A 57,671-nucleotide genomic window follows, 5' to 3' on the forward strand; every position below is an offset into this window, starting at 1 on the left:
GAGGTCGTGCTGCGCGAGGGCACCGCCTGCGCCGAGGTCTCGCCGGCCGACTTCGCCGCCGCCCGGCCCGACCCGGTCGCCCCGATCGAGGAGGGGATGCTGCAGCACCTCGACCGCGACCACCCCGACGTCCTCGCCGTCCTCCGCAGCCGCGTGCCCACCGCGCCGGGGGAGACGGTGCGCCCCCTCGGCATCGACCGCTTCGGCTACCGGCTGCGGGTGGAGCGGCCGGGCGGGCACCGCGACGTCCGGGTGCCCTTCGCCCGCCCGCTCACCTGCCCCGGGCAGCTGCGCGCCGCGACGTCGCAGCTGCTCTGCGCCCTCCGCGCCGGCCTCACCCGCCGCGACTGACGGTGCAGGCGGCAGGAATGGCCATTTCTGCCGCCCCCGTCAGCCCAGGTTCTCGCGGAGGAGCTGTGCCAGGCGGGTGCGACGGGGCCGGACGTCGACCTCCCGCACCGCCCGCGCCAGCGCCGCGCCCGAGGCGTGCACGACCGACAGGTGCTGCTGCGCCCGCGTGAGCGCGGTGTAGACCAGCGGCCGCGACAGCATCCCGCCCGCCTCCGGCGGCAGCACCACGACCACACCCGGCCACTCCGAGCCCTGCGCGCGGTGCACGGTGATCGCCCAGCCGTGCTTGAGGTCGGGCAGCGCGTCGCCGGGCACCGTCACCGGCCCGGAGGCGAACGCGACGTCGAGGGTGCCCTCGCCGGTCTTGGTCACCACGCCGACCTCGCCGTTGGCGAACCCGATCGGCTCGAGGTCGAGGTGGTTGGCGGTGGCCACCACGCGGTCGCCGACGTCGAAGCCGAACACCGTGCCGTCGCCGGGGTTCAGCTTCTCCTTCAGCGCCCGGTTCAGCTCGATCGTGCCGGCCGGCCCGCGGTGCACCGGCGTCACCACCTGCACGTTGCGCGGCTCGATCCCCAGCGCCCGCGGGATCGAGTCGGTGACCAGCTGCACCACGCGCCGCGCGGCCTCGCCGCTCCCGGAGGCCGGGACGACGACGACCTCGCGGTCGGGGGAGTCGACCGGCGGCAGCTCCCCGGTGCGCACCGCGCTCGCCAGCCGGGCGATCGCGCCGCCCTCGGCCTGCCGGTACAGCGTGGTCAGCTCGGTCACCGGGACGACGCCGGAGTCGATGAGGTCGCCGAGCACGTGCCCGGGGCCGATCGAGGGCAGCTGCGCGGGGTCGCCCACCAGCAGCAGGTGGGTGCCGTCGGAGCAGGCCTCGACCAGCGCCGCGGTGAGCTCGACGTCGAGCATCGAGGCCTCGTCCACGACGACGACGTCGGCGTCGAGCGGCCACTCCTCGTTGCGGGTGAACCCGCCGCCGAAGCCCTGTGACCCCAGCAGCCGGTGCACGGTGACCGCCGGGTGGTCGGTGAGCTCCTCCAGCCGCTTGGCCGCCCGGCCGGTGGGCGCGGCGAGCGCGACCTCGGTGCCCTTGGCCTTGAGCAGCCGGACGACGGCGGCCACGGTGCGGCTCTTGCCGGTGCCCGGGCCGCCGGTGAGCAGCGAGACGCCGGCGCCGAGCACCTGCGCGACGGCCTGCTTCTGCGCCTCGTCCAGGCCCTTGGACACCGACCGGACGGCGGCGGGGTCGGCGATCCGCTCGGCGGTGGCGGCCAGCCGGGCCACGGCCTCGGCGACCTCCTCCTCGGCCATGCCGTAGCGGGCCAGCGAGAGCGTCCGCAGCGCGGGGTCGGGCTCGGGCGGCTCCTCGTCGGAGTCCTCGTCGAACTCCGGCTCCGGCGGCTCGTGGTCGAGCACGTCGCCGGACTCGACAGCCGCGACGATCGCCGTCGCCGGGTCGGCCAGGCCCTCGGCGCGCAGCGCGGCGACGACGAGGTCGGCTGGCAGCACGGTGTGCCCGTCGCGGGCGGCGGTGCGCAGCGTCATGACGACGATCGCCCGGCCGCGGCGGGAGTCCTGCCGGTCGGCGCCGGGCAGCAGCGAGATCGCCAGCCGGTCGGCGTCGGCCAGCTTGACGTTGTTCAGGCCCAGCAGCGCCCACGGGTCGTCGCGCAGCCGGCGCGCGGCGTCCTCGCCCAGCGCGTCGGCGGCCGAGGACGCCAGCTTGGCCTCCAGCCCGGCCTTCGCCAGCAGCTCGACGACGTCGTAGGTGGGCGCCGCCGACAGGAAGGAGGAGAACAGCCGCTCGGCGCGCTGCTTGCCGACCCGCGGCATCTTCAGCAGCTTCGCCACGGTGACGTCGTCGGGGGTGGTGATGCCGGCGCCGGGCAGCTCGGCGACGGCCCGCTTGCCCAGGCCCGGCCACAGCCCGGCGGTGCAGAAGGCGCCGAAGACGGGGTCCGGCCAGACCGGCTTGGGAACGGTGTTGGTCGAGGGAGTGCTCACCGGGCGGCCCGCTGGTCGGGGTAGGAGAAGTGCGGCGCCGAGACGTCCTCGAGCGCCGTGCGGATGGCCGCGGGCAGCCGGACGGCGTCGGCGTCCAGGGAGGCCTGCAGCTGCGCCGCGGTGCGCGCGCCGACGACGGGCGCGACGACGCCGGGCCGGTCGCGGACCCAGGCCAGCGCGACGGCGAGCGGCGAGGTGCCCAGGCCGTCGGCGGCGGTGACCACGGCCTCCACGATGCGGTCGGCGGTGGCCGAGCGCAGGTCGTCGACGAAGCCGGCCCACTGCGGCGAGGCGCCGCGGGACTCCGGCGGGGTGCCGGTGCGGTACTTGCCGGTGAGCAGCCCACGGCCCAGCGGCGACCACGCGAGCACGCCGAGCCCGAGCGCCTCCGCGGCGGGCACGACCTCCCGCTCGACGCCGCGCTGCAGCAGCGAGTACTCGACCTGCGTGCTCACCAGCGGCGTGCGGCCGGGCCAGGCGCGCTGCCACGTGGCGGCCTGCGCGGTCTGCCAGCCGGTGTAGTTGCTCACACCGACGTAGCGCACGCGGCCGCTGGCGACGGCGGTGTCGCACGCGGCGAGGGTCTCCTCGACCGGGGTGTGCTCGTCCCAGGCGTGCAGCTGCCACAGGTCGACGTGGTCGACACCCAGGCGGGCCAGCGACGCGTCGAGCGCCGCCAGCAGGTGCCCGCGGGAGGCGCCCCGGCCCAGCGGCCCGCGCCCGGTGCGGCCCACCGCCTTCGTGGCCACCAGCACGTCCGACCGCGGGACGACGTCGGCCAGCAGTCGGCCCAGCGTCCGCTCGCTGTCGCCGTCGCAGTAGACGTCGGCGGTGTCGACGAGGGTGCCCCCGGCGTCGACGAAGGCGGTGAGCTGCAGCGCCGCCTCGTCCTCGTCGGTGTCCCGGCCCCAGGTCATGGTGCCCAGCGCGAGCCGGGAGACGACCAGGCCGCTGCGTCCCAGCGCCCGTTGTTCCACGACCGGCCAACCTACCGCCGCGGGACGACACCGGCCGGTGGGCGCGGCGGAGTGTGGACGGCGCGCCGGTGTGGCTCCGGCCGCACCCGGGGAGCCGACCTAGGCTGTCCTCCCGTGCTCCTGTTCCGCCCGTGCCCGCCTGCCCGCCCGACGACGCACCTCCGGGGCTGAGCGGCCGTGGGGTGGTTCGAGGCCGTCGTCCTGGGGCTGGTGCAGGGCCTGACGGAGTTCCTGCCGATCTCCTCCAGCGCGCACCTGCGGGTCGTCGGCGAGGCCGCCGGCTGGGGTGACCCGGGCGCGGCGTTCACGGCGATCACGCAGATCGGCACCGAGGCCGCCGTGCTCCTGTACTTCCGCAAGGACATCGCGCGGATCGTCGTCGCCTGGCTGCGGGCGCTGGCCGACCGCTCGAAGCGGTCGGACCCCGACGCCCGCATGGGCTGGCTGATCATCATCGGCAGCATCCCGATCGTCGTCCTCGGCCTGCTGTTCCAGGACGACATCGAGACGACCTTCCGCGACCTGCGGATCGTGGCCATCTCCCTGGTCGCCTTCTCGCTGGTCCTCTACTGGGCCGACCGGGTGGGCCGCAAGCGGCGGGAGCTGCGGCAGCTCACCGTCCGCGACGGCCTGCTCTTCGGCATCGCGCAGGCGATGGCGCTGGTGCCGGGCGTGTCCCGCTCGGGCGGCACGATCACCATGGGGCTCTTCCTGGGCTACACCCGCGCCGCCGCGGCCCGGTACTCCTTCCTGCTGGCCATCCCCGCCGTGCTCGGCTCGGGCTTCTTCCAGGTCTACGAGGTGCTCACCGGCGACGTCGCCGGCGAGACGATCACCTGGGGGCCGACGCTGCTGGCCACCGTCATCGCCTTCGGCGTCGGGCTGTCGGTGATCGCGTGGCTGCTGCGCTACCTCGACCGCGGCACGTTCACGCCGTTCGTCGTCTACCGCGTGGTGCTGGGCCTGGCGCTGCTCGCGCTGGTCGGCGTCGGGGTGCTCGCCCCGGCGTGAGCCCGCCCGCGCCCAGGGTGTGTCTGACGGACCTCCAGCCTCGGTAGCACCGCCCAGGCGGCGCTCCACTGCGTTCGAGGAGTCGTGGGATACGACCCCGGTATCCGACGACTCCTCGGCCTTGCGGAGCATCCGCCTGGACGGCGCTCCCTTCGGCATGGGTCCGTCAGACACGCCCTAGTCTCGGCCGGGTGACCACGGTGATCCTGCTGCGCCACGGCCGGACGACGGCCAACGCCGGTGGCGTGCTGGCCGGTTGGACCCCGGGCGTGCAGCTCGACGAGACCGGGCAGGCGCAGGTGGCCGCGGTCGGCCAGCGACTGGCGCCGGTGCCTCTGGCCGCCGTGGTCAGCAGCCCCCTGGAGCGCTGCCGGCAGACGGCGGGAGCGGTGCTCGACGGCCGGGAGCTGGAGCTGCAGACCGACGACCGGCTCGGCGAGGCCCGCTACGGCGACTGGACCGGCCGGAAGCTCGAGGAGCTGGTCAAGGACCCGATGTGGAAGGTCGTGCAGCAGCACCCCTCCGCGGCGGTCTTCCCCGGCCCCGAGGGGGAGGGGCTGGCGCAGACCCAGGCCCGCGCGGTGGCCGCCGTCCGCGAGTGGAACGCCCGCCTCGGCCCCGACGCGGTGTGGCTCGCCTGCAGCCACGGCGACGTCATCAAGGCCGTCCTCGCCGATGCCCTCGGCCTGCACCTGGACGCCTTCCAGCGGATCGTCGTCGACCCGGCGTCGATCTCGGTGGTCACCTACACCGAGACCCGCCCGTTCGTCGTCCGGGTGAACGACACCGGCGGCGACGTCTCCGCCCTCGTCCCGCCGAAGAAGCGCCCGCGGCGGCGGCGCGGCAGGGACTCCGACGCCGTCGTGGGCGGCGGCTCCGGGGCGGCCGCGACCTGAACGCACCGGTCCGGGCGCCCGCGTAACCTCTATCGCGTGCCCCGCCAGGTCCATCGATTCGACAGCCCGTCCCGGTTCGTCGCCGGCACGGTCGGACAGCCCGGGGACCGCACCTTCTACCTGCAGGCCTCCGACGCCGAGGGCCGCGTGGTCAGCGTCGCGCTGGAGAAGTCGCAGGTGCAGGTGCTCGCCGAGCGCATGGACGAGCTCCTCGACGAGATCGCCACGCGCCCCGGGACCGTCGTCCCCACCACCGCCGACGTCGACGACCTCGAGCCGCTGACCGCCCCCGTCGACGAGGAGTTCCGCGTCGCGGCCATGGGCCTGGCCTGGGACGGCGAGGCGCAGGCCGTCGTCGTCGAGGCCGTGGCCGCCACCGACGAGCCGGTCGACGAGGAGGCCATCCTCTCCGACGCCGAGGAGGGCCCCGACGCGCTGCGGGTGACCATCACCCCCGGCGCCGCCCGTTCGTTCGTGGCCCGCGCCCGCCGCGTCGTCGCCGCCGGACGCCCCTCCTGCCCGCTGTGCTCGCTGCCCCTGGACCCCACCGGGCACGTCTGCCCGCGGCAGAACGGCTACCGCCGCTGATCCCCGGCTGCCGGCGATGAGCGAGCCCGTGGAGGAGACGCGCGCCCCGGCCACCGACGCCGAGGCCCGGACGCTGCTGCTCGAGGGCGAGATCGACCTCGAGGGCCGGATGGTCGACGCCAGCAACGTGACGCTGTTCGGCACGCTGCGCGCCGGTCCGCTCGAGGCGGAGTGCGTCTACAAGCCGGTCGCCGGCGAGCGGCCGCTGTGGGACTTCCCCGACGGCACGCTGGCCGGCCGCGAGATCTCCGCGGCGCTCGTCAGCGAGGCCACCGGGTGGTCGGTGGTGCCTCCCACGGTGCTGCGCGAGGGCCCGTTCGGCCCGGGCATGGTGCAGCTGTGGATCGACGGCGACCCCGACGTCGACCTGGCCCGCTTCGTCCGCTCCGACCACCCCGGGCTGCGCCGCATGGCGGTGTTCGACGCCGTCGTCAACAACGCCGACCGCAAGGGCGGGCACATCATCCCGACGACGTCGGGGCACGTGTACGGCGTCGACCACGGCATCTGCTTCTCGCCGGACCCGAAGCTGCGCACGCTGCTGTGGCGCTGGGCGGGCAAGCCGCTGCCGCTGGAGACCCTCGCGGTGCTCGAGCGGCTCGCCGACGACCTGCGCGGCGACCTCGGCGAGGCGCTGCACGAGCACCTCACCCGCCGCGAGGTCCGCTGCACGCAGCAGCGGGTGGCCGAGCTGCTGCGCACGCAGCTGCACCCGGAGCCCTCGGGGGACTGGCCCGCCCTGCCCTGGCCCCCCTTCTGAGCCGACCGGCCCGCGAGGGTGTGCGCTGACGCCGCACTCCGGGTCCCGGAACCCGCCCTGAGCCACACGCTCGGGCGGTGATGTGCGGCCACGGCGCTTCTGGGCCGCGGGATGCACCGTCGGTGCACATCACCGGGGGAGGCTCACCGGTATGCCGCACCGATCGCGCGTCGCCGTCCTGCTGCTCGACCTGCCGCCGGAGGTGCACGCCGCCGGCACGGACTTCTGGTCGGCCGCGACCGGCAACCCCGTCGAGCCGGACATGACCGACCCCGCCTGGCACCGCCTCGGGTTCCTCGGCGGCGGGCTGTCCTTCGAGGTCCAGCGCACGGGGGAGGGGACGCCGCCGCGCTGGCACGTCGACGTCGAGACCGACGACATCCCGGCCGAGGTCGCCCGGCTCGAGGCCCTGGGCGCGCAGAGGAAGGCCGACATGGGCTCGTTCTGGCAGATGACCGACCCGGCGGGCCTGGTGTTCTGCGTGGTCGGCGTGCAGACCGGCGAGGCGTTCGAGCGCCACGCGGTCACCTGGCCCTGAGGGCGCTCAGGACAGGTCGACGGCGGCGATCATCGCCGCGGCCTGCAGCCCGTCGCCGTCGACGGTGAGCACCTCCAGCGGCACCCGCCGCCAGCAGGCGAGCAGCAGGTCGCCGGCCGTGCCGCGCAGCGTGGCCACCGGCTGCGGCCGCGACCCGGCGAACAGCGTGCGCTCCACCCCCGCGTCGATCGCGTGCAGCACCACCGGGTGCGCGCCGTCGGGCGGGCCGTCGGGCAGCGCGCCGGGCACCATGACCTCCAGCCACTCGTCGAGGCCGTCGAGGCCGACGTGGGGAGGGACGGGCCGCACGTCGCCGAGGACCTGCTCGGCGTCGACGGTGTGGACGACGGCCTCCTGCACCTGCCGCCGCAGTACGAAGCCGACGTCCTGGCGCGGCGCCCAGGTCCACACCCGCTCGGCGGGGTCGGCGTCGGCCAGCACGGTCTCCAGCTCCGCGGACTGCGCGACCGCCCAGCCCAGCAGCTCGTCGTCGGGACGGCGGGCGGGGTCGGCGTACCCGCCCGGGTCGGCGGCGCGGGTGCGCACGATCCACGCCCAGAAGTGCTGCACCGAGGCGAGGTGCCAGACCAGGTCGGACAGCGCCCACCCCGGGCAGCCGGCCACCGGGGCGGCCCACCCGCGGGCGAGCACCGCCTCGGCGGCGACGTCGGCGAAGCGGGCGTCGACCCGCCGCAGCTCCGGCAGGTAGCCCGACAGCTCCATCGCGGCCTCCTCGCGGCACGGGTGCGGCCCGACGCTAGCGGCTCCAGAGGGCCGGCACGGGCCTCGGCGCGGTGCGGCGCAGCAGCAGCGCCGAGGCGGTCGCCTCGTCGAGGACGAGGTCGGTGACCAGCCCGCCGGCCAGCGCCGCGGCCAGCGCCGTGACCTTGTTGACGCCGGACACCGCGCACACCCGCCGCGGGATGCGGCGCAGCGCCGGAGGGACCAGCCCGCTGGTGCGCGCGTTGATGGGGATGCCCTCCCACGACCCGTCGCCGCGCAGGAACACGGTGCACACGTCGCCGACCACGGAGGCCGCGGCGAGGTCGGCGCGGTCGGCGTGGGTCAGGTAGCCCTCGGCCCAGACCCGGCTGGGGACGGCGCCGGCCACCGCGCCGACGCCGAACAGCGCGACGTCGGCCGACTGCTGGATGCCGAGCACCCGCCGGACGCTGCGCTCCCGCCACATGGCCTGGCGGGTCTCGGGCCGGTCGAAGAACGCCGGCACCGGGAAGTGGTGCACCTGCGCGTCCCAGGCGGTGCCGAACCGGCCGAGGACGTCGCTGCCGTAGCCCACGCCGCTGCTGTGGGTGTTCATCGCGCCGTTGAGCTGGACGACGTGCGCGTCGCGCAGCGGCCGGGCCCGCAGGTGCTGCCCGACCGCGCTGGTGGTGGTGCCCCACGCCAGCCCGAGGGTCATCCCGTCGCCCATCGCCTCGTCCAGGACCGCCGCCGTGCGGTCGGCCACGAGCTGCAGCCGGGCCACGTCGGGGGCGTCCTCGGGCACCGCGACGACGCGGGCGGTCACGCCGTACCGGTGCCCGAGCTCGCCGGCCATCGACGCTGCACGTCCGTGCACGGCGTTGACGGACACCGTCACGATGCCCAGCGAGCGTGCCGCGTCGAGCATCCGGGACACCGTGGAGCGGGAGATCCCCTCCTCGACGGCGATGTCCTCCATCCGCACGCGATCGAGCCAGTAGCGGCGAGCCACCCGCTCCAGGTCCTCGTCGGATGCCATGCCGTGCCCCTCTCCGCCCGCACGGACGCGGGCGACGAGGCCACCGTAGCCGCGCGGTGCACAGATGTGCACGGATGTGCAGATGGTTGCCGCCGGAGCCGCAAAGGAGCAGGTTGCACGGTGTCCACGGGCGCCGGCACCCCGCCGCCGCCCCGCACCACCCCCGCACCACCCAGGAGTCCCCGGTGCCCACTGCACTCTCACCCGAGGTCCGCACGACCGCTCTCGACCGCATGTCCCGCGAGGTCCTCGACGTCCTGGTCATCGGCGGCGGCGTGACCGGTGCCGGCGCCGCCCTCGACGCCGCCAGCCGCGGCCTGTCGGTCGGTCTGCTCGAGCAGCGCGACTGGGCCTCGGGCACCTCCAGCCGGGCCAGCAAGCTCGTGCACGGCGGCCTGCGTTACCTGGAGATGCTCGACTTCGCCCTCGTCCATGAGGCGCTGCACGAGCGCGGCCTGCTCGTCGGCCGGCTCGCGCCGCACCTGGTCCACCCCGTGCCGTTCCTCTACCCGCTGCGCCACCGCGTGTGGGAGCGCGTCTACACCGGCGCCGGCATCGCGCTCTACGACACCCTCGGCGGCCTGCTCGGCCGGGTCGGCGGCCGCGGCGTCCCGCTGCACCGCCACCTGTCGAAGAAGGCGCTGCGCCGCGTGGCCCCCTCGCTGCGCGACGACGTCGCCATCGGCGCCATCCGCTACTGGGACGCCAAGGTCGACGACGCCCGTCTCGTGCAGGTGCTCGTACGCACCGCCGTCGGCCACGGCGCGCTGGCCGCCAGTCGCACCCAGGTCACCGGCTACCACGAGGAGGACGGCCGGGTCGCGGGCGTGCGCGCCGTCGACCTCGAGACCGGCCGCGAGCTCACCATCCGCGCCCGCCACGTCGTCGGCGCCACCGGCGTGTGGACCGACCACGTGCAGGAGCTCTTCGCCGCCCAGGGCCTGACCGTGCGCGCCTCCAAGGGCGTGCACATCGCCGTCCCGCGCGAGGTCATCGCCGGCGACGACGGCTTCATCCTGCGCACCGAGAAGAGCGTGCTGTTCATCATCCCGTGGCCGACGCACTGGGTGATCGGCACGACCGACACCCCGTGGGACCTCGCCAAGGACCACCCGGTCGCCTCGGCCGCCGACGTCGACTACCTGCTCGAGCACGCCAACGCCGTCCTCGCCCGCCCGCTCACCCGCGACGACGTCCTCGGCGTCTACACCGGCCTGCGGCCCCTGCTGCAGCCCATCGACGTCGAGGCCGGCGGCACGACGCGGGTCTCGCGCGAGCACACCGTGGCCACCGTCCGGCCCGGCCTGACCATGATCGCCGGCGGCAAGTACACGACCTACCGCGTCATGGCCCGCGACGTCGTCGACATGGCCCTGGAGGACCGCGCGCCCGGCGAGGACCCCGAGGCGCCGATCCCCGCCTCGCTGACCGAGGAGCTGCCGCTGGCCGGCGCCGACGGCTACCGGGTCCGCTGGAACCGCAAGGCCCACCTGGCGGAGGCGCACGGCTGGACCGAGACGCGCGTGGAGCACCTGCTCGACCGCTACGGCAGCCTCGTCGACGAGGTCCTCGCGCTGGTCGACGCCGACCCCGACCTCGGCCGCCCGCTCGAGGGCGCGCCGGACTACCTGCGCGCCGAGGTCGTCTACGCCGTCACCGCCGAGGGCGCCCTGCACCTGGAGGACGTGCTCACCCGCCGCACCCGGCTGTCCTACGAGCAGGCCGACCGCGGGACGGCGTCGGCCCGCCCGGCGGCCGAGCTCATGGCCGGCCTGCTCGGCTGGGACGACGAGCAGCGCGAGCGGGAGATCTCCACCTACCTCGCGCGCGTGGAGGCCGAGCACGCCGCCGAGGCGATGCCCGACGACAGCTCCGCCGAGGCCGCCCGCCTGCGGGCGCCGGAGATCCGGCCCTTCGCCTCGGCGTCCTGACCCGCCCGGGCCGGCGGGGAGTCCCCGCCGGCCCGGCACCCCGACGACGATCCCGGCGAGAGGAGGAGCACGGCAGGGATCCCGCACGACCCGCCCGAGCCGGGCGGGACCCCCACCAAGGCACAACCGGACACAGAGAGGTGTCTTCGAGTGTCACTGACCTCCGTCTTCTTCTCCGAGGTACTCGGGACCGGGCTGCTGATCCTGCTCGGCGTCGGCGTCGTCGCCAACGTGCTGCTCACCGACTCCAAGGGCCGCGGCGCCGACTGGCTGCTGATCAACTTCGGCTGGGGCCTGGCGGTCTTCGTCGGCGTCTACGGCGCCTACCGCAGCGGTGCGCACCTCAACCCGGCGGTCACCGTCGGGCTGTGGTCCTCCGGCGCCGACGAGTACGCCCCCGGCGTCGCCGTCACCTTCGGCAGCACGCTGGTGTACTTCGCCGGCGAGCTCGTGGGCGCCATCCTCGGCGCGGTCTTCGCCTGGCTGGCCTACAAGAAGCACTACGACCTGCACCCCGACGGCGGGGAGATCCTGGGCACCTTCTCCACCGGCCCGGCCATCCGGGCACTGCCGTGGAACGCGCTCACCGAGGCGATCGGCACGTTCGTGCTGGTGTACATCATCCTGCAGTTCGGGAACACGCCGTCGGAGATCGGGCCGCTCGCCGTCGCCCTGCTCGTCGTCGGCATCGGCGCCTCGCTCGGCGGGCCGACCGGCTACGCCATCAACCCGGCACGTGACCTCGGGCCCCGCATCGCGCACGCCGTCCTGCCCATCCGGCACAAGGGCAGCAGCGACTGGGGCTACGCGTGGGTGCCGATCGTGGGCCCGATCGTCGGCGGGATCGCCGCCGGCCTGTTCTCCCAGGTCTTCTGACCCGTACTCCCCGCAACGACGCACAGGAGGAAGCAGTGACCACCTACATCGCCGCCATCGACCAGGGCACCACCAGCACCCGCTGCATGGTCTTCGACCACGCGGGCGCCGTCGTGGCCGTCGCCCAGAAGGAGCACCGCCAGATCTTCCCGCGGGCCGGGTGGGTCGAGCACGACGCGCAGGAGATCTGGACCAACGTCCGCGAGGTCGTCGGCCAGGCGCTGGGCCGCGCCGACCTCGTCAGCACCGACCTCGCCGCCGTCGGGCTGACCAACCAGCGCGAGACCACCGTCGTCTGGGACAAGAACACCGGCGAGCCGGTGTACAACGCCATCGTCTGGCAGGACACCCGGACCGACCGGATCGTCACCGAGCTCGGCGAGCTCGGCGGCGGAGCCGAGCGCTACAAGGACAAGGTCGGCCTGCCGCTGGCCACCTACTTCGCCGGGCCCAAGGTCACCTGGATCCTCGACAACGTCGAGGGCGCCCGCGAGCGGGCCGAGCGCGGCGACCTGCTCATGGGCACGATCGACAGCTGGATGCTGTGGAACATGACCGGCGGCACCGACGGCGGCCAGCACCTCACCGACGTCAGCAACGCCTCCCGCACGATGCTCATGGACTACAAGACCCTCAAGTGGGACGAGTCCATCGCCGCGGACATGCGCATCCCGATGTCGATGCTGCCGGAGATCCGGTCGAACTCCGAGGTCTACGGCGAGGGCCGCCGGGCCGGCGCCCTGGCCGGCGTGAAGATCGCCGGGTCGCTGGGCGACCAGCAGGCGGCCACCTTCGGGCAGGTCTGCTTCTCGCCGGGCATGGCCAAGAACACCTACGGCACCGGCAACTTCCTCCTCCTCAACACCGGCGAGGAGGCGGTGGCGTCGAAGAACGGCCTGCTGACGACGGTCTGCTACAAGATCGGCGACCGCAAGCCGATCTACGCGCTCGAGGGGTCGATCGCCGTCACCGGCTCGCTGGTGCAGTGGGTGCGCGACAACCTGCGGCTCATCGGCGGTGCGCCGGAGATCGAGGCGGTGGCCCGCTCGGTGGACGACAACGGCGGCGCCTACTTCGTCCCGGCGTTCTCCGGCCTGTTCGCCCCGCACTGGCGCTCCGACGCCCGCGGTGCGCTGGTCGGGCTGACCCGCTACGTCAACCGCGGGCACCTGGCCCGGGCGGTGCTGGAGGCCACGGCCTACCAGACCCGCGAGGTGGTCGAGGCGATGAACGCCGACTCCGGTGTCGACCTCACCGAGCTGCGGGTCGACGGCGGCATGGTGGGCAACGAGCTGCTCATGCAGTTCCAGGCCGACATCCTCGGCGTCGACGTCGTCCGGCCCAAGATCGCCGAGACGACGGCGCTCGGCGCGGCGTACGCGGCGGGCCTCGCGGTCGGCTTCTGGGCCGACGAGGACGAGCTGACCAGCCAGTGGGCCGAGGACAAGCGGTGGAGCCCGGACATGGACGCGGCCGTGCGCGACCGGTACTACCGCAAGTGGACGAAGGCGGTCCAGCGCACCCTCGACTGGGTGGACGACGACGACGAGGAGTGAGTGACGCTGCGGGCGCCGTCCCCAGGCCGGGGACGGCGCCCGCGGCGGTCCACGGCCCGCAACTAGGCTCGTCGCCGTGCTCGCCTGGCCTGCCCCGCTCCTGCCGACCCTCCCGGGCCCCGGCCTGGTCCTGCGGCTGTTCGACACCGCGCGCGGCCAGGTCGTGGACACCGAGCCGGGGCCGGTGGCCCGCATGTACGTCTGCGGGATCACCCCCTACGACGCCACCCACCTCGGCCACGCCGCCACCTATCTGGCCTTCGACCTGGTCAACCGGCTGTGGCGCGACGCGGGGCACCCCGTCCACTACGTGCAGAACGTGACCGACATCGACGACCCGCTGCTCGAGCGGGCCGAGCGCGACGGCGAGGACTGGGTCGTGCTCGCCATGCGGGAGACCGCGCTGTTCCGCGAGGACATGACCGCGCTGCGGGTGCTGCCGCCCGAGGACTACGTGGGCGCCGTCGCGGCCATCCCGCGGATCGTGGCGCACGTGGAGACGCTGCTCGACGAGGGCCTGGCCTACGTCCTCGACGACGGCACCGACGACGTCTACCACGACGTGTCGCAGGCGCCCGGCTTCGGCGAGGAGTCCGGCTACGACGAGGCGACGATGCTGGCGCTGTCGGCCGAGCGCGGCGGCGACCCCGACCGCCCGGGCAAGCGCAACCGCCTGGACCCGCTGCTGTGGCGCGGCCGCCGCGAGGGCGAGCCGTCCTGGCCCGGGCCGCGCGGCATCGAGGGCCGGCCGGGCTGGCACATCGAGTGCGCCGCCATCGCGCTGGACACCATCGGCATGGGCTTCGACGTGCAGGGCGGCGGCAGCGACCTGGTCTTCCCGCACCACGAGTACTCCGCCGTCCACGCCGAGGCGCTGACCGCCACGAAGCCCTTCGCGCAGGCCTACGTGCACGCGGCGATGATCGGCCTCGACGGCGAGAAGATGAGCAAGAGCCGCGGCAACCTGGTGTTCGTCTCCAAGCTGCGCGGGGAGGGCGTCGACCCGATGGCCATCCGGCTGGCGCTGCTGTCGGGCCACTACCGCACCGACCGCGCCTGGACGCCGGACCTGCTCACCACCGCCGAGGAGCGGCTGGCCACCTGGCGGCGCGCCGTGGCACACGACGCCGGCGCCCCGGCCGCGCCGGTGCTGGCCGCGCTGCGCGAGCGGCTGTCCGACGACCTGGACAGCCCGGGCGCGATCGCCGCCGTCGACGCGTGGGCCGCGGCGACGCTCGCCGGCGACGGGGAGGCCGAGGACGGCGCGCCCGCCGTGGTCGCCGACGCCGTCGACGCGCTCCTGGGCGTCGGCCTCCAGGAGGCCTGATGGCCGGTGGCGGGGGGTTCCGCTCCACCGACCGCGCCGCCCGCGAACGGGAGGAGGACGCGCTCGCCCCGGCCGCCACGCGCGCGGCGGCCACCCGCGGCCGCGCCGTCGACGAGCCCGAGGACGCGCTGCGCACCGCCTTCGAGCGCGACCGCGACCGGATCCTGCACGCCAAGGCCTTCCGCCGGCTCAAGCACAAGACGCAGGTCTTCCTCAACCCCGACGGCGACCACTTCGTCACCCGGCTGACCCACACGCTGCAGGTCACCCAGGTGGCCCGCGCCATCGCCCGCGCGCTCGGGCTCAACGAGACGCTGGCCGAGGCGATCGCGCTCGGGCACGACGTCGGCCACTCGCCGTTCGGCCACATCGGCGAGGACGCCTTCGCCCCCTACGTGCCCGGCGGCTGGCACCACGCGGCGCAGGGCGTGCGGATCGTCGAGGTGCTCGAGCACCTCAACCTCACCTGGGAGGTGCGCGACGGCATCCGCGCGCACAGCTGGAAGATCACGCCGCCGCCGGCCACGCGCGAGGGGGAGTGCGTCCGCTACGCCGACCGGATCGCCTACCTCTCGCACGACGCGCTCGACGCCGTCCGCGCCGGGGTGCTGCAGGTCGGCGACCTGCCGGTCGGTGCGCGGGAGGTGTTCGGCGAGCCGGGCAGCGCGATGGTGGGGGCGATGATCGACGCCGTCGTGCGGGGCTCGCTGGCCGACGGCGGAGCGGTGGTGATGGCGCCCGAGCCGCTGGCCGCGATGCACGAGCTGCGGGCGTTCATGTTCCAGCGGGTCTACATGTCCGAGACCGCCGCGGGGCAGAAGCAGCTCGCCGTCGACGTCATCCGCCGGCTGGTCGACCACCACCTCGAGCACCCCGGGCTGATCCCCGCCACCTACCGCGACACCGCCGCCGACCCGGTCACCCAGGTGGTCGACCACGTCTCGGGCATGACCGACCGGTTCGCGCTGGCCACCCACGACCGGCTCTTCGGGGACGACGCCGCCGCCCGCATGGCCCCGCTGCTGCGCCGGGGCTGACCCGTCTCCTGGGGTGTTCCCCGTCCTCGTGGGGTCCTGCAGAGCCCCACCGGGACGAGCAACACCCCAGGGGCGCCGCGACTCGACCGTTATCCCCAACTCGGCCGCGCGGATCCACGCCCGCCGCCGGAGCGGAGGGCGGGGAACGGCTCAGCTGGGGGAGGAGCCCCGGCGGCGGAGGTAGCGCTCGAACTCGCGGGCGATCTGGTCGCCGTTGGCCTGGGACAGGTCGCTCTCGGTGGCCCGCTCCTCGAGCGAGCGCACGTACTCGACGACCTCGGCGTCCTCCTGGGCCATCTCGTCGACGGTCTTGACCCACTCGTCGGCCTGCTGGGGGAGCGCGCCGAGCGGCACGGTCAGCTCCAGCACCTCCTCGACGCGCTGCAGCAGTGCCACGGTGGCCCGCGGCGAGGGCGGCTGGGAGACGTAGTGCGGTACCGCGGCCCAGAAGCTGACCGCCGGGAGGCCGGCCTGCACGCAGGCGTCCTGGAAGACGCCGAGGATCCCGGTCGGGCCCTCGTAGCGGGAGGTCTCCAGGCCCCACGCCTGCGCGGACTCGACGTCGTAGGCCGTGCCGGACACGGGGGTGGGCCGGGTGTGCGGGGTGTCGGCGAGCAGGGCACCGAGCGCGACGACGGTCTGGACGTCGAGCTCCTGGCACAGCTCGATGAGCTCCTGGCAGAACCCGCGCCAGCGCATGTTGGGCTCGATGCCGCGGATCAGGACGACGTCGCGGTCGCTGTCCGGCGGGCGGGCGACGGAGATGCGGGTGGTGGGCCACTCGATGCGCCGGCTGACCCCGCCGACGAGGGAGACGGTGGGCCGGTTGACCTGGAAGTCGTAGTAGTCCTCGGGGTCGAGCGCCGCCAGGGGCGTGGCGTCCCAGATGAGCTCGAGGTGCTCGAGCGCCCCGGTGGCGGCGTCCCCGGCGTCGTTCCAGCCCTCGAAGGCGACCACCGCCACCGGCTGGTTCAGCTGGGGCAGGTCCTCGGGAGCGGACTTCGGGTCGATCACCCCTGCGAGCCTACGTCGGTCGAGCGCCCCACCAGGGTGGTGCGGGATGCGAGGATGGCGCAGCCGTGGAAATGCGGCCGGGTCCGCGGTCGCTGCTGGTGCTACGCGCACCTCCGCCCACCGACCCCTGAGGACGCCCGTGACCGACGCCCCGCAGCTCCGTCCCGACGCCACCGCGGAGCTCACCGCCCTGCTCGAGCAGCGCATCCTCGTGCTCGACGGCGCCATGGGGACGGCCATCCAGCGCGACCGCCCGAGCGAGGCCGGCTACCGCGGTGAGCGCTTCGCCGACTGGCCGTCCGACGTCCAGGGCAACAACGACCTGCTGGTGCTCACCCAGCCGGAGCTCGTCGCCGGCATCCACCGCGAGTACCTCGACGCCGGCGCCGACGTCATCGAGACCAACACCTTCAACGCCAACGCCGTCTCGCTGGCCGACTACGGCATGAGCTCGCTCGCCCGCGAGATCAACGTGGCCGCCGCCCGGCTCGCCCGCCGCGAGGCCGACGCGATGACCGCCCGCACGCCGCACCGGCCGCGCTACGTCGCCGGTGCCCTGGGCCCGACCACCCGCACGGCGTCGATCTCACCCGACGTCAACGACCCCGGCGCCCGCAATGTCACGTGGCCGGAGCTGGTGGACGCCTACGTCGAGCAGGCCGGCGGCCTGGTCGACGGCGGCGCCGACCTGCTGCTCGTGGAGACGATCTTCGACACGCTCAACGCCAAGGCGGCGGTCTTCGCCTTGGAGACGCTCTTCGAGCAGCGCGGCCGGCGCTGGCCGGTGATGATCTCGGGCACGATCACCGACGCCTCGGGCCGCACGCTGTCGGGCCAGACCACCGAGGCGTTCTGGAACTCCGTGCGCCACGTGCGGCCGCTGCTGGTCGGGCTCAACTGCGCGCTCGGCGCCAAGGAGCTGCGGCCCTACGTCGCCGAGCTCGCGCGGCTGGCCGACACCTTCGTCTCCGCCTATCCCAACGCAGGGCTGCCCAACGCCTTCGGCGAGTACGACGAGGCGCCCGAGGACACCGCCGCGGTGCTGCGCTCCTTCGCCGAGGACGGCTTCGTCAACATGGTCGGCGGCTGCTGCGGCACCACGCCGGCGCACATCGCCGCCGTCGCCGCGGCCGTCGGGGACCTGCCGCCGCGGACTCCGGTCGCGACGCGCCCCGCGATGCGGCTGTCGGGCCTGGAGGCCCTGAACGTCGACGCCGACTCGCTGTTCGTCAACGTCGGCGAGCGCACCAACATCACCGGCTCGGCCCGCTTCCGCCGGCTGATCCGCGACGGCGACTACCCGACGGCGCTGGCCGTGGCCCGCCAGCAGGTCGAGGCCGGCGCGCAGGCGATCGACATCAACATGGACGAGGGCATGATCGACGGCGTGGCGGCGATGACCCGCTTCACCCGCCTGGTCGCCGCCGAGCCCGACATCTGCCGCGTGCCGGTGATGGTCGACTCCTCCAAGTGGGAGGTTATCGAGGCCGGCCTGCAGCAGCTGCAGGGCAAGTCGATCGTCAACTCCATCTCGCTGAAGAACGGCGAGGCGGAGTTCGTCGAGCAGGCGCGGCTGTGCCGCAAGTACGGCGCGGCCGTCGTCGTCATGGCCTTCGACGAGGACGGGCAGGCCGACACCCTCGAGCGCCGGCAGCGGATCTGTCGCCGCGCCTACGACATCCTGGTCGACCAGGTCGGCTTCCCCGCCGAGGACGTGATCTTCGACCCCAACGTCTTCGCCGTCGCCACCGGCATCGAGGAGCACGCCCGCTACGGCCTGGACTTCATCGAGGCCACCCGCTGGATCAAGGAGAACCTGCCCGGCGCGCTGGTCTCCGGCGGCGTCTCCAACGTCTCGTTCTCCTTCCGCGGCAACAACCCGGTGCGCGAGGCCATCCACGCGGTGTTCCTCTTCCACGCCATCGCCGCCGGCATGGACATGGGCATCGTCAACGCCGGCGCCCTGGAGGTGTACGAGGAGGTCCCGCGGGAGCTGCGCGACCGCATCGAGGACGTCGTCCTCGCCCGCCGCCCCGACGCCACCGAGCGGCTGCTGGAGATCGCCGGGGACTACGCCGGCGACGGCGCCGCCAAGGAGGCCGCCACCGAGGAGTGGCGCGCGCTGCCGGTGGGGGAGCGGATCACCCACGCGCTGGTCAAGGGCGTCGACGAGTTCGTCGAGGCCGACACCGAGGAGCTGCGCGCGGAGATCTCCGCCCGCGGTGGCCGGCCGATCGAGGTCATCGAGGGCCCGCTGATGGCCGGCATGAACGTCGTCGGCGACCTGTTCGGCGCCGGGAAGATGTTCCTGCCGCAGGTCGTGAAGTCCGCGCGGGTCATGAAGAAGGCCGTCGCCTACCTCATCCCCTTCATCGAGGCGGAGAAGCAGCCCGGTGACGCCGAGCGCACCAACGGCCGCGTCGTCATGGCCACCGTGAAGGGCGACGTCCACGACATCGGCAAGAACATCGTCGGCGTCGTCCTGCAGTGCAACAACTACGAGGTCGTCGACCTCGGCGTCATGGTGCCGGCGCAGAAGGTGCTCGACACCGCCAAGGAGATCGGCGCCGACGTCATTGGCCTGTCCGGGCTGATCACCCCGTCCCTGGACGAGATGGTCAACCTGGCGAGCGAGATGGAGCGGCAGGGCTTCGAGGTGCCGCTGCTGATCGGCGGGGCGACGACGTCGCGCGCGCACACCGCGGTCAAGGTGGCGCCGCGCTACCACGGCCCGGTGATCTGGGTGAAGGACGCCTCGCGGTCGGTGCCGGTCGTGGCCGCGCTGCTCAGCGACGAGCAGCGCCCCGGCCTGCTGTCGGCGACCGAGACCGAGTACGAGACGCTGCGCGAGCGGCACGCCGCCCGTCAGGACACCCGCACGCTCCTGCCGCTGGCCGCCGCCCGCGCCGCCGCGCCGGCCATCGACTGGTCGGACTACAGCCCGCCGCGGCCGCGGATGCTGGCGCAGCAGGCCCGCGACGTGTGCTCCGGCCCGGGCTGCGACCACCGGCACGGCGCGGTCGAGCACGTGCGGGTGTTCCGCGACTACCCCCTCGAGGAGCTGCGCGGCTACATCGACTGGCAGCCGTTCTTCACCGCGTGGGAGATGCGCGGCCGGTTCCCCGACATCCTGCACAACCCGGCCTCCGGCGAGGCGGCGCGGCGGCTCTACGCCGACGCGCAGGAGATGCTCGACCGGATCGTCGCCGAGCGCTGGCTGACCGCCAACGGCGTGCTCGGGCTGTTCCCCGCCGCCCGGGTCGACGGCGAGGACATCGAGGTCTACACCGACGAGTCGCGCACGCAGGTGCGGGCCGTGCTGCACCAGCTGCGGCAGCAGACCGAGGGCCGCGACGGCGCCCCGCGCAAGTCCCTCGCCGACTTCGTGGCGCCGAAGGAGACCGGGCTGCGCGACCACGTGGGCGCCTTCGCCGTCACCGCGGGGCTGGGCTCGGCCGAGCGGGTGGCCGCGTTCAAGGCCGACCACGACGACTACTCGGCGATCCTGCTCGAGGCGCTCGCCGACCGGCTGGCCGAGGCGTTCGCCGAGCGACTGCACGAGCGGGTGCGCCGGGAGTTCTGGGGCTACGCCGCCGACGAGCGGCTCGACGCCGACGCGCTCATCGCCGAGCGCTACCGCGGCATCCGCCCCGCCCCGGGCTACCCCGCCTGCCCCGAGCACACCGAGAAGCAGGCGATCTGGGACCTGCTCGACGTCGAGGCGGCCACCGGCCTGCAGCTCACCGAGTCGATGGCCATGTGGCCGGGCGCCGCGGTCAGCGGGCTGTACTTCTCCCACCCCGAGGCGCGCTACTTCAACCTGGGCCGGGTCGCGCGCGACCAGGTCGAGGACTACGCCCGCCGCAAGGGCTGGACGCTGCGCGAGGCCGAGCGCTGGCTGGCCCCCAACCTGGGCTACCGCACCGACGACGAGTGAAGGACCCGGGCACCGCGCCGTGTGCACACAGCGCGGTGCCCGCCGGCCCGGGAGCGCGATGCGTGCACGAACCGAGCGCGCGAGACGGTCCTCGCCGGGCTGCCGTCAGCGGTCGGGGACGGTGATCTTGTACTGGGCGATCTTGCGGTAGAGCGTGGCGCGGCCGATGCCGAGCTCCTCGGCGACGTGGGTCATCGTGGTGCCCGGCTCGGTCAGGCACCGCACGATCTCGTCGCGCTCGAGCCGCTCCAGGCGGGACAGCGCTCGGGTGCCGCCGTCGAGGACCTCGGGCGCGAGGTGGTGGACGTCGACGACGTCGGCGCGGGCGGCGGCCTCGCGCACCACGCGGCGCAGCTGGGCGACGTTGCCCGGCCAGCCGTAGCCGGTCAGTGCCCGGGCCGCGCGCGGGGTGAACGCGACCTCGCGGTGCCGCTCCTGGCGGGCGGTCCAGGCGGCCAGGGGCAGCACGTCGTCGGCGCGGTCGCGCAGCGGCGGGACCTCGACGACGGCGTCGACGAGCCGGGCGATCGGGTCGGGCAGCGCCGCGTACTCCGGCGCGGTGAGCACGAACGGCTGCGGCCGGCCGGTGCGCCGGACCGTGGCCAGCACCTGCGCCAGCTCCCCGGCGGCCCACGCGGGCAGGCGGTGCAGCCCGGAGACGATCACGCAGGTGTCGTCGGCGCGCAGCTCCGGCGTCCACAGCTCCAGCCACGGGGCGACGTCCCCGGCCTCGGGGGCGCGCGCGTGCAGCAGCCGCTGGCGGCCGGGCAGCCGCCGCCGGGCCAGCGCGGCCAGGGTGGCCTTGCCCGCCCCCTCCTCGCCGACGACGACGGTCACCCGGCCCCCGGAGACCGCGACCGCCGCCTGGTCGACCGCCGTGCGCCAGGCGGGCGCAACGCAGGGGTCGCCGTCGTCGGGCGCCAGTGACCCGCCGACCACCCGGAACACCTCGCCGCGCGGCGCCGGGCGCACGACCCGGCCACCGGTGCGCACCGCCATGAGCGCGCTGGTGGCGCTGGCCGCCGTCTGGGCCAGGCCCAGCAGCAGCTCGGAGGAGGAGTCCGACCAGGTGGTGAGGTTGATGCTGCCGGCCAGCTCGCCGGTGACCGGCTCGAGCACCGGCGCGGCCGCGCACGTGTAGCCGCGCAGGTCGGTGCACCAGTGGTCGGCGGCGCGCACCAGCGACGGCGCGCGGTCGGCCAGCGACAGCCCCAGGCCGTTGGTGCCGGCGTTGCGCTCGCTGTAGGAGAACCCGGGCGCCAGGTGCACGCGGTCGAGCGCGCGGTGGATGGACACGTCGTCGCCGAGGCGGGCGAGGACGAAACCGGCGTGGTCGGCGACCATCAGGCTCACCGGCTCGTTGGCGATCGTCGACTGCAGGTCGGTGAGCACCCGGTGCGCGCACTCGTAGAGCAGTGATCCGGTGTCCGGCGTGCCGGTGAACACGGGCACGACCTCGTCGGCCGGGACGCCGTAGCCCTGGCTGCGCCGCCACGAGGCGCGGACGCGCGGAGCGGCGCCCCGGGTGGCCGGAGCGGACGCGGGCAGCGGCTCCGGCCGGGGGACCAGTTCCTCCACGGTCGCCTCCCGGGTGTGGCCTGTGTCACGGCAATGTACGCGGCGGGGGAGGGCGGTCGGCGTCTCAAGGTGAGACACCGAGCGGGGTCCCGCCGGGCTCCCGCGGTCCTAGCGTCGGCCCGGAGAGGTGACCCGCCTCACACCGGAGCCGACGGAGGCCGACGGATGTACACCAAGGACGGCGAGCAGTACTACGTCGTGGACGCCCACATCGCCCTGTGGGACGCCCGCCCCGAGAACCAGCGCAACGTGCACGGCAAGCAGTTCATCGACTGCTTCTACGACTACCACCGCAACCTCAGCCCGGAGTCCGAGGTCTGGGACTACGAGGAGTACCTCTACCAGGGCGGCGAGCGGCTGATGCGCGACGTCTTCGCCGACGGGATCGTCGACCACGCGATCTTCCAGCCGGCGCGGCTCGCGGAGTTCTACCACCGCGGGTTCGGGCAGACCGAGGAGGCGTTCGCGCTCGCGCAGGCCCACCCGGACAAGCTGACCTACAACCACTACTGGGACCCGCGCGACGGCGAGAACGGCCTCGACGCGCTGCGCGCCGCCGCCGAGCGGATGCACCTGCAGGGCGTGAAGCTCTACACCGCCGACTGGCACGGGGAGTCCCGCGGCTGGAAGCTCACCGACCCGATGGCCTACCGCTACCTCGAGCTGTGCCGCGAGCTGGGCATCCGCAACATCCACATCCACAAGGGCCCCACCATCCGGCCGCTGGACCGTGACGCCTTCGACGTCGCCGACGTCGACCACGTGGCCACCGACTTCACCGACCTGACCTTCGTGGTGGAGCACTGCGGCCTGCCGCGGCTGGAGGACTTCTGCTGGATCGCCACCCAGGAGCCCAACGTGGTGGCCGGCCTGGCGGTCGCGATCCCGTTCATCCACACCCGGCCGCGCTACTTCGCCCAGATCATGGGCGAGCTCGTCTACTGGCTCGGCGAGGACCGGATCCTGTTCTCCAGCGACTACGCGCTCTGGACGCCGAAGTGGCTGGTCGAGCGGTTCGTGGACTTCCAGATCCCCGAGGACCTGACCGAGTACGCGCCGCTCACCACCGAGGTGAAGAAGAAGGTGCTCGGCCTCAACGCCGCCCGGCTCTACGGCCTCGACGTCCCGGAGCACCTGCGGCTGCCGGAGGCCGACGAGACGCAGACCGGCCCGCGCGAGCCGGCCGCGGCCGACCTGGCGGCCGTGTGATGACGGCGGTCCTCCCCGACCTCGCGCACGAGGTCCGCCGCGCCCTGGGCACCGTCGTCGACCCCGAGCTCGACGAGCCGGTCACCGACCTCGGCTTCGTCCGCTCGGTCGCCGTCGACGGCGGGGCGGTGGAGGTGCACCTGCGCCTGCCGACGTCGTTCTGCGCGCCCAACTTCGCCTGGCTGATGGTGTCCGACGCCCACGACGCGGTCGCCGCCGTCCCGGGAGTGCAGCGGGTGGTCGTCGAGCTCGACGACCACCACGACTCCGACCTCATCAACGCCGGCCTGGCCGCCGGCCTCGGCTACCGCGGCACCTTCGGCTCCGAGGCGGAGGACTCCCTCGACGAGCTGCGGGCCACCTTCACCCGCAAGGCGCACACCGCGGCGATGGAGCGGGCGCTCACCGCCCTGCTGCGCGCCGACCCGTCGGCCGACGTCCGGGAGGTCACCCTCGGCGACCTCCCGGACGACGCCGCCGCGGCGCTGCGGCGCCGGCGGTCCGCCGTCGGCCTCCCCGTCGACGACGGCGCGCCCGTGCTCGTCCGCGACGACGGCACCCGCCCCGGCCCGGACGACGCCGCGATGGTGCTGCGCCGCGCCCGGTCGGTGCGGATCTCCGTCGACGGCAACGCCCACTTCTGCCGCGGGCTGCTCACCACCCGCTATCCCGGGTCGGAGGCCGACCAGGTGCCCCGCCCCGACGACCGTCCCGTCCTGCCCCTGGAGGTCCTGCCATGAAGGCCGTGCGCGTGCACGCCTACCACTCCGACCCGACGATCGACGACATCCCGGAACCGGAGATCCGGGGTCCCCTCGACGTCGTGGTGAAGATCGGCGGTGCCGGCGTCTGCCGGACCGACCTGCACATCCTCGAGGGCCAGTGGGCCGAGCTGCAGAACCCGGACCTGCCCTACGTGATCGGGCACGAGAACGCCGGATGGGTGCACGCCGTCGGGGAGGGCGTCACCAACGTCGCCGTCGGCGACACGGTGATCCTGCACCCGCAGCCCAGCTGCGGCCTGTGCACGGCGTGCCGTGCCGGCCGGGACATGCAGTGCGAGAACGCCTTCTTCCCCGGGCTCTCCAACGACGACGGCGGCATGGCGGAGTACCTGCGCACCACCGCCCGCGCCTGCGTCAAGCTCGACCCGTCGACCAACCCGGCCGACGTCGCGGCGCTGGCCGATGCCGGCATCACCGCCTACCACGCCGTGCGCAAGGCCCTGCCGCTGCTGCACCCGGGCACGACGGCGGTCGTGCAGGGGGCCGGCGGCCTCGGCCACATCGGCGTCCAGTGCCTGGCCGCGCTGTCGGGCACCCGGGTGGTCGTCGTCGACCGCAACCCCGAGGCGCTGGAGCTCGCCCGCCGGATCGGCGCGGACGAGACGGTCCTCGCCGACGGCGACCAGGTGCAGGCGGTGCAGGACCTGACCGGCGGCGGCGCGGACGTCGTCTTCGACTTCGTGGCCGAGCAGGGCGCGGAGATGGACGGCTGGCGCATGACCGGCCCGGCCGGCTCGCTCTACGTCATCGGCTACGGCGGCGAGCTGCGCATCCCGACGCTGGAGTTCGTGGCCGGGGAGAAGAACATCGTCGGCAACATCGTCGGCACCTACACCGACCTGGCCGAGCTGATGGTGCTCGCGCAGGCCGGGAAGGTCACCCTGCACACCCAGCAGTACCCGCTCGACCGGGCCGTGGACGCCATCCGCGACCTCGACGCCGGGAAGGTCCGGGGCCGCGCCATCCTCGTGCCGTGAGGCCGGGTGGGCGCCCCCGGCCTCACGGTCGGGGGCGCCTACCTCTCGGTGCCCACCTTCTCGATGTCCATCCGCTGCACCAGGTCGCCGCTGAACCGGTAGACGTGCCGGACGGTCTCCCGCGACAGGACCGCGCCCGACGGGTCGCGGACGGTCATGGCGACGGTGACGGCGACCGAGCCGTCCGGGCGCTCCTCGATCCCGGTCGGCCGCAGCAACGGGCGGATCTGCGCCCACTGGCGCTCCCAGTAGCCGCGGACCTCCTCGTGGCCGGAGACCCGCCCGCCCTCCCAGCCGTTGGGCCAGTCGACGTCCGGGGCCATGGCGGCCAGCACCGCGTCGAGGTCGCGGGCGGTGAACGCCCGGTACAGGGAGCGCAGCCGCTCGGCGCGGTCCGGTGCGGTCATGGGGCGGGTCCTCTCGCGACGACGGTCCGGTTCCCCGTCATCCTGGTGCCCCATCCGCCCGACAGGAGAGACCATGACGCTCGCCGCCCCGCGGCACCCCGCCACCGCCGCCGACGACGCCGCGCTGCGCGAGATCGAGCAGCGCGTGCTGTGGCTGGCCACGGCGGTCGTCGACCACGCCAACCGGGTGCGCCCCAACCCCAGCGGGCTCAAGGTCGGCGGCCACCAGGCCTCCAGCGCGTCGATGGTGACGATCATGACGGCGCTGTGGCTCGAGCAGCTGCGCGCCGACGACCGGGTGTCGGTGAAGCCGCACGCCTCGCCGGTCCTGCACGCGCTGGAGTTCCTGCTCGGCCAGCTCGACGCCTCCTGGCTGACCACGCTGCGGGAGTTCGGCGGGCTGCAGTCCTATCCCTCGCGGCTGAAGGACCCGGTGCCGGCGGACTACTCGACCGGGTCGGTCGGCATCGGCGCGACCGCCCCGATCTGGGGCGCGCTGGCCCGCCGCTACGTCAACACCCAGTTCGGCACCGGCGGAACGGGGCGGCAGTGGTCGCTGGTCGGCGACGCCGAGCTCGACGAGGGCGCCGTCTGGGAGGCCGTGCTCGACCCGATGGTCGCCGAGCTCGGTGAGGTGAACTGGATCGTCGACCTCAACCGCCAGTCGCTGGACCGCGTCGTCCCCACCATGGGCGCCACCCGGCTGCAGGGCATGTTCACCGCCGCCGGCTGGCAGGTGCTCACCGTCAAGTACGGCGCCCTGCTGGAGGAGCTGTTCACCCGGCCCGGCGGCGCGGAGCTGCGCGACCGCATCGACGGGATGGGCAACGCCGAGTACCAGCGGCTGCTGCGGCGCACGGCCGAGGAGGTCCGCCGCGAGCTGCCGGGGGAGGCGCCGGGTGCCGCGGCGATCGCCGGGCTGGTCGCCGGCGTGCCCGACGCCGAGCTGCTCGCCGCGGTGCGCAACCTCGGCGGCCACGACCTCGCCGCGCTGCGCGAGGCGTTCTCCCGGATCGACGACACCCGCCCCACCGTGGTGATCGCCTACACGCTCAAGGGCTACGGGCTGGCCACCGAGGGCCACCCGCAGAACCACTCCGCGCTGCTCACCGAGGCGCAGCTGCACGAGCTGGCCGCGCGCGTCGGCGTCGACCCCGCGCAGCCGTGGGCCGGCTTCCCGGCCGGCAGCCGGCCCGCGGAGCTGCTGGCCGCGGCCGCCGCGCGCCTCGCCCGCCCTCCGGCCGAGCCCGCCGCGCCACCGGCCGTGCCCGCCGACCTCGGCCGTACCCCGTCGGGCACCGCCACCACGCAGGCGGCGCTGGGGCGCACGCTGCTCGACCTCAACCGCGCCGCGCCCGAGGTGGGCCGGCGGGTGGTCACCGTCAGCCCCGACGTGTCCAGCTCGACCAACCTCGGCGGCTGGGTGAACAAGGTCGGCGTCTGGTCCCACGAGGACCGGCGCGACTGGTTCGCCGACGACGCCGAGACGATCCTGCACTGGCGCGAGCGGCCCTCCGGGCAGCACGTGGAGCTCGGCATCGCCGAGACCAACCTGGTCGGCGCCATCGGCGAGCTGGGCGCCACGTGGTCGCGGTGGGGCCAGCCGCTGCTGCCGATCGGGGTGCTCTACGACCCGTTCGTGGAGCGGGCGCTGGAGCCGTGGTCGTTCACGATCTACGCCGGCGGGCAGTCGCTGCTGGTGGGGACGCCGTCGGGCGTGACGCTGGCGCCCGAGGGCGGGGCGCACCAGTCGATCACCACGCCGTCGATCGGGCTGGAGCAGCCCGGCTGCCTGTCCTACGAGCCGGCGTTCGCCCTCGACACCGAGTGGGTGCTGCTCGCCGCGCTCGGCCAGATGGGCCGCCCCGGCGGGCAGTCGGCCTACGTGCGGCTGTCCACCCGGCCGGTCGACCAGGCGCTGGCCGCCGTCCCCGCCGACCCGGCCGCCCGCGAGCGGCGCCGTCGCCAGGTGGTGGCCGGCGCCTATCCGCTGCGCCGGGTGCCGCGCCCGGCGGTCACCCTCGCGGCGATGGGCGCGCTCGTCCCGGAGGCGCTGGCCGCCGCCGAGCGGCTCGACGGGCTCGGGTTCCCCGCCGACGTCGTCGTCGTGACCAGCCCCGGGCTGCTGTTCCGGGCGGTGCAGGCCCGCCGCGGTCTCGACGAGGCCGCGGCGTGGGTGCTCGACGCCGCGCTGCCCGCCGACCGCGCGACGCCGCTGGTCACCGTCCTCGACGGTCACCCGCACACGCTGGCCTTCCTCGCCGGCGTCCGCGGGGTGCCAGCCACACACCTCGGCGTCACCCGCTTCGGGCAGTCCGGCGACCTCGACAGCGTGTACCGGTACCACGGTCTCGACGTCGACTCGCTGGTCGGCGCGGCGCTCGACCTCGTCGACTGACCCCGCCCGCCGGCCCCACCCGCACCCCGCCCGCCACCCTCGGCGTGTGGTGCCCGACCTCACCCTGCAGCGCGGGGTCGGGCACCGCACGGCGCGGACGGTCGCGGACCCGGCCGTCCCGGAATCCCACTCGACATGACGACCTGACGACCGGGGTGCCGCGCGCAGCGGCGGGGTGCCCGTGTGGGAGCGTTCTCCCCGTGATCGGACACGAGGACCTCACCGTGCGGACGCTGGGGCCCTGCCGCATCGACTCGCCCCTGGCCGATCGGCTGGCCGCCCGCGAGACGACGCAGCACTCGGTGGTGGAGGACGACCGCATCCTCTTCGACGACACGATCTCGATGGCCGGTGTGCGCGGCGTCCCGGTCGAGCAGCTGCCCAGCCTCGAGCCCGGCGGCCCGCGCCAGCGCATCTACTTCGACCCGGCCAAGACGCGGGTCGGCATCGTCACCTGCGGCGGGCTGTGCCCCGGCCTCAACGACGTCATCCGCGGCCTGGTGCTGGAGCTGTGCCGGCACTACGGGGTCCGCCGGATCGTCGGGTTCCGCAACGGCTACCGCGGCTTCATCCCGCACTACGGCGAGGACGTCGTCGACCTCTCGCCCGAGGTCGTGCAGCACATCGACGACGAGGGCGGCACCATCCTCGGCACCTCCCGCGGGATGCAGGACCCCGAGGAGATCGTCGACGCCCTGGAGCGGCTGGCGATCAACATCCTGTTCGTCATCGGCGGCGACGGGTCGATCCGCGGCGCGATGGAGGTCGTGCGGGTCATCGGCGAGCGCGGCCTGAAGATCGCCGTCGTCGGGGTCCCGAAGACGATCGACAACGACATCCCCTACATCGACCAGAGCTTCGGCTTCCAGACGGCGATGTCGGAGGCGACCAAGTCCATCCACGCCGCCAGCGTCGAGGCCCGCTCGGCCCCCGGCGGCGTGGGCCTGGTCAAGCTCATGGGCCGGCACTCGGGGTTCATCGCCTGCTACTCGACGCTGGCCAAGGACGACGCCGACTACGTGCTCATCCCCGAGGTGCCCTTCGCGCTGCACGGCGAGCGCGGCTTCCTCGAGCACCTGCGCCGCCGGGTCGAGGACCGCGGCCACGCCGTCGTGGTGGTGGCGGAGGGTGCCGGGCAGGAGCACATCGAGGAGCACGAGCCCGGCCGCGACGCCTCGGGCAACGTCCGCCTCGGCGACATCGGCCGGCTGCTGCGCCGGCTGATCACCGAGCACCTCGACGACGCTAAGGTCGAGAACAACGTCCGCTACTTCGACCCGAGCTACGCCATCCGCAGCGTGCCGGCCAACCCCTACGACAGCGCGTACTGCCTGCGGCTGGCGCACGCGGCGGTGCACGCGGCGATGGCCGGGCGCACCGAGGTGATCGTGGCGCGCCGGCGCCGGCGGTTCGTGCACATCCCGATGGCGCTGGCGGTCAGCCGCCGCAACCACGTCGACCCGCTGGGCGACCTGTGGATGTCGGTGCTCGAGGCGACCGGTCAGCCCGTCCGCTTCGAGTAGGCGGCCGGGACGGCGTCGTGTTCCTGCGCATCTGGAGCTACGACGTCGCCCCGGGCGCGGTGGACCGCTTCGCCGTCGCCTACGGGCCGGACGGGGACTGGGCGCGGCTGTTCGCCCGGTCCCCGGGCTTCCTCGGCACGGAGCTGTACCGCGACGCGGGCGGGGGAGCCCGCTTCGTCACGGTCGACCGCTGGCGTGACGAGGCGGACTGGACGGCGTTCCTCGCGCGGGAGGCCGGGGCGTACCGCGCGCTCGACGCCCGGTTCGCCGCCCTGTCCGGGACGCAGGCGCTCCTGCTCGAGGGGACGACGCCGGGCGGGTGAGCGCCGCGGTCAGTGCTTCTTGTCGGCCGTGGCGGTCAGGCGCTCCATCTGCGAGCGGTCGTCGACCTTGGCCTTGTGTTCCTTGCGCTTCTCCTTGAGGGTCTTGCCGGACTTCTTCGACATCGAGTGGCGCGGGGACTTGTCGGCCATGGAGGGCTCCTCCGTCGGGCCGGCCGGTCGGCCGGCGGGGTGCCCGGGGCCGGCGGGCGCCGCCCCGGGACCGGTGTGACCGGGGGTCAGGGGGCGGGCTGCCCGCGGTCGGGATCGAGCCCGGGACGGTCGAGCCCGGACAGCAGGACGGTCGGCTCGTCGCCGTTGGCGCGGTCGGTGGCCGCGGCGAAGGCGCGCTGGGCGTCGGCCTCGGAGGTGTCCGGCGGCACGACGAGCAGGTCCAGCCGGCCGCGCCGGAGGTCGCCGGTGAGGTTGAGCAGTTGCGGGTCCAGGTGGCGGAACCAGCCGAGGCGGACGGTGCGGTCGCCGACCCGCAGCCGGCGGGGCGCCGCGGCCCAGGAGTCGGGGTTGAACGCCACCCGGGTGGCCCGGATCCCGCGGCGGCCCAGCTCCTCGAGCAGCGGGGCCAGCTCGGCGTTCAGGTCCCTCGTCCGGGGCCACCAGGCGCCGTCGAGGGTGGTGCGGGCCGACACCGGGTCGATGAGCTCGAGCCGGACCGCCCCCGGACGGACCGTGGGGGCCTGCGCGTCCCCGGCGTCGCCGGAGGACCGGCGGGTCACGCGGATGGTGGTCACGACCGGCTCGCGGTCGTGCGGGGGGAGGACGCGTGCGGGGTGAGTCCCATGGCTGGGACCGCCGATCTCCCTCCGGGAGCGGAGGGGCTGGGCGCCGCAGTGGCGCCGTGGGCCGAACCTACACCCGCCGGCCGCCCGGACCGCCGCCGTCGGAGGGGCGGGGGGACGGCCGGCGGGCGCAGTCACCTCATCGGGGTGGCGCACCGGGGCGGTGTCTGTCCGACCCTGCCCCCGGTGGGGTCGCGGAACGACGACCGCGGGGGACGCTGCGAGTGGAGGAGAGCGGGATGCCCAGGTTCTTGCGACGAGCGGCGGTGCTGGGGGCCACGGCCCACGTGGCGGCGAAACGGGGTGAGCGGAGAGCCGCGGAGGAGGCGCCGGTCCAGGAGGCGCCGCCGCCGCCTGTCCCCGCGGCCGCGCCGGCTCCTCCCGAGGACCGCTACGGCGACCTGGTGAAGCTCAAGGAGCTGCTGGACTCGGGCGTGCTGACGCAGGCGGAGTTCGACGCGGAGAAGCAGCGGGTCCTCGCGTCCTGACGGCTCGCCGCCGGGGGCCGCCGGGCGCTCGACGAGCTCCGCCTCCCGGGTCGGCTCCCGGAGGAGGGACAGGGTGGTGCCGTGGACGGCGCAGTCGGCCGGAGCCCGCAGCGCGCCCCGGAGAGCTACACCTGGCCGCTGCTGACGGTCGTGCTGGTCATCCTGGCGCAGGTGCTCATCCCGCCCGGGCTCCGCGTCGGGCCGCCGCTGGTCGTGCCGGTGGTCGAGGGGATCGCGCTGCTGGTGCTGCTGGGGATCGCGGCCCGGCCCGGTCCGGTCCCGCGCAGCGCCCGGTCGCTCGTGCTCGTCCTGTTCGGGATCCTGGCGGTCGCGAACGCCGTCGCCGCCGTGCGGCTCGTGAGCCTCGTGCTCGAGAACGGCGACGTCGACGGCGAGGCACTCACCGTGCAGCGACTGATGGTCGCAGGGGTCCTGGTCCTGGTCGTCAACGTGGTCACGTTCGCGCTGCTCTACTGGCAGCTGGACGGCGGGGGACCGGCCGGCCGGCTCGCGGAGCCTGCGCCCTTCCCCGACTTCCAGTTCCCGCAGACCCAGACGACGGGCCTGGCGGCACCGGGCTGGCGCCCGCACTTCGGGGACCACCTCTACCTGGCGTTCACCAACCTGGTCGCCTTCAGCCCGACCGACACGCTGCCGCTGACCCTGCGGGTCAAGGCGCTGATGGCGCTGCAGTCGCTGATCTCCCTGGGCGTCCTCGTGGTGGTCCTCGCCCGGGTGGTCAACATCCTGCCCGCCTGAGTGCGCCGTGTCCGGTGCGCCAGCCGGGCACCACGATCGGCCGGGCGCGTGCCGCGTCCCCGGCACCGTCGGACGGAGGTCGGCCCGTGGGAGACGTCGCCCCGGCGGTGCTGCCCCTGGCGGTCGTCGTGGCGGTGTCCCCGCTCCCGGTCCTCGCCGTCGTCGCGATGCTGCTGACGCCGCGGGCGGGCGTGACCGGCCCGGGGTTCCTCGCCGGGTGGGTCGCCGGCATCGCGGGGGTCACCGGCCTGTTCGCCGTGCTGGCCGGCGACCGCGCGCCGGGCGGTGCCGGCGACTCCTCCGCGGCGTCGTGGACCGAGCTGGCACTCGGCGTGCTGCTGCTCGCGCTGGCCGCGCGCGGGTACCGGACGCGGCCGGGGCCCGGGACGGCGCGGCGCCCGCCGGCGTGGCTGGCGGCGGTCGACCGGTTCACCGCGGTGCGGGCCGGTGTCCTCGGCCTGGTGGTGTCCGCGGCGAACCCGAAGGTCCTGCTCGTGTGCGTCGCCGCGGGCCTGGCCATCGCCGACGGCGGTGCCCCCGGCGCCCAGGACGCCTGGTCCGTGACCGTCTTCACGGCGGCCGCCGCCAGCACGGTCGCGGTGCCGGTGCTCGTCCACTCGGTGGGGCGCCGGCGGATGGCCGGGCCGCTGGAGGCGCTGCGCGGCTGGCTGGTCGCGCACGGCACGGCGGTGACGGTCGGACTGCTGCTCCTGCTCGGCGTCGTCCTCGTCGGTCAGGGGCTGGGCGGCCTGATCTGACGACGACCGGCGGTCACCGGCGCTGGGCGGCGAGCCGGCACTCGAGCAGGCCGTTGAGCCGGGATTCGGCGTCCTCCGCGGCACGGGCGGAGTCGTCGTCGCGGGACCGGGTGCTCACCGCCCGGGCGAGCCGGAGCGCGGCGAGGGCGGCGGAGATGGACCGGTCGAGGGTCGGGAAGTCGGGGAGTGTCCGAGACGGCGCGGTCATGGTCAGGCCTCCGCTCTGACGCGTGGCTCCGGCGCGGACGGCGTCGGACACCGAGGTCTCCCGACGGGACCGGGTCCCGGGCCCCGCGGTGCTGCGACCTCCCGTCGAGCATGGGGTGCCTCACGGCCCGTGCGGCTCACCCGGGCGGGATGAGCCACCGGGGACGGCCGCGATCCCGTCGGCCGCGGCCGGCCGGGGGACCGGGACCGGGGTGTCGGGTGCCGGGTCGGCCGCGGCGTCCCCCGGCGCGGCCGGTCGGGGCGCCAGCCGCGCGGAGGCGACGTAGGACACCGTCACGGCCACGATGACCAGCGGCATGACGGCCAGCCCGTCGGCGCCCAGCATGAGGGTCGCCAGCAGCACCGAGGTGAGCGGCAGCTGCAGCATCGCCGCGCAGGTGGCGGCCAGCCCCATGGCGACGGCGGGAGTCACCGGCAGGCCCGGCAGGTGCGACAGCGCGATCCCACCGGCCGCTCCGAGGAAGACGGCCGGGAACGTGGGCCCGCCGCGGAAGGCGACCAGCGAGCCGGCGTAGGCCAGCGACTTGCACAGCAGCAGCAGGAGCAGGGCGCCCACGGTGTAGTCCGCGCGGGCGTCGACCAGCCCGGGCAGCTGCTCCTCGCCCGAGAACAACACGTCGGTGACGTCGTGGCCGGAGACCTGCGCGTAGCCGATGGCCAGCCCGGCGACCGCCAGGCCGACCACCGGTGCGGCGACGAGCACGCGGCGCTCGACCGGTGCCCGCAGCCACGTCGCCAGCCGGCGGATCCCGGTGACCAGGAGGGCCGCGGCGAGCCCGATGGCCACGGCCCAGGCGAACTGGGCGAGGTCCGGCCGGTCGAACGACGGCAGGCCGGGCAGCGCGAAGGAGAAGACGCCCTCCCCGGTCCAGGCGTCCAGGCCGACGAACACCAGCGAGCCGATGCCGGAGGCGAGCAGCCCCGGCACCAGCAGGGGCCGCAGCATCGGACCCCCGATGCCCGCGGCTTCCATGAGCAGGAACGCGCCGGCCAGCGGTGAGCCGAACAGGGCGCTGATCGCCGCGAAGCTGCCGGTCGCGGCGACGAGCGCGAGCGCCTGCGCGGGCACCGGCCGGCGGGCCAGCCGGACGGCCGCCGCGGCCAGGCCGCCGCCGATCGCGATCAGCGGCGCCTCCGGGCCGACCACGGCACCGAGGCCCAGGCTGACGACCGCGGCGACCGCGATCCCGAGCAGCGGCAGGGGAGCAGGCGCTCCACCTCCGGGGTGGAAGCCGTCCAGCGGGGACTCCCCGCCGCGGCCCGGGACGGAGCGGACGACGAGCCCGACCAGCAGACCGGCGAGCCCGAGCAGCGGCAGCGGCCACCACACGGGGACGGGGTCGAACGACAGGGCCGCGGGCAGACCGGTGTAGAGCCAGTCCCCGAGGGCGCCGGTGAGCACGAGGAACCAGTACGCCACGGCCGAGATCGGCACCCCCAGCACGGCGGCGACGACCAGCAGCCGCAGGTACTGCGGGCTGCGCAGCATGGTGGCCGGGTCGGCGGGTGCGGCGGGTGCGGCCGGTGCGGCGGGTCCGTCGGTGGCGGACGGTGTCATCCCTCTGACCTCTCGCTCTCGTCAGCGGCGGACGGCACCACCGTGCGCTCGTGCACCGGCGTCGTCAGCGGCAGTTCGGCAGCGGCACCGGCGGCCGGCCGCACAGCGACGCGATCTGCCGGGTGGTGGACGTCCGCTCCCGGCAGGTGTCGCGGAGAGAGGTGACGACCCGGTGCCCGCGGGGCCACCGCACCCATCCGGGACGTCACGCGGCCGGGGCGTGCCACGTCGCGCCCTCCGGCAGCAGCCGCTGGGCCTCTTCGGGCCCCCAGCTGCCCCGCGGATAGGGATGCAGCGGCACGGCGTCGCCGAGGATCGGGTCGACGACCCGCCAGGCCGCCTCGACGGTGTCCTGCCGGGCGAACAGCCCACGCCGCCCGTCGAGCGCGGCACCGATGAGGCGGTCGTAGGGGCGCATGTCCGACCCGGCCTGCTGCGCGAACACCATCTCCTGCGACTCCGCCCGCGCGCCCGCACCGGGGAGCTTCCCGACGAGGCTGAGGCCGAGCTCCGTCTCGGGCCAGATGCGGAAGCGGAGCTGGTTCCGGATCCCGCTCGGACCGACGCCGAACACGTCGACGGGCACCGGTGTGAAGCGGATGGTGATCTCGGTGGCGGTGACCGGCATGGTCTTGCCCGCACGGATGAGCAGCGGGACCCCGGCCCATCGCCACGAGTCCACGGCCAGCCGCATGGCCACGAAGCTCTCCGTCGTGGAGTCCGGGGCGACGCCGTCGACGTCGAGGTAGCCCTCGTACTGACCGCGGACCACGTCCTCGGGCGCCAGCGGCCGGATCGCCGCGACGACCCGCGCCTTGGCGTCCAGCCACGAGTCGATGCCCGACCCGTCCGGCGGATCGGCGAGCACGGTGGCGAGCACCTGCAGCATGTGGTTCTGCACGACGTCGCGCACGGCGCCGGTGGCGTCGTAGAAGCGGCCGCGGTGGGCGACGTCGAAGGCCTCGGCCATCGTGATCTCCACGCTGGCCACGTGGTCGCGGTTGAGCAGCGGCTCGAACACCGAGTTGGCGAAGCGGGCGGCCATCACGTCCTCGAGCGGGTCGAGGCCCAGCCAGTGGTCGACGCGGTACACCGACTCCTCGGGGAAGTACCGGTGGATCGTGTCGTTGAGCTCCCGGGCACTGTCGAGGTCGTGGCCGAACGGCTTCTCCACCATGACCCGGGCGCCCTCGGCGCGGCCGGCGGTCGAGATGCCCCGTGCGATCCGCCCGAACAGGAACGGCGGCACCTCGAGGTAGAACAGCGCGCGCTTGCCGTCGCCCATCTCCCGCGCCATAGCGGCGTAGGTGGCGTCGTCGTCCAGGTCGCCGTCGACGTAGCGCAGCAGGCCCAGCATCCGCTTCCCCGGCCCGGAGTCCGGATCGAGCCCGTTGTCCCGCAGGGACGCCGCCGCGTACCCGCGGAACCGGTCCAGGTCCCACCCGCTCTTCGCGACGCCGACCACCGGCACGTCCAGGACCCCGCGGTCGACCAGCCCGACCAGGGCGGGGAAGGTCTCCAGCTTGGCCAGGTCGCCGGTCGCCCCGAAGACCACCAGCGCGTCCACTCGCTCGCTCACCATGCCGGTCCACCTCCTCGTCGTCGTGGCGGTCGTCGGTCACCGGACCACCCCGGTGCGGCGTCTCGGCTGCGCAGGGGAGGCGCGCGCCGACCCCGACCGGGGCCACCTTCCCGCCGGCACACGCGGCTCGGCATCGCCAGGGAGTGGTGAAGGGCAGCCCCCGGCGCGGTCGAGGTCATCCGCGCCGGGTGGCCCGGGGCCGCGGCCGTCCCCCGACACTGCGCCCATGGACGAGCCCGGAACGCTGGCGACCGCACCCCTCGATGTGGAGGAGGACACGGCGTTGCCCGGCTTCCTGGGCGCCGTCCGCCCGACCGGCCTCGGGTCCGGGACGCTGCCGGGGGAAGGCGCGGGGCGGTCGTGCGCCGCTCTGCTGGGCGGCCTGCACGGGGTCGAGGAGCAGCTGCGCCGGCTGGAGGCACGGCTGGTCGCCGAGGCCGGCGGGGACCCCGCGAGGGAGCTCGAGGCGCGGCGGCTCATGGCGCTGTCCCGGGCCCGGTTCGAGGCGGCGACGGTCCGGACGTTCCTGCCCATCCTGATCGAGCGCGACGTCCGCAGGCAGCTGTCCGGAGGCTGAGGGACGCCGCGCCGGCGGCGTCAGGGTCCGGTCCCCGTCCACACGGGCTCGACGGCCGCCCACTCGGCCGCCCAGCGGCGGGACCGGCTCCGGTCGAGCAGGGCGCGGACGGCGAGGTGGGCACCGACCGCGGCGACCGCCAGCGCGGTGGAGGTCCCCAGGCCGCGCCCGACGGCCCGCCCGGTGACCTCGCCGGGGCTGAGCGGGGGGAGGGCGCGGTTGCCGGCCCCGTCGAGCCAGACCGCGACCGCGGCGCCCGCCGTCGATCCGGCGGGGACCCACACGGGCCCCCGGTGCTCGACCCCGCCGGGACCGGTCCAGACGGCGGTGGCCGGTCGCCGGGCGGGCCGCGGGGCCCCGCGGGCGGGGACGTGCGGGTCCGCCAGCAGCAGGCCCGCGACGACGTGGCGGTCCGCGGCCTGCGCGGTCGCCCGGGCCCGCGCGCGGGCCCGGGTCACCGCGGCGACGGCGAGCCCGACCGGCGCGGTGGTCGAGATCCCCGAGACGAGCAGGAGGCGGGACAGGAACTCGACGTGGTCGGAGCCCCGCTTCATCGGCCCGGACCCCAGCGTGAACCGCCGCACGAGGTCCTCGGGGGTCGGTCGGTAGGCGGGCACGGCTGCCTCCTCACGGTCGCACCGGCGGCCGGCCCGCGGATGCGGGCGCGGCCGCCGGTGGGCCGTCGACATCAGAGGGACGAGTCCCGCAGCTCCCGGCCGTGGACGACGATCGCGTAGATCACGAGGACGTCGATCGTGATGATCAGGACGCTCCACACCGGGTAGGCCGTGATGAACACCAGGTTCACCAGCGCGCTGAGCCCGGCGAGGACCACCGCGACGGTCCGGGCGGCTGTGTTCCCGGCGAGCACGCCGACGCCGGAGGCGACCAGGAGCACGCCCAGGAGCAGGTGGGTCCAGCCCCAGACGGTGTAGTCGACGTTCACCACGAGGCCGGCCTCGGTGACGCCGTAGAAGCCCTCGTCGAAGATGGCCACCAGGCCCTCGATGGCCTGGAACGAGCCGACCATGATCAGCATGAAGCTGCCGAACACCACCCAGCCCGTCCAGGCGGTCGGGGCCGGGTCTCTGCCGTAGGCGGGACGGGTGGTGTCCACGTCGGGACGGGACGAGCCCACGTCGGTCATCGGTGCTCCTCGGATCGGCGAGCCGGGTCCGGTGCCCGGATCCGGCCCACCGTCCCGCTGTCCCGGGCGCGCGGCGTCACTCGTTCCGGGTGAGGCCCTGCGGTCGTCCGGGCGACTCCGCCGGGACGACCGCGGGAGGCGCCGGCGTCCCGGCGCGCCGGGCCTCGCTCAGCTGCACCGCACCGAAGACGAGCTTCGCGATGAGGCCGACGACGACGAGGCCGACGAGCATCTGGATCGTCACCAGGACGCGGGCCAGCTCGGTGACCGGAGCGATGTCCCCGAGGCCGACCGTGGCGAAGACCGTGACGGTGAAGTAGATGCCGTCGGTGCGGTCGAGGGGCTCGCTGAACGCCCCGGGCTGCTGGCCGGCGATGACGATGTACGTCGAGGCGAAGACCAGGAGCAGCAGGGGCACGCCCACGCCCAGCGCACGGATCGCCCGCAACCGCGGCCTGGGTGACCGGATGATGTCCCGGATCTGCAGCGCCATGAACAGCCCGAACACCGCCAGGGACACGACGAACAGCACTCCGGTGGCCCAGTTGAGAGGCCGGTCCAGCGGCGCCTGGTAGTAGGCGAGCAGCAGTACGGCCGTCGCCCCCACCGAGTGCAGCAGCGTCGTGGCGATCTCCCGCGCACCCGCCCCGAAGCCGTCCGGCCCACCGGCCACCACGCACCTCCTCGCCACTCGCCGCTGCCCGCCGACCGTGGGGCGGCGGGCCCGCCCGCGCATCCCCCGGGACGGATGGGCCGGTCCCCTCGTCCCCCGTGGGTGATGCCGCGTCCCCGGGCGGTCGCGAGCGTGGGACGTCCGCACACGTCCGCACGGGCGTCCCGCCCGACCTCCCCGGAGATGACCATGACCGAGACCGCGATCGCCGAGCACGGCATCATCGGTGACCTGCAGACCGCCGCCCTCGTCTCCACCGACGGGTCGATCGACTGGTTCTGCTGCCCGCGGTTCGACTCACCCAGCGTGTTCGGGGCGCTGCTGGACGAGGCCCGCGGCGGGCTGTTCCGGATCCGCCCGGCCGGCGTCGACTACACGACCCGGCAGATGTACCTCCCCGACACCGCGGTGCTGGTGACCCGCTTCTCCACCGAGGCCGGCGCGGGCGAGGTCGTCGACTTCATGCCGCCGGCGGGGACGACGGCCACGAACGAGCACCGGATCGTGCGCATGGTCCGCTGCATCCGCGGGGCCATGAGCTTCGACGTCGAGGTGGCGCCCCGCTTCGACTACGGCCGGGCTCCCCACGAGATGCACCTCTCCGAGCACGGCGCCGTCTTCACGTCCAACGGGTCGGCGCTGACCCTGAGCGTGGTGCGCGAGCCGGAGGACGACCGCAAGGCCCGCGTCGAGCTCTGGGGCGAGGACCTGCGCGCGTCGCTCGAGCTGGTCGCGGGCGACGTCCGGGGCATCGTCCTGGGCTGGGGGACCGACGGGCCGCCGCGGGCCGTCCGGGTCGCCGAGGTCCGTGACCTGCTCGACCGGACGGTGCACCACTGGCAGTCGTGGCTGGGCCGCTCCACCTACACCGGCCGGTGGCGGGAGTCCGTCGGCCGCTCGGCGATCACGCTCAAGCTGATGACCTACGCCCCGACCGGTGGCCTGGTGGCCGCTCCGACGGCGGCGCTGCCCGAGCAGGTCGGGGGCGAGCGCAACTGGGACTACCGCTACACCTGGGTGCGCGACGCCTCCTTCTCGGTGCACGCGCTGCTGCGGCTCGGCATGGTCGAGGAGGCCGCCTACTTCCTGCGGTGGCTGGGCGACCGGGTCCGGGAGCACGTGGGCAGCGACAGCGGCCCGCTGAACATCATGTACCGCATCGACGGCTCCTCCGACCTCAAGGAGGACGTGCTCGACCACTGGGGCGGCTACCGCGGCTCGGCGCCGGTCCGCATCGGCAACGGCGCCGCCGGGCAACTGCAGCTCGACATCTACGGCGAGGCGATGGACAGCATCTACGACGCCGAGCTGTCGGGCCTGCCGATCCCCGTCCGCGGCTGGTCGGCGATCACCTCGGTGCTGGACTGGGTCGCGGCCAACTGGGACCAGCCGGAGGAGGGCATCTGGGAGACCCGCGGCGGCCGGCAGTCCTTCACCTACGGCCGGGTCATGTGCTGGGTGGCCCTCGACCGGGGGATCCGCATGGCGGCCAAGCGGGGCCTCCCCGCGCCGGTCGCCCGCTGGACGGAGGCCCGCGACGAGGTCTACCGGCAGGTCGTGGACCGGGGCTTCCACACCTCCCGGCAGGCGTTCGTCCAGCACTACGACACCGACGTCCTGGACGCCTCGCTGCTGCGGATGCCGATGGTCGGCTTCATCGACGGCCGCGACCCGATGTGGACCTCGACCCTGGCGGCGATGGACGCCGAGCTCGTCACCGACAGCCTGGTCTACCGCTACGACCCCGCCGCCTCGCCCGACGGGCTGCAGGGGTCGGAGGGCACCTTCTCGCTGTGCAGCTTCGCCTACGTGGACGCGCTCACCCGCGCCGGCCGCCTCGACGACGCCCGCATGGCGTTCGAGAAGATGCTGACCTACGGCAACCACGTGGGGCTCTACTCCGAGGAGATCGCCCTGACCGGCGAGCAGATCGGCAACTTCCCACAGGCCTTCACCCACCTGTCCCTGATCGACGCGGCCGTCGGCCTCGACCGGGCCCTCGACCGGGCGCTGGAGCGGGGGCGGCACGGGGACGTGACCGCGGCCGGCGCCTGATCGGTCCTCCCGGCCCCGCCTCCCGGTCCCACCGGGAGGCGGGGCCGCGCGGCGTCAGGCCGTCTGCTCGTCCGGGACCGGCGCAGGCCGGGGGATGAGGAGGGCGACGACGACGCCGACGAGGGCGAAGCCGCCCAGGACGATGATCCCGGCGGCGAACGGGGTGCCGCCCGGCACGGCCGCGACGACGAGGATCGAGCCGGCGATCGCCACGCCCAACGAGGACCCGAGGTTGGACACGCTGCGCGAGACCCCGGAGATGTCGCCCTGGACCGCCTCGGGCCAGCTGGACTGCACCAGGTTCACCGATGCGGTGAGCATGATGCCGATCCCGGCGCCCAGGAGGAACAGCCCCGGCACGAGGGTCCAGACGGCCGACTGCTCGCGGCCCAGCGCCAGGATCAGGCCGAGGCCGATCACCGTGAGCCCGAAGCCGCCGCGGATCAGCCGGCGCGCGGAGTGCCGCTGTGCCATCCGTGCGGCGATCGCCGAGGTGGCCAGGACGCCGACCGTGGCCGGCAGCAGCACGAGGCCGGTCTCGATGGCCGAGTAGCCGCGGACCTGCTGCAGGAACACCGAGATGACGAAGAAGGCGCCCTGCAGGACCAGCCACTGCAGGGTCTGCGTCGTGAGGCCGAGGTTCGACACCTTGTTGGCGAACAGGCTCAACGACACCAGCGGCGCCCGGCCCGCCCGCTCCCGGCTCCGGACGTGCAGCACGAAGGCGCCGAGGAAGACGACGCCGATCCCCATGAGCGGCCAGACCGGTGAGACGCCGCCCTCGGGGATGAGCACGGTGCCGGCGACGGTGACGTCCTGCTTGGCGCCGAGCCACCCGTACGTGCCCGACTGCAGGACGCCGAAGACGACGAAGAACATGCCCAGCGCGGAGAGGACCGCGCCGAGGCCGTCGAAGCGGGGTCGTTGCGCCGGCAGCGGCGGGTCGACGATGCGCCGCGCGAGCAGCGCAATTGCCGCCACGACGAGCACCTGCAGCCAGAACGAGGCCCGCCAGCTGACGGTGCTGGTCACGAGGCCGCCGATCAGCGGTCCCGCGGCGGCGCCGAGGCCGGCCGCGCCGCTCACCACGCCGAAGAACCTCGCCCGGGCGGTGCGCTCCTGGAACAGCACGGTGACCAGGATGTAGATGGGCGGGATGAGCAGCGCCGACCCGATCCCCTCCAGGACCGAGTAGCCGACGATCAGCAGCCCGAGGCCCTGGGCGAAGGACGCGAGCAGCGCGCCGGTCCCGTAGACCACGAGCCCGACGACGAAGCAGACCTTGCGCCCCCAGATGTCGGTGAGCTTGCTGCCCGGGATCATCAGCGCGGCCATCGTGAGCGTGAACAGGGTGATCGTCGTCTGGATCCCGGCGACCTCGGTGTCCAGGTCGTCGGCGATCGTGGTGATCGCCACGTTCATGTTGGAGCCGGCGTAGCTGGCGATGAACTGCGCGAGCGCGAGCGGCAGCACCACCGCGCCGGCGGAGGCCAGCGCCGCGCTCCCGGCCGGGGTCGTCCTCGTCATCCGTGCTCCCTCGGGTCGGTCGCGGTGCCTCCGGGGACCGTCGGCCCTCCGCCCGGCGGGCGGATCGCCCGGGCCGGGTGAGCCGTCCCGGTGTGCGCGCCGGCCCCTGCTCACCCCGGAGGGGCGAGGCGGAACGGGGCGGATCGGTCCCACGCTGCGGCGCGAGACGGGCGTCCCGGTCCGCGGGGATGCGCTCGTGCACGGAGGTGGTGGCGATGACCCAGCTCGACAAGCCGGAGGTCGGACCGGTCCCGTCGCCGGGGGTGACCGCCGACGAGCGCGCCGAGCTGGACCGCCTGCGCCGGGAGGTCCAGGTCCTGCGGGACGGCGGGCGCCCGGCGCGGCGCCGGTTCCGGTGGCGGTCGCTGCTGTCCGTGGTGCTGGTCGTCCTCGGGTGCGTGCTCGCTCCCGTGGCCGGCCTCGCCGTGTGGACGAACAACCAGCTGTCGGACACCGACCGCTTCGTGCGCAGCGTCAGCCCGCTCGTCGACGACCCGGACGTGCAGAACGCCCTCACCAACCGGCTGACGGCCACCGTCTTCGAGTACGTCGACGTGCAGCAGCTCGCCGACGACGCGGTGACCGAGCTGAGCGGGCTGGGACTGCCGCCCGAACTGGTGGCCCGCCTGAGCACCCTGACGCCGACCCTCACCTCGGCGGTCCAGGGCTTCGTGCGCGACAAGATCGCCGAGGTGGTGGCCAGCGAGCGGTTCGAGTCGGCGTGGGACCAGGCGATCCGGGTGGCCCACCGCCAGATGGACGCGGTGCTCTCCGGCGACGCCGAGAGCATCGTCGTCCGCGGCGACACGGTGTACCTGGACCTCGCGCCCTTCATCGACGTGGTCAAGGAGCGGCTCAGCGACGCGGGGCTCACCGCCGTCGACCTGGTGCCGGAGGTCCACCCGACCGTGGCGCTGGCCCAGGCCGACACGCTCGTGCGCGCCCAGTCGGCCTACTCCGCGATGGACACCGTCGCCGACGTGCTGCCCTGGGTCGTCCTGATGCTCCTGGTCGTGGGGATCTACCTCGCCCGCAACCGGTGGCGCGCGCTGGTGGGCACCGGGCTCGGTCTGGCGCTGTCCATGGTGGTCCTCGCCGCGGGCCTGCTGGTCGCCCGCGGCCTGCTGGTCGGCGAGGTGCCGGCGGCGGCGGCGCCGGCGACGGCGTCCGGGTTCGACATCGTCGTCACCTACCTGCGGCTGGGCCTGCGCACGCTGCTCGTGCTGGGGCTGGTGCTCGCCCTGGCCGGCTTCCTGGCCGGCCGGTCGGAGACCGCGGTGCGCATCCGCCGGGGGACGGCCCGGCGCCTGCACGGGCTCCGGGGTGGGCCGTCCGCCGGGAGCCCGGTGGCCACCTGGGTGCACCGGCACGTCCGGGGCCTGCGGATCGGCGCCGTGGCGGCCGCCGTGCTGGTCTTCGTGTTCCTGACCGAGCCCTCCGGGGCCGCCATCCTGGTCATCGCCGCCGTCCTGCTCGTCGTGCTCGCCGTCATCGAGTTCCTCGGGCGCCCGGGCACCCCGCCGTCGCCGGCTCCCGCACCCCCGGCGGACGACCTGCCGCCGGCCGAACCGACCTCGCCGGGCGCCGCGCTGCCCCCGGGCACCGTGCCGGCCCCCGCCACCCCACCGGAGTCGGAGGTCACGATCCCGCCCGCCGGGGCCACGAGGTCATGAGCCGGTCCCACGCGACGGCGACCCCGGTGTCCGCTCCTGCGCCGGGGGCGCCGTCGACGACGTCCGCCGGGGTGGTGACCCGGGTCCTGGCCGCCGGCGTCGACCTGGCCGCCGTCGCCGGCGCGGTGCTCCTGGTGGACCTGGCGGCCGCGGGCATCCGGTTCGCCTGGGCCCCGGCGTCCTTCAGCTGGCCCCGGCTGGCGCTCTGGGGCACGGCGGCGCTGCTGGTGGTCGCGGTCGGCTACCTGACGGTGGCCTGGGCCACGACCGGACGCACCTACGGCGCGCGCCTGCTCGGGCTGCGCGTCCTGTCCGCCCGGGGCGCTCCGCTGGGCTGGTTCCGGTCGGTCCTGCGGGCGGTGGCCTGCGTGGTGTTCCCGATCGGGCTGTTCTGGTGCGGGATCAGCGTCACCCGCCGCTCCCTGCAGGACGTCCTGGTCGGGTCGGTCGTGCGGTACGACCCGCCCTGACCTCAGGTCACCGCACCGCGCGGGCGGCGGAGGACCCGGTCGACGAAGCGGGCCACCGAGTCGTCGGCGTGCATCCCCTCCGTGCGCACCGTGCGCGCCGCCTGAGAAGAGACCGCGCCGCTCGACTGCCGCAGGATCGCCGGCAGGTCGATGGCGTCGATGACCTGACGGGCGAGCTCCGGGAGGTCGAGCCGGGCGACGACGGCGTCGAGGTCGACCCGCGCGATCACGGGGTCGGGCCGCACGCGGGCGAGGATCGCGTCGGGCTCGACCCGGGCGAGGACGGCGTCGAGGTCGACGCGGGACGCGATCCGGTCCACGTCGACGCCGGCGAGGGCCGCGTCCAGGTCGAGGGCCGCCACGAGGGCGTCGAGGTCGACCCTGGCCAGGACGGCGTCGAGGTCCACGCCGGCGAGGATCGCGTCGAGGTCCACGCGCGCGAGGACGGCGTCGAGGTCGACGCGGGACAGGACGGCGTCCACGTCGACTCCGGCCAGGATCGCGTCGAGGTCGACCCGGGCCAGGATCGCGTCGAGGTCGAGGGCCGCCACGAGGGCGTCGAGGTCGACCCGGGCGAGCACCGCGTCGAGGCCCAGCCGGGCGAGCACGGCGTCGAAGTCGACGCGGGACAGGACCGCGTCGAGGTCGACCCGGGACAGGATCGCCTCGAGGTCCACGCGGGCCAGCACCGCGTCCAGGTCCAGCCGCGCCACCGCGGCGTCGAGGTCCACCCGGGTGACCACCGTGTCGATGTCGACCCGGTTCACCACGACGGCGACGTCGACCCGGTCCACCACGGCGGCGATGTCGACCCGGTCCACCACGGCGGCGATGTCGACCCGGTCCAGCACGGCGGCCACGTCGGCGCGGGCCACCACGGCGTCGACGTCGGCGCGGGCGACCACGGCGTCGACGTCGATGGTCGCGGCGAGCGCGTCGAGGTCGACGTGCCCGCGGACCAGCTCGGTGAGGTCCAGCGAGGCGACCGCCCACTCCACCGCCCGGCGCAGGAGGGCGCGGCCGGCCTCGGCCGCCGCCCGCTCCGCGCGGGCCCGCGCGAGCTCGCCGCGCGCCGCCAGGCCCGGGGGGAGCAGCCGGGCGGGTCCGCCGAGCAGCACGCGCCGGCCCAGGCGGAACGCCCCGGTCGCCGTCGACGTCCCCGTCAGGGCCGCGGACCGCGCGACGTCCGCCGCACGGTCCCCGGCGGCCACGGCGAGGTCCACCGCGAGGCGCTGCCACCACTGGTCGTCGTCCACCCGGTCAGGTTCGGGCAGACCAGGACGTCGGCCCTCACCTGCTCCGGGTGATGGCGGCGGCCGGACCGCTCCCGAGACTCCGGGGTGTGACCGCTCGCCGGACCGCCACCGGGAGTCGGCGGCGGGGACCGGGTGGTCGCGGGGATCGACCGACGAGCTGAGGAGCTGGCATGGCCACCTTGACCGCATGGAAGTTCGACACACCGGGCGGAGCGGAGAACGCCCTCGGCCTGCTCGAGCGGATGCAGAAGGAGGAGCTGCTCCACATCGACGACGGCGCCTACGTCTACTGGCCGGAGGGCAAGAAGAAGCCGAAGACCCAGCAGCTGAGCAACCTCAAGGGCGCCGGGGCGCTCGGGGGCAGCTTCTGGGGCCTGCTGTTCGGGCTGATCTTCTTCGTCCCGCTGCTCGGCATGGCGGTCGGTGCGGCCATGGGCGCCCTGTCCGGGTCGATGGCCGACGTGGGCATCGACGACGACTTCATCCGCGGCGTCCGGGACCACGTCACGCCGGGCACGTCGGCGCTGTTCGTCATGACGTCGAACGTCGTCGTCGACCGGGTGCTGGACGAGTTCAAGGACAGCGGCGCCACGCTGCTGTCGACGAACCTCTCGAAGGAGCAGGAGGCGAAGCTGCGCGAGGCGTTCGCCGAGGCCGAGTAGGCACTCCACACCGCGACGGGGGCGGGCCGGGGCAGAGGGACCCCGATCCGCCCCCGTCGCGGCGAGCACGGACCGCACTCATCCACGGTGGGCGATGGCGTCCGCCGGCCGGGCGGCCACGGTCGGGGGCCCGAGCTGCCCGTTCTCCGACGAGGGACACCCGATGACGCACACGACCACGGCACGGCGGAAGCACACCCCCCGGCCCACGCTCGGTACGACCCGTGGGCAGCGCGTCGCCCGGGGCAAGGCGGCGCGGGCGGAGGTGCCCCGCGCGAGCCACAGCGAGTTCACCGCCGGCGCGGACCGCACCGATCCGCTCACCCTGCTGGAGGGCCAGGGGCTCACCCGGGTCCCCGAGCTGCTGCCGATCCGCTACGGGCGCATGGCCTCCTCGGCGTTCGCCTTCTTCCGCGGCGCGGCGCTGCCGATGGCCAGCGACCTGGCGCGGACCCCGCGGTCCGGCCTGACCGTGCAGGCCTGCGGGGACGCGCACCTGGCGAACTTCGGCCTGTTCGCCTCACCGATGCGCACGCTCGTGTTCGACGTCAACGACTTCGACGAGACCCTGCCCGGCCCCTGGGAGTGGGACGTCAAGCGCCTGGCCACCAGCCTGGAGATCGCCGGGCGGGCCAACGGCTACCCGGACAAGAGCCGGACCCGCATCGTGCTCGCGGCGGTGGCCGCCTACCGGCGGGCGATGCGCGCCTTCGCCGACATGGACGCCCTGCAGGTCTGGTACGCGCGCGCCGACGCCGACCGGGTCCAGTCGCTCACCTCGGTGTCGCTGCGCGGCCGCCAGCGCAAGCTGCTGGCCCAGGCGAGCGCCAAGGCCGAGACCAAGGACAACCTCGGCTCGCTCACCCGCTTCGCCACCGTGCACGACGGGGTGGCCCGGCTCAACGCCGAACCGCCGCTCGTCGTCCCGCTCCGGGACCTCGTCGTCGACCCGGTGGAGGCCGAGAAGACAGAGCGCGGGCTGCACGAGCTGGTCCGCGCCTACGGGGCGAGCCTCGAGCCCGAGCGGCGGGTCCTGCTCGACCGCTTCAAGCAGGTCGACATCGCGCGCAAGGTCGTCGGCGTCGGCAGCGTGGGGACGCGCTCGTGGATGCTGCTGCTGCTCGAGGACGGGCACAACCCGCTGTTCCTGCAGGCGAAGGAGGCCGGGCCCTCGGTGCTGGAGGCCTTCGTCGGCGCCAGCGAGTACGACAACTGCGGACAGCGCGTCGTCGTCGGGCAGCGGCTCATGCAGGCGGTCAGCGACATCTTCCTCGGCTGGGTGCGCGTGAAGGGCATCGACGGCCAGACGCGGGACTTCTACGTGCGGCAGCTCCGCGACTGGAAGGGGTCCCTCGATCCCGAGTCGCTGATCCCCGAGGGGATGCTCGCCTACGGGGAGGTCTGCGGCTGGACCCTGGCCCGCGCCCACGCGAGGTCCGGTGACCGCGTCGCCATCGCGGCGTACCTCGGCGGCAGCGCCGCCTTCGACGTCGCCGTCCGGGAGTTCGCCGCGTCCTACGCGGACCAGACCGAGCGCGACCACCAGACGCTGGTGGACGCCATCTCGTCCGGGCGGATCGCCGCCGAGGCGGGGATCTGACCCGTCCGCGCACCCGGCCGCGCCGGTCCGGCGGGGCCCCCGGGGAGGGAGGGGGAGGAGGGCGCTGACGGTCCACGGGCTCCGTGCGTCGGTCCACCGGCTCGAGGCGACCTTCGCCGGCCGGTGCGCCCGCTCGTTCGTCGCCCTGCAGGGCATCGACCGCGCCCTCGTCCTCGCCTCCCAGGCGTTCACCGCCCTGATCCCGCTGGTGCTGCTCGCGGCCGCGCTGGCGCCCGCCGACCGGCGGGACCTGGTGTCCTCCGGCCTCATCCGCCGGTTCCGGCTCACTGACGACGCGGCCGACGCGGTGAGCACCCTCTTCGCGCACCCCGCCGGCAGTGCGGTGGGGCTGCTCAGCGGCTTCCTGCTCGTCTTCTCGGGCGTCTCGCTCACCCGGCGGATGCAGCGCATGTACCTGCAGGCCTGGGGGCTCACCCGGCCGCCCGGGATCGGGCACGCGGTGCACGCGGTGCTGGGGTTGACCGCCCTGCTGCTGGGGATCGGGCTGACCTACTCCGCGCGGGCGCTCGTCGCGTCGCTGCCCCGTGCCGGGATCCTGGCGGTGGTGCTCTCCGCGGGAGCCGGGTTCCTGCTGTGGACCTGCCTGCCGTGGCTGCTGCTGGACCGGCGCGTCGCCTGGCGGCGGCTGGTCCCCACGGGCGCGCTGACGGCCGTCGGCACGACCCTCTACGGGATCGTCTCGACGGTCTACATGCCCCGCCTGCTGGAGACCTACAGCGACCGGTATGGCCTGTTCGGGGTGACACTGGCCCTCGTCGGGTGGCTGCTGGCCGTCGCCGTCATCGTCGTCGTCGCCACCACGGTGGCCGCCGAGTTCGACCGCGCGCCGGACCCCTGGGCGCGCCGGACCCGGCGGAGGCTGCGGATCGGGCCCGCCGTGGACGACCCGGCCGGCGCGGGGCCCACCCCCACGCGCGGCGCGGACGACTCCCCGGTGGTGGGGAGGTCGGAACCGGCTGCCGGCGCCTCGCGCATGCGCCCGGAGGCACCCGGGTAGAACCTCCGGCCGAGTGCGGACGACGCCCGGTCAGCCACGCCGCGGGCCCGCCACGGACGGCACGGAGGCTCCCCACGTGGCCCGATGGTCCGGCGACGCGCGGACGGCGGCGACGGCTGCCGCGCTGACCCCCTACGCCTGGCGCGACCTCACCGACCGCATGCTCGCCCGGCTGGTCGTGGGCGCGGCCGACCGGCACGGCGTCACCGCCTTCCTCGCGTCGCTGCCCGGGACGGACCCGGGACCGGCCGGTGCCGCGGAGCCGACCGGGCCCGACGACCCGCGGGTCGAGGTGCTGCTGCGGGTGCTGGCGGACCGGCCCTGGCGCGGGCTCACGCTCGACCGGCTGGTCACCGACCTGTTCGCGGCGCTGGACGCGTGGCAGGCGGGGCGGGGCACGTCCGACCGCGACCTGCGCCGGCCCTCGGGAGAGCGCTGACCCTGGCGCGTCCGCCGGGCCCGCTCCCGAGCCGCTACTGCCGGGCCATCGCCATGCGCATCTCGCTCTCGCTGTCCTCGATGAGGTCGCCCGAGACGTCCACGGTCACGGCGTGCAACGTGCCGGTGAACCGGAACGGTGAGGGGTACTCCGGGGTGACCGGCGAACCGGGGTTGGCCCCGCAGGTCAGCGCTCCCGGGTTAATGATGAAGGGCGTGGTCACCGGGGCGTCCGCGGCGGCGACGAGCTGCCGGTCGACGTAGAGCTGCAGCCGTCCGGGTGTACCGCGCCCGTTCGGGAGGTCCGGCTCGCCCGTGGGCTCGAACTCGAAGCGGAGCTCGTGCGCGCCGGCCGGGACCGGCCCGGGGGACGAGACCCGGTGCAGGCTGCGTCCCACGTAGTTGTGGACGTAGTGGAGCCGGCCGTCCTGCACGAAGAACGAGTAGCCGCCGGCCGCCGTGCCCTGGGAGAGCAGGACGCCCTCCGCGCCGCCGTCGGGGATCTCGACGCGGGCCGTGATGCTGTGCGGCCGGTTGAGCACCCGCGGGCCGGCGAAGAAGGGAACGGACTGGGTGTCGGGGATGTAGGTGTAGCTGTTCCGGGCCGGGGCCGCCTGGGGCTTCTCGGCGATCATGCGCTGCAGGGCACTGCCGTCGATCGGCATGACGCCGTACTTGCCCGCCTCCACGTACCACGTCGCGATGAGCGCGATCAGCCGGTCGCGGTTCGCCGCCGCGACGTCGTCGTTCTCCGCGAAGTCCTCGTCGATGTGGTACAGCTCCCATCCCTGGCTGTCGAGCTCCGAGAGCCTCGCGGAGGAGATGGGCTGTCCGAACGGGATGCCCGCCTCCGCGAACGAGGGTCCCGGCCAGGGGCAGACGGCCCGCCAGCCGTCGTGGTAGATGGCCCGGTGGCCGAGCATCTCGAAGTACTGGGTGTGGTGGTCGCTGGCGGCACCGGCGTCCTCGAAGCTCTTCGCGAAGCTGACGCCCTGCAGCGGGGCCTGCGTCACGCCGCGGATCGCGGTCGGCGGCTCGATGCCCAGCACGTCGAGGACGGTCGGCACCATGTCGATGACGTGCGCGTACTGCGTCCGGACCTCGCCCCTGGCCTCGATGCCCGCCGGCCAGGAGACGATGAACGGATCCGAGGCGCCGCCGCGGTAGGTCTCCCGCTTCCACCGCCGGAACGGCGTGTTGCCGGCCCACGTCCAGCCCCACGGGTAGTGGTTGAAGGTCCGGGGGCCGCCGATCTCGTCGATCAGCGCGAGGCTGTCCTCAAGGGACTCCTGGGCGTTGTTGAAGAACTGCGCCTCGTTCGTGGTGCCGGTGGGACCGCCCTCGGCGCTCGCGCCGTTGTCGGAGACCACCATGACGACGGTGTTCTCGAGGTCCCCCCGCTCGCGCAGGAAGTCCAGCAGCCGGCCGACCTGTGCATCGGTGTGGCTGAGGAACCCCGCGAAGACCTCCATGAACCGGCTGAACAGTCGGCGCGCGGGTGCGGGCAGCGAGTCCCACTCGGGGACGTCCGGGTCGTGCCGGGACAGCACCGTGCCCGGGGGGACGATCCCCATGTCCTGCTGCGCGGCGAAAACCCGTTCCCGGTAGGCGTCCCACCCGTCGTCGAACTGCCCCGCGTACCGGTCGGCCCACTCCTTGGCCACGTGGTGGGGGGCGTGCATGGCCCCGAAGCACAGGTGCAGGTAGAAGGGCTTGTCGGGGTCGACCTGCCGGGAGTCGGCGATGAACTGGATCGACCGGTCGACCAGGTCCTCGCTGAGGTGGTAGCCCTCCTCCGGCGTCGCCGGTGGCTCCACCTGGTGGTTGTCGTGGACCAGGTCCGGATACCACTGGCTGGTGTCGCCCCCGAGGAAGCCGTAGAACCGCTGGAACCCGCGGGCCAGCGGCCAGCGGTCGTACGGTCCGGCCGCGGTCTCGTGGTTGCTCGGCGTCAGGTGCCACTTGCCGACCATGTACGTGTTGTAGCCGTGCTCCAGGAGCATCTCGGAGAGGAACCCGTTCTCGAACGGGATGACGCCGTTGTAGCCGGGATAGCCCGAGGACAGCTCGGTGATCGCCGCCATGCCGTTGCTGTGGTGGTTGCGCCCGGTCACGATGCAGGACCGGCTGGGCGAGCACAGCGCCGTGGTGTGCATGTTGCTGTAGCGCAGGCCGTCGGCCGCGAGCGCGTCGAGGTTCGGCGTCGCGATCGGGCTGCCGTAGCAGCCGAGCTGCCCGAATCCGACGTCGTCGAGGACGATCATGAGCACGTTGGGTGTCCCGGGGACGGCACGGACGGGCCGGGGCCACGCGGGACTCGACTCGTCGGTGGTGCGGCCGATGACGCCGGGGAACGCCGCCCCGGCCGGGTACTCGTGCAGCGCCATGGTGGTCTCCGGTCTCGGGGGGCTCGACCCGTCCACACGACCAGCCCGGCCGTCGGCGCACGTCGCCCCGACGGGATGAGCCGCCCGCCCCGCGTCAGCCGCCCGGCACCTGGTCGCCCGCGCTGTGCACCGCGCCCCGCACGCTGAGGTGCACGTTGTCGGCCCCCAGCCGGTCCTCGACGCCGAGCCGGCGCAGCGTGGTGCGCAGTGACGTGCGGACGCGGGCGAGCACCAGCCGGATCCCGCGCTCGTCGAGGTCGTCGAGGAGCGCCACGAGCGTCTCCGCTCCCGTGACGTCCATGTCGACCATGCCCTCGGCGTCGAGCACCACCGTCCGCACCGGCGGGTCGGACCCGTCGACCAGCCGGACCACCTGGTCGCGCAGCACGTCGGCGTTGGCGAAGAACAGCGGGGCGTCGAAGCGGTAGACCAGGAGCCCCGGGATCCGGTGCAGGTCCCCGTGCTCGTCGTCGGTGGCCCGCCAGGTCTGGTGCCCGGCCACGCGCCCGAGCACGGCGGTGGGCGGCAGCAGTGCCCGCCGCAGGACCTCGAGCAGCGACACCGCCACGCCCACCCCGATGCCCGGCAGCACCCCGAGGGCCAGCACGCCGGCGGCGGTGACGGCGGCCATGACGAAGTCGCTGCGGCGCACCCGCCACAGCCGGCGCAGCGCCGCCACGTCGACCATCCGGACCGCCGCCACCAGCACGACGGCGCCGAGGGCGGCCTGCGGGAGGTAGCGGAAGACCGGCGTGAGGACCAGCAGCGTGACGGCGACCAGCCCGGCCGCCGCGATGTTGGCCACCTGCGAGCGGGCCCGCCCGTCGGCGACGACGAAGCTGCGGCTGTCGCTGCCGTTGGCGGGGTAGCCCTGCAGCACGCCCGAGCCCACGGACGCGGCCGCCAGCCCGAGGAACTCCTGGCGCGCGGACACCGGCTCGCGGTCGCGGCGGGCCAGCGCCGTGGCGGTGAGCATGCTGCCGGCGAAGACCAGGACGGCGACGCTGGCTCCCGCGCCGAGCAGGTCCACCACGTCCCCGGAGCGGATCCCCGGCAGGGACGGCGCGGGGATGCCGGCCGGCACCTCCCCGACCACGGGCAGCTCGTCCTGCCAGCCCGCCAGCCCGACGACGGCGGTGGCCGCGGTGATGGCCACCAGGATCGCGGGCACGCGCGGCGCCCACCGCATCAGCACGACGACGACCAGCAGGCTCCCCGCGGCGAACGCCGTCGCGTACGGGTTGGCGTCGCCGAGGTGTGCGACGACGACACCCGCCCGCTGCCACCACCGGTCCCCGGACGTCGGGATGGCCAGGGCCTTGCCGAGCTGGCCGGCGGCGATGACCACCGCCGAGCCGGCCAGGTAGCCGGCGAGCACGGGCGTGGACAGCAGCCGGGCGACGACGCCGAGCCGCAGCACCGCTCCCGCGAGCAGGAAGCCGGCCGTGACCAGGGCTAGCAGTGAGGCCAGCGCCGCCGCGCGGTCCGGGTCGTCGGCCACGAGCCCCCCGACGTAGGCGGCCGTCACGATCGACACGGAGGACTCGGGCCCGACGTGCAGGTACCTGCTGCTGCCGACCAGGCCGTACAGCAGCAGCGCGCCCAGGGCGGTGTACAGCCCGGTGACGGGGGAGAGTCCGGCCAGCTCGCCGTAGGCCAGTCCCTGCGGCACGAGCACCGCCCAGACGGCGAGCCCGGCCAGCAGGTCCGCGGGCAGCCACCCGAGGCGGTAGTCCCGCAGCCGGGCGGCACCGGGCAGCAGCCGGCCGAGGAGGGCCGGGGCCCGGGCCGGCGCGCCGTCGCTCATCCGGGGACGCGCGGGGCGGGCCCGTCCGGCGTTCTCGGGACCGGCGGCCGCGCCGGGGGAGCCGGGTCCGCCGGGCCCTCCCGCAGCGCCGGGTCGGCCGCGACGGCGCCGGCGTGCCACGCGCCGTAGGCGCCGGCGGCCCGGGCGGCGCTCGCTCCGTGCAGCAGGACGCTGAGCCCGACGGTCAGCGCGACGACGTCCACGACGAGGTCCGCCGACGGCGGGCCGCCCTCGAGCAGCAGCAGCGCGAAGACGATCGAGGCGAGCCCGCGCGGCCCGAACCAGCCGACGTAGAGCACCGTGGGCCACCGGAGCCGGCTGCCGGCCAGCGCCGCCGCCACCGGCAGCATCCGCACCACGGTCAGGCTGAGGACGGCGTACAGCGCCGTCCGCCAGTCGATCGCGGACAGCGCCGGGCCGAGCAGGACGGCGCCGAACACGAAGAAGGCCGCGGACGCCAGTACGTCGCCCACCTGCTCGACCAGGCCGACCACGCCGGCCGGGCCCTCCTGGGTCGCCGCCGGTCGGGGTGCCGAGTGGCGCCAGACCACGCCGAAGACCAGGCCCGTCACCCACGCGGTGATGAAGCCGCTGCCCTCCAGCGACACGGTGATGCTGTAGCCGGCGACCGCGACGGCGAGTGCGGGCACCAGGCGCCACTGCTCGGCCACCCACCCGCGCGCCGTCGCCCAGGCCAGCACGCGGGCGCCGCCCCAGCCGACGACGACGCCGACCGCGGTGCTCAGCACCAGGGCCCGGAGGAAGACCTCCCCGGCCCCCGCACCGCCGGTGTCGCCCGTCGCCGCGGCGAGCAGCACCACGAAGAACGGCAGCGCGATCCCGTCGTTGAGGCCGCTCTCGACGTTGAGCCCGCGCCGGACGGTCGCCGGGACGCGCGGGTCGGCGATCGCGGGTTGCCCGAGGGCCGCGTCCGTCGGTGCCAGGACGACGGCGACCAGGGCGAGCTCGGCCCACGACAGGCCGGGCAGCAGCAGCCAGGCGGCCAGCGTCCCCAGGACCATCGTGAGGGGCAGCCCGAGGCCGAGCAGCCGCAGGGGGAGGGAGTCGTCGCGGCGCAGGGCCGACCACCGCACGGTGCTCGCGTCGGTGAACAGGACCGCCACCAGCGCCGCCTCGAGGAGGAGCGTCACCGCCTCCGAGTCCCGGGTGAGGTCGACGAGGTCCAGTCCGACGGGGCCGCAGGCCAGCCCGGCGGCGACCAGGAGCATGGGTCCCGACACCGGCGTGGGCGCGAGCCGCCGCGACGTCACCGCCACGCCGGCGACGGCCGCCGCGGCGGCGGCTGCCGCCCAGGCGCTCACGTGGTCGCCGCGCGATCGGGCCGTCGGTTTCCCTCCACCCGGTCAGGCTCGGGCGCGCCGCTCCGCCTGCCCTCACCCGCGGCGGGTGAAGGGCACGGCCGCCGCCGGGGCGGCGGGCCGCTCACCCGCGCCGGGTGAGGACCGCCCGGCGGTCCCCCTCCACGCTCGGCACTCCGTCCGAGGTGGGGAGTGCCGACATGTCAGAGCCGTTCCGTGGTGTGGAGAACCTCGACATCCGTGACTCGACGCCCGACTGGGCACCCTTCTCCCAGCCGATCGCCCCACCCGGGACACCGAACGTGGTCTACGTGGTCCTTGACGACGTCGGGTTCGGCGCGCTGGGCTGCTACGGCGGGCTCATCGACACCCCCAACATCGACCGGATCGCCGACGCCGGGGTCCGCTACACCCAGTGGCACACCACGGCGCTGTGCTCACCCACGCGTTCCTGCCTGCTGACCGGCCGCAACCACACGACCAACGGCATGGCCTGCATCACCGAGGCGGCCACCGGCTTCCCGAACGGCAACGGGCACGTGCCGGCGGAGTGCGCCACGCTGCCGGAGGTGCTGGTCGAGCGCGGGGTCAGCACGGCGATGGTGGGCAAGTGGCACCTGTGCGCGCAGGACGAGATGAACCTGGCCGCGTCGAAGCGCAACTGGCCGCTGGGGCGCGGGTTCGAGCGGTTCTACGGGTTCCTCGGCGCGGAGACCAACCAGTGGTATCCGGACCTCGTCCACGACAACCACCCGGTCGACGCGCCCGCGACGCCGGCGGAGGGCTACCACCTCAGCGTCGACCTGACCGACAGGGCGATCGAGTTCGTCGACGACGTCAAGACGATCTCCCCGGACCGGCCGGTGTTCCTCTACTACGCCCTGGGGGCCGCGCACGCGCCGCACCACGTGCCGCAGGAGTGGGCCGACCGGTACCGCGGTCGCTTCGACGCGGGCTACGAGGCCGCCCGCGAGCAGATCCTCGCCCGGCAGATCGAGATGGGCATCGTGCCGCCCACCACCGAGCTGCCACCGATCAACCCCATCGGCACACCGGAGTCGCGCACCGGGCCCGACGGCGAACCGTTCCCCCCACTCGACTACACCAAGCCGTGGGACGGCCTGGGCGAGGACGAGCGGCGGCTGTTCGCCCGCATGGCCGAGGTCTACGCCGGCTTCCTCTCCCACGCCGACGCCCAGATCGGCCGGCTGATGGACCACCTCGAGTCCATCGGCCAGCTGGAGAACACGCTGGTCTTCGTCGTCTCCGACAACGGCGCCAGCGGTGAGGGCGGACCGGACGGCTCGGTCAACGAGAACAAGTTCTTCAACGGCATCCCCGACGACCTGGCCGACAACCTGGCGATGCTCGACGAGCTCGGCGGCCCGAAGACCTACAACCACTACCCGACCGGCTGGGCGATGGCGTTCAACACGCCCTTCAAGATGTGGAAGCGCTACTCGTTCAACGGCGGGACGTGCGACCCGTGCATCGTCTCCTGGCCGGCCGGGATCGCCGCCCGCGGTGAGGTGCGGGACCAGTACCACCACGCCATCGACCTCGTGCCGACCGTGCTCGACTGCCTCGGCATCGCCGAGCCCGCCGTCGTCCGCGGGGTGACCCAGGTGCCGATCCAGGGCGTCAGCATGGTCTCCGGCTTCACCGCCGCCGACGCGCCGTCGGCGCGCAAGACGCAGTTCTTCTCGATGCTGGGCACCCGCGGGATCTGGCACGAGGGCTGGAAGGCGGTCACCACCCACCCGGCGCTCGGCGGCTGGGGCCACTACGAGCGCGACACCTGGGAGCTCTACCACGTCGACACCGACCGCTCCGAGCTGCACGACCTGGCCGCGCAGGAACCCGAGCGGCTCGCCGAGCTGGTCGGGCTGTGGTTCTACGAGGCGGGGGCCAACCACGCGTTCCCGCTCGACGACCGCTCGGCGCTGGAGATCATCCTGACGCCCCGGCCGCAGCTCATCCCGCCCCGCGACCGGTACGTCTACCGGCCCGGTGCCGCGGAGATCCCGGAGCACATCGCGGTCAACGTCCGCAACCGCTCCTTCTCCATCGGCGCACTCGTGGACCTCCCGGCACCCGGCGCGCAGGGCGTCCTGTTCGCCCACGGGAGCCGCTTCGGCGGGCACGCCCTCTACCTCCGGGACGGCCGGCTGCACTACGTGAACAACTTCGTCGGCGTCACCGAGCAGCGGGTGGACGCCACCGAGGACCTGCCGACCGGGGAGGGGCTGATCCTGTCGGCGAGCTTCGACAAGACCGGCGAGGACCCGCCCGGCACCGCCTCCGGGACGCTGACGCTCTACCACGGGGACCGCGAGGTCGGGCACGGCGAGATCCGCACCCAGCCGGGCCTGTTCTCCCTGGCCGGGGAGGGGCTGACCGTCGGCCGCGACAGCGGGGAGGCGGTCACGGACGACTACCCGGGGCAGGCGCCCTGGCGGTTCACCGGCGGGACGCTGCACCAGGTCGCCATCGACGTCTCGGGCACCCCGTACGTCGACCTGGAGCGCGAGGCCGTCGCGATGCTCTCCCGGGAATGACCACCGCGAGATGACCACCACGGTGCAGTCCGTCCGGCACGGGGCCGTCCTCGTGCCGGGCGGGGCGTTCCGGATGGGCAGCGACCGGTTCTACCCGGAGGAGGCGCCCGTCCGGACGGTGACGGTGCCCGACCTGTGGGTGGACCAGCACCCGGTGACCAACGCGCAGTTCCGGCGCTTCGTCGCCGCCACCGGGCACGTCACGGTGGCCGAGCGGCCGCCGGACCCCCGGGACTTCTCGGGCGCCGAGGCCGCCGACCTCGTCCCGGGGTCGCTGGTGTTCCGCGAGACCGCGGGACCGGTGCCGCTGGACGACTGGACGCGCTGGTGGCACTGGGTCCCCGGAGCCGACTGGCGGCACCCCGAGGGGCCGGGGTCGACGCTGCACGGCCGCGAGCGGCACCCGGTCGTGCACGTCGGCCACGAGGACGCCACGGCCTACGCGGCCTGGGCCGGCCGGCGGCTGCCCACCGAGGCGGAGTGGGAGCACGCCGCCCGCGGTGGGCTCGACCAGGCCGTCTACGCCTGGGGCGACGACCCCGAGCCCCGCGGCCGGGTGATGGCCAACCGCTGGTACGGCCGCTTCC

The 57,671-nt window shown here is 74.7% G+C and carries 51 protein-coding genes (2 of these 51 cut by a window edge); 31 read left to right on the forward strand and 20 right to left on the reverse strand.

Annotated features, from left to right (window positions below):
- Positions 1-351 carry the 3' end of a DUF2470 domain-containing protein gene (locus FN207_RS11600; RefSeq protein WP_142458675.1) on the forward strand. 420 nt of this gene lie to the left of the window's left edge, so 351 of the gene's 771 nt are visible here — the last part of the coding sequence; its start codon lies beyond the left edge, outside the window; the stop codon is at positions 349-351.
- Between the two features lie 39 nt (positions 352-390).
- Here the strand turns inward: FN207_RS11600 and FN207_RS11605 are convergent, their stop codons facing one another.
- Positions 391-2,361 carry an AAA family ATPase gene (locus tag FN207_RS11605; RefSeq protein ID WP_142458676.1) on the reverse strand — a complete coding sequence of 657 codons (1,971 nt, stop codon included), beginning with the start codon at positions 2,359-2,361 and terminating at the stop codon, positions 391-393.
- Positions 2,358-3,338, reverse strand: a complete 981-nt coding sequence (locus FN207_RS11610; RefSeq protein ID WP_142458677.1) for an aldo/keto reductase — start codon at positions 3,336-3,338, stop codon at positions 2,358-2,360. The genes FN207_RS11605 and FN207_RS11610 overlap by 4 nt, the downstream gene beginning before the upstream one ends.
- Positions 3,339-3,515: 177 nt before the next feature.
- Here FN207_RS11610 and FN207_RS11615 point away from each other — a divergent pair, with 177 nt between their 5' ends.
- The 5 genes from FN207_RS11615 to FN207_RS11635 all read left to right on the forward strand — a co-directional run bounded on the left by FN207_RS11615 (position 3,516) and on the right by FN207_RS11635 (position 7,131).
- On the forward strand, positions 3,516-4,349 hold the full coding sequence (locus FN207_RS11615; RefSeq protein WP_142458678.1) for an undecaprenyl-diphosphate phosphatase: 834 nt from the start codon (positions 3,516-3,518) through the stop codon (positions 4,347-4,349).
- Between the two features lie 191 nt (positions 4,350-4,540).
- Positions 4,541-5,245, forward strand: a complete 705-nt coding sequence (locus FN207_RS11620; protein ID WP_142458679.1) for a histidine phosphatase family protein — start codon at positions 4,541-4,543, stop codon at positions 5,243-5,245.
- 36 nt (positions 5,246-5,281) lie between these two features.
- The gene (locus FN207_RS11625; RefSeq protein ID WP_110909499.1) at positions 5,282-5,833 is read left to right on the forward strand and encodes a DUF3090 family protein; all 552 of its coding nucleotides are present in this window, start codon (positions 5,282-5,284) and stop codon (positions 5,831-5,833) included.
- Between the two features lie 16 nt (positions 5,834-5,849).
- Complete coding sequence (locus FN207_RS11630; protein WP_142458680.1) at positions 5,850-6,593, forward strand: SCO1664 family protein; 744 nt, start codon at positions 5,850-5,852, stop codon at positions 6,591-6,593.
- 151 nt (positions 6,594-6,744) lie between these two features.
- Positions 6,745-7,131: a VOC family protein gene (locus FN207_RS11635; RefSeq protein WP_142458681.1), complete on the forward strand. Its 387-nt coding sequence runs from the start codon at positions 6,745-6,747 to the stop codon at positions 7,129-7,131.
- A gap of 6 nt (positions 7,132-7,137) precedes the next feature.
- On the opposite strand, the gene FN207_RS11640 is transcribed toward FN207_RS11635, so the two are convergent.
- On the reverse strand, positions 7,138-7,854 hold the full coding sequence (locus FN207_RS11640) for a maleylpyruvate isomerase family mycothiol-dependent enzyme (RefSeq protein ID WP_142458682.1): 717 nt from the start codon (positions 7,852-7,854) through the stop codon (positions 7,138-7,140).
- 34 nt (positions 7,855-7,888) lie between these two features.
- Positions 7,889-8,872, reverse strand: coding sequence for a sugar-binding transcriptional regulator (locus tag FN207_RS11645; protein ID WP_142458683.1), 984 nt, complete (start codon positions 8,870-8,872; stop codon positions 7,889-7,891).
- A gap of 185 nt (positions 8,873-9,057) precedes the next feature.
- On the opposite strand from FN207_RS11645, the gene FN207_RS11650 reads away from it, so the two are divergent.
- From FN207_RS11650 to FN207_RS11670, 5 genes are all read left to right on the forward strand, one after another.
- A complete protein-coding gene (locus tag FN207_RS11650; RefSeq protein WP_246065995.1) occupies positions 9,058-10,803 on the forward strand; it encodes a glycerol-3-phosphate dehydrogenase/oxidase in 1,746 nt (581 codons plus the stop codon).
- A 150-nt stretch (positions 10,804-10,953) separates the two neighbouring features.
- Positions 10,954-11,679 carry an MIP/aquaporin family protein gene (locus FN207_RS11655; RefSeq protein ID WP_221888155.1) on the forward strand — a complete coding sequence of 242 codons (726 nt, stop codon included), beginning with the start codon at positions 10,954-10,956 and terminating at the stop codon, positions 11,677-11,679.
- 35 nt (positions 11,680-11,714) lie between these two features.
- Positions 11,715-13,235 (forward strand): glycerol kinase GlpK, encoded by a 1,521-nt coding sequence (gene glpK, locus FN207_RS11660; RefSeq protein WP_142458684.1) that lies wholly within the window; start codon positions 11,715-11,717, stop codon positions 13,233-13,235.
- Between the two features lie 76 nt (positions 13,236-13,311).
- Positions 13,312-14,562, forward strand: a complete 1,251-nt coding sequence (mshC, locus tag FN207_RS11665) for a cysteine--1-D-myo-inosityl 2-amino-2-deoxy-alpha-D-glucopyranoside ligase (RefSeq protein WP_142458685.1) — start codon at positions 13,312-13,314, stop codon at positions 14,560-14,562.
- Positions 14,562-15,599, forward strand: a complete 1,038-nt coding sequence (locus FN207_RS11670) for an HD domain-containing protein (RefSeq protein WP_142458686.1) — start codon at positions 14,562-14,564, stop codon at positions 15,597-15,599. The genes mshC and FN207_RS11670 overlap by 1 nt, the downstream gene beginning before the upstream one ends.
- Positions 15,600-15,749: 150 nt before the next feature.
- On the opposite strand, the gene FN207_RS11675 is transcribed toward FN207_RS11670, so the two are convergent.
- Positions 15,750-16,613: a PAC2 family protein gene (locus tag FN207_RS11675; RefSeq protein ID WP_142458687.1), complete on the reverse strand. Its 864-nt coding sequence runs from the start codon at positions 16,611-16,613 to the stop codon at positions 15,750-15,752.
- 139 nt (positions 16,614-16,752) lie between these two features.
- On the opposite strand from FN207_RS11675, the gene metH reads away from it, so the two are divergent.
- On the forward strand, positions 16,753-20,550 hold the full coding sequence (gene metH, locus FN207_RS11680) for a methionine synthase (protein WP_246065996.1): 3,798 nt from the start codon (positions 16,753-16,755) through the stop codon (positions 20,548-20,550).
- A gap of 105 nt (positions 20,551-20,655) precedes the next feature.
- Here metH and FN207_RS11685 read toward each other — a convergent pair whose 3' ends face one another.
- Positions 20,656-22,128: an AAA-type ATPase lid domain-containing protein gene (locus tag FN207_RS11685; RefSeq protein WP_221888156.1), complete on the reverse strand. Its 1,473-nt coding sequence runs from the start codon at positions 22,126-22,128 to the stop codon at positions 20,656-20,658.
- Between the two features lie 165 nt (positions 22,129-22,293).
- Here FN207_RS11685 and FN207_RS11690 point away from each other — a divergent pair, with 165 nt between their 5' ends.
- The 3 genes from FN207_RS11690 to FN207_RS11700 are packed head-to-tail and all read left to right on the forward strand — an operon-like array spanning position 22,294 to position 25,099.
- A complete protein-coding gene (locus tag FN207_RS11690) occupies positions 22,294-23,337 on the forward strand; it encodes an amidohydrolase family protein (RefSeq protein ID WP_142458689.1) in 1,044 nt (347 codons plus the stop codon).
- Entirely contained in the window at positions 23,337-24,077 is a 741-nt protein-coding gene (locus tag FN207_RS11695) for a metal-sulfur cluster assembly factor (protein ID WP_142458690.1), read from the forward strand. Before FN207_RS11690 ends, FN207_RS11695 begins: the two co-directional genes overlap by 1 nt.
- Positions 24,074-25,099 (forward strand): NAD(P)-dependent alcohol dehydrogenase, encoded by a 1,026-nt coding sequence (locus tag FN207_RS11700; RefSeq protein WP_142458691.1) that lies wholly within the window; start codon positions 24,074-24,076, stop codon positions 25,097-25,099. The genes FN207_RS11695 and FN207_RS11700 overlap by 4 nt, the downstream gene beginning before the upstream one ends.
- Positions 25,100-25,137: 38 nt before the next feature.
- Here the strand turns inward: FN207_RS11700 and FN207_RS11705 are convergent, their stop codons facing one another.
- On the reverse strand, positions 25,138-25,506 hold the full coding sequence (locus FN207_RS11705) for a nuclear transport factor 2 family protein (RefSeq protein WP_142458692.1): 369 nt from the start codon (positions 25,504-25,506) through the stop codon (positions 25,138-25,140).
- Between the two features lie 73 nt (positions 25,507-25,579).
- Between FN207_RS11705 and FN207_RS11710 the strand changes: the two genes are divergently transcribed.
- The 3 genes from FN207_RS11710 to FN207_RS11720 all read left to right on the forward strand — a co-directional run bounded on the left by FN207_RS11710 (position 25,580) and on the right by FN207_RS11720 (position 29,750).
- A complete protein-coding gene (locus FN207_RS11710) occupies positions 25,580-27,904 on the forward strand; it encodes a transketolase-like TK C-terminal-containing protein (RefSeq protein ID WP_142458693.1) in 2,325 nt (774 codons plus the stop codon).
- Positions 27,905-28,104: 200 nt separating this feature from the next.
- Entirely contained in the window at positions 28,105-29,427 is a 1,323-nt protein-coding gene (locus FN207_RS11715; protein ID WP_185938301.1) for an ATP-dependent 6-phosphofructokinase, read from the forward strand.
- 17 nt (positions 29,428-29,444) lie between these two features.
- A complete protein-coding gene (locus FN207_RS11720; RefSeq protein WP_185938302.1) occupies positions 29,445-29,750 on the forward strand; it encodes an antibiotic biosynthesis monooxygenase family protein in 306 nt (101 codons plus the stop codon).
- 9 nt (positions 29,751-29,759) lie between these two features.
- Here FN207_RS11720 and FN207_RS26260 read toward each other — a convergent pair whose 3' ends face one another.
- Together FN207_RS26260 and FN207_RS11725 are read right to left on the reverse strand one after the other, a co-directional pair.
- On the reverse strand, positions 29,760-29,900 hold the full coding sequence (locus FN207_RS26260) for a hypothetical protein (RefSeq protein ID WP_185938303.1): 141 nt from the start codon (positions 29,898-29,900) through the stop codon (positions 29,760-29,762).
- Positions 29,901-29,986: 86 nt separating this feature from the next.
- Positions 29,987-30,496, reverse strand: coding sequence for a DUF5994 family protein (locus FN207_RS11725; protein ID WP_142458696.1), 510 nt, complete (start codon positions 30,494-30,496; stop codon positions 29,987-29,989).
- 287 nt (positions 30,497-30,783) lie between these two features.
- On the opposite strand from FN207_RS11725, the gene FN207_RS11730 reads away from it, so the two are divergent.
- From FN207_RS11730 to FN207_RS11740, 3 genes are all read left to right on the forward strand, one after another.
- The gene (locus FN207_RS11730; protein WP_142458697.1) at positions 30,784-31,032 is read left to right on the forward strand and encodes an SHOCT domain-containing protein; all 249 of its coding nucleotides are present in this window, start codon (positions 30,784-30,786) and stop codon (positions 31,030-31,032) included.
- An 81-nt stretch (positions 31,033-31,113) separates the two neighbouring features.
- Positions 31,114-31,791, forward strand: a complete 678-nt coding sequence (locus tag FN207_RS11735) for a hypothetical protein (RefSeq protein ID WP_142458698.1) — start codon at positions 31,114-31,116, stop codon at positions 31,789-31,791.
- A gap of 86 nt (positions 31,792-31,877) precedes the next feature.
- Positions 31,878-32,549 carry a GAP family protein gene (locus FN207_RS11740; protein WP_142458699.1) on the forward strand — a complete coding sequence of 224 codons (672 nt, stop codon included), beginning with the start codon at positions 31,878-31,880 and terminating at the stop codon, positions 32,547-32,549.
- A gap of 13 nt (positions 32,550-32,562) precedes the next feature.
- Here the strand turns inward: FN207_RS11740 and FN207_RS11745 are convergent, their stop codons facing one another.
- The 3 genes from FN207_RS11745 to zwf form a co-directional block, all read right to left on the reverse strand.
- The gene (locus FN207_RS11745; RefSeq protein ID WP_142458700.1) at positions 32,563-32,757 is read right to left on the reverse strand and encodes a hypothetical protein; all 195 of its coding nucleotides are present in this window, start codon (positions 32,755-32,757) and stop codon (positions 32,563-32,565) included.
- 120 nt (positions 32,758-32,877) lie between these two features.
- Positions 32,878-34,335, reverse strand: a complete 1,458-nt coding sequence (locus FN207_RS11750; protein WP_221888157.1) for a chloride channel protein — start codon at positions 34,333-34,335, stop codon at positions 32,878-32,880.
- A 205-nt stretch (positions 34,336-34,540) separates the two neighbouring features.
- Entirely contained in the window at positions 34,541-35,917 is a 1,377-nt protein-coding gene (gene zwf, locus FN207_RS11755; protein ID WP_142458701.1) for a glucose-6-phosphate dehydrogenase, read from the reverse strand.
- 226 nt (positions 35,918-36,143) lie between these two features.
- Here zwf and FN207_RS11760 point away from each other — a divergent pair, with 226 nt between their 5' ends.
- Positions 36,144-36,494 carry a three-helix bundle dimerization domain-containing protein gene (locus FN207_RS11760; RefSeq protein ID WP_142458702.1) on the forward strand — a complete coding sequence of 117 codons (351 nt, stop codon included), beginning with the start codon at positions 36,144-36,146 and terminating at the stop codon, positions 36,492-36,494.
- Between the two features lie 20 nt (positions 36,495-36,514).
- On the opposite strand, the gene FN207_RS11765 is transcribed toward FN207_RS11760, so the two are convergent.
- The 3 genes from FN207_RS11765 to FN207_RS11775 form a co-directional block, all read right to left on the reverse strand.
- A complete protein-coding gene (locus FN207_RS11765; RefSeq protein WP_142458703.1) occupies positions 36,515-37,111 on the reverse strand; it encodes an Rv1733c family protein in 597 nt (198 codons plus the stop codon).
- Between the two features lie 71 nt (positions 37,112-37,182).
- Positions 37,183-37,641 (reverse strand): DUF7144 family membrane protein, encoded by a 459-nt coding sequence (locus FN207_RS11770; RefSeq protein WP_185938304.1) that lies wholly within the window; start codon positions 37,639-37,641, stop codon positions 37,183-37,185.
- 76 nt (positions 37,642-37,717) lie between these two features.
- Entirely contained in the window at positions 37,718-38,314 is a 597-nt protein-coding gene (locus tag FN207_RS11775) for a potassium channel family protein (protein WP_221888158.1), read from the reverse strand.
- Between the two features lie 189 nt (positions 38,315-38,503).
- Between FN207_RS11775 and FN207_RS11780 the strand changes: the two genes are divergently transcribed.
- On the forward strand, positions 38,504-40,369 hold the full coding sequence (locus FN207_RS11780; protein WP_142458705.1) for a glycoside hydrolase family 15 protein: 1,866 nt from the start codon (positions 38,504-38,506) through the stop codon (positions 40,367-40,369).
- 54 nt (positions 40,370-40,423) lie between these two features.
- On the opposite strand, the gene FN207_RS11785 is transcribed toward FN207_RS11780, so the two are convergent.
- A complete protein-coding gene (locus FN207_RS11785) occupies positions 40,424-41,896 on the reverse strand; it encodes an MFS transporter (protein WP_142458706.1) in 1,473 nt (490 codons plus the stop codon).
- A 215-nt stretch (positions 41,897-42,111) separates the two neighbouring features.
- On the opposite strand from FN207_RS11785, the gene FN207_RS11790 reads away from it, so the two are divergent.
- Both FN207_RS11790 and FN207_RS11795 read left to right on the forward strand, forming a co-directional pair.
- Positions 42,112-43,569 (forward strand): hypothetical protein, encoded by a 1,458-nt coding sequence (locus tag FN207_RS11790; RefSeq protein ID WP_185938305.1) that lies wholly within the window; start codon positions 42,112-42,114, stop codon positions 43,567-43,569.
- Positions 43,566-44,039, forward strand: a complete 474-nt coding sequence (locus tag FN207_RS11795; protein WP_142458707.1) for an RDD family protein — start codon at positions 43,566-43,568, stop codon at positions 44,037-44,039. The genes FN207_RS11790 and FN207_RS11795 overlap by 4 nt, the downstream gene beginning before the upstream one ends.
- A 2-nt stretch (positions 44,040-44,041) precedes the next feature.
- Here FN207_RS11795 and FN207_RS26265 read toward each other — a convergent pair whose 3' ends face one another.
- Positions 44,042-45,295 (reverse strand): hypothetical protein, encoded by a 1,254-nt coding sequence (locus FN207_RS26265; protein WP_185938306.1) that lies wholly within the window; start codon positions 45,293-45,295, stop codon positions 44,042-44,044.
- A 170-nt stretch (positions 45,296-45,465) separates the two neighbouring features.
- On the opposite strand from FN207_RS26265, the gene FN207_RS11805 reads away from it, so the two are divergent.
- The 4 genes from FN207_RS11805 (at position 45,466) to FN207_RS11820 (ending at position 49,014) form a co-directional block, all read left to right on the forward strand.
- The gene (locus FN207_RS11805) at positions 45,466-45,957 is read left to right on the forward strand and encodes a DUF1269 domain-containing protein (protein ID WP_142458708.1); all 492 of its coding nucleotides are present in this window, start codon (positions 45,466-45,468) and stop codon (positions 45,955-45,957) included.
- Between the two features lie 163 nt (positions 45,958-46,120).
- Positions 46,121-47,557, forward strand: a complete 1,437-nt coding sequence (locus FN207_RS11810; RefSeq protein WP_142458709.1) for a DUF2252 domain-containing protein — start codon at positions 46,121-46,123, stop codon at positions 47,555-47,557.
- 154 nt (positions 47,558-47,711) lie between these two features.
- Positions 47,712-48,575 carry a YhjD/YihY/BrkB family envelope integrity protein gene (locus FN207_RS11815; protein ID WP_281282141.1) on the forward strand — a complete coding sequence of 288 codons (864 nt, stop codon included), beginning with the start codon at positions 47,712-47,714 and terminating at the stop codon, positions 48,573-48,575.
- Between the two features lie 76 nt (positions 48,576-48,651).
- Positions 48,652-49,014: a hypothetical protein gene (locus tag FN207_RS11820; protein WP_142458711.1), complete on the forward strand. Its 363-nt coding sequence runs from the start codon at positions 48,652-48,654 to the stop codon at positions 49,012-49,014.
- A gap of 34 nt (positions 49,015-49,048) precedes the next feature.
- Here FN207_RS11820 and FN207_RS11825 read toward each other — a convergent pair whose 3' ends face one another.
- The 3 genes from FN207_RS11825 to FN207_RS11835 form a co-directional block, all read right to left on the reverse strand.
- The gene (locus tag FN207_RS11825) at positions 49,049-51,400 is read right to left on the reverse strand and encodes an arylsulfatase (protein WP_142458712.1); all 2,352 of its coding nucleotides are present in this window, start codon (positions 51,398-51,400) and stop codon (positions 49,049-49,051) included.
- A gap of 94 nt (positions 51,401-51,494) precedes the next feature.
- Positions 51,495-53,207 carry a SulP family inorganic anion transporter gene (locus tag FN207_RS11830; protein WP_142458713.1) on the reverse strand — a complete coding sequence of 571 codons (1,713 nt, stop codon included), beginning with the start codon at positions 53,205-53,207 and terminating at the stop codon, positions 51,495-51,497.
- Positions 53,204-54,529 carry a cation:proton antiporter domain-containing protein gene (locus FN207_RS11835; RefSeq protein WP_142458714.1) on the reverse strand — a complete coding sequence of 442 codons (1,326 nt, stop codon included), beginning with the start codon at positions 54,527-54,529 and terminating at the stop codon, positions 53,204-53,206. The genes FN207_RS11830 and FN207_RS11835 overlap by 4 nt, the downstream gene beginning before the upstream one ends.
- Before the next feature lie 197 nt (positions 54,530-54,726).
- Here FN207_RS11835 and FN207_RS11840 point away from each other — a divergent pair, with 197 nt between their 5' ends.
- Both FN207_RS11840 and FN207_RS11845 read left to right on the forward strand, forming a co-directional pair.
- Positions 54,727-57,084 carry an arylsulfatase gene (locus FN207_RS11840; protein ID WP_142458715.1) on the forward strand — a complete coding sequence of 786 codons (2,358 nt, stop codon included), beginning with the start codon at positions 54,727-54,729 and terminating at the stop codon, positions 57,082-57,084.
- A 10-nt stretch (positions 57,085-57,094) separates the two neighbouring features.
- Positions 57,095-57,671 carry the 5' portion of a formylglycine-generating enzyme family protein gene (locus tag FN207_RS11845; RefSeq protein ID WP_142458716.1) on the forward strand. The gene runs 368 nt beyond the window's last position, so only the first 577 of its 945 coding nucleotides appear in the window; it begins with the start codon at positions 57,095-57,097; its stop codon lies beyond the right edge, outside the window.

It is taken from the genome of Geodermatophilus aquaeductus, from assembly GCF_900182545.1.
Taxonomy (GTDB): Bacteria; Actinomycetota; Actinomycetes; order Mycobacteriales; family Geodermatophilaceae; genus Geodermatophilus; species Geodermatophilus aquaeductus.

Coding starts and splice junctions, on each gene's coding strand:
- FN207_RS11790 (WP_185938305.1), top strand. CDS start 42,112: ATGACCCAGCTCGACAAGCCGGAGGTCGGACCGGTCCCGTCGCCGGGG.
- FN207_RS11635 (WP_142458681.1), top strand. CDS start 6,745: ATGCCGCACCGATCGCGCGTCGCCGTCCTGCTGCTCGACCTGCCGCCG.
- FN207_RS11810 (WP_142458709.1), top strand. CDS start 46,121: ATGACGCACACGACCACGGCACGGCGGAAGCACACCCCCCGGCCCACG.
- FN207_RS11825 (WP_142458712.1), bottom strand. CDS start 51,400: ATGGCGCTGCACGAGTACCCGGCCGGGGCGGCGTTCCCCGGCGTCATC.
- FN207_RS11705 (WP_142458692.1), bottom strand. CDS start 25,506: ATGACCGCACCGGACCGCGCCGAGCGGCTGCGCTCCCTGTACCGGGCG.
- FN207_RS11830 (WP_142458713.1), bottom strand. CDS start 53,207: ATGAGCGACGGCGCGCCGGCCCGGGCCCCGGCCCTCCTCGGCCGGCTG.
- FN207_RS11690 (WP_142458689.1), top strand. CDS start 22,294: ATGTACACCAAGGACGGCGAGCAGTACTACGTCGTGGACGCCCACATC.
- FN207_RS11770 (WP_185938304.1), bottom strand. CDS start 37,641: ATGACCGACGTGGGCTCGTCCCGTCCCGACGTGGACACCACCCGTCCC.
- FN207_RS11805 (WP_142458708.1), top strand. CDS start 45,466: ATGGCCACCTTGACCGCATGGAAGTTCGACACACCGGGCGGAGCGGAG.
- FN207_RS11785 (WP_142458706.1), bottom strand. CDS start 41,896: ATGACGAGGACGACCCCGGCCGGGAGCGCGGCGCTGGCCTCCGCCGGC.
- FN207_RS11640 (WP_142458682.1), bottom strand. CDS start 7,854: ATGGAGCTGTCGGGCTACCTGCCGGAGCTGCGGCGGGTCGACGCCCGC.
- FN207_RS11695 (WP_142458690.1), top strand. CDS start 23,337: ATGACGGCGGTCCTCCCCGACCTCGCGCACGAGGTCCGCCGCGCCCTG.
- FN207_RS11670 (WP_142458686.1), top strand. CDS start 14,562: ATGGCCGGTGGCGGGGGGTTCCGCTCCACCGACCGCGCCGCCCGCGAA.
- FN207_RS11630 (WP_142458680.1), top strand. CDS start 5,850: ATGAGCGAGCCCGTGGAGGAGACGCGCGCCCCGGCCACCGACGCCGAG.
- FN207_RS11700 (WP_142458691.1), top strand. CDS start 24,074: ATGAAGGCCGTGCGCGTGCACGCCTACCACTCCGACCCGACGATCGAC.
- FN207_RS11730 (WP_142458697.1), top strand. CDS start 30,784: ATGCCCAGGTTCTTGCGACGAGCGGCGGTGCTGGGGGCCACGGCCCAC.
- FN207_RS11760 (WP_142458702.1), top strand. CDS start 36,144: ATGGACGAGCCCGGAACGCTGGCGACCGCACCCCTCGATGTGGAGGAG.
- FN207_RS11745 (WP_142458700.1), bottom strand. CDS start 32,757: ATGACCGCGCCGTCTCGGACACTCCCCGACTTCCCGACCCTCGACCGG.
- FN207_RS11645 (WP_142458683.1), bottom strand. CDS start 8,872: ATGGCATCCGACGAGGACCTGGAGCGGGTGGCTCGCCGCTACTGGCTC.
- FN207_RS11840 (WP_142458715.1), top strand. CDS start 54,727: ATGTCAGAGCCGTTCCGTGGTGTGGAGAACCTCGACATCCGTGACTCG.
- zwf (WP_142458701.1), bottom strand. CDS start 35,917: ATGGTGAGCGAGCGAGTGGACGCGCTGGTGGTCTTCGGGGCGACCGGC.
- FN207_RS11780 (WP_142458705.1), top strand. CDS start 38,504: ATGACCGAGACCGCGATCGCCGAGCACGGCATCATCGGTGACCTGCAG.
- FN207_RS26260 (WP_185938303.1), bottom strand. CDS start 29,900: ATGGCCGACAAGTCCCCGCGCCACTCGATGTCGAAGAAGTCCGGCAAG.
- FN207_RS11750 (WP_221888157.1), bottom strand. CDS start 34,335: ATGACACCGTCCGCCACCGACGGACCCGCCGCACCGGCCGCACCCGCC.
- FN207_RS11710 (WP_142458693.1), top strand. CDS start 25,580: ATGACGCTCGCCGCCCCGCGGCACCCCGCCACCGCCGCCGACGACGCC.
- FN207_RS11795 (WP_142458707.1), top strand. CDS start 43,566: ATGAGCCGGTCCCACGCGACGGCGACCCCGGTGTCCGCTCCTGCGCCG.